The organism is Stenotrophomonas sp. 278, from assembly GCF_003935715.1.
GTDB lineage: Bacteria > Pseudomonadota > Gammaproteobacteria > Xanthomonadales > Xanthomonadaceae > Stenotrophomonas > Stenotrophomonas maltophilia_AH.
The window spans coordinates 1-53,541 of record NZ_RHPP01000006.1 but is presented as its reverse complement, the minus strand read 5'-3'; the positions used below and the strand labels follow the sequence as shown (position 1 = coordinate 53,541).

Annotated in this window: 57 protein-coding genes and 1 tRNA gene; 51 read left to right on the top strand and 7 right to left on the bottom strand. The window is 63.9% G+C overall.

Annotation, left to right across the window (positions count from 1 at the left end; translation table 11 throughout):
- The 44 genes from tuf (EGJ34_RS02215) to EGJ34_RS01995 form a co-directional block, all read left to right on the top strand.
- The coding region (gene tuf / locus EGJ34_RS02215; RefSeq protein WP_125358648.1) for an elongation factor Tu at positions 1 to 1,185 on the top strand (1,185 nt) is incomplete at its 5' end.
- Positions 1,186 to 1,288: 103 nt separating this feature from the next.
- A tRNA-Trp gene (locus tag EGJ34_RS02210) sits at positions 1,289 to 1,364 on the top strand.
- Positions 1,365 to 1,408: 44 nt separating this feature from the next.
- Complete coding sequence (gene secE / locus EGJ34_RS02205; RefSeq protein ID WP_125358625.1) at positions 1,409 to 1,816, top strand: preprotein translocase subunit SecE; 408 nt, start codon at positions 1,409 to 1,411, stop codon at positions 1,814 to 1,816.
- 10 nt (positions 1,817 to 1,826) lie between these two features.
- A complete protein-coding gene (gene nusG, locus EGJ34_RS02200; protein WP_125358622.1) occupies positions 1,827 to 2,390 on the top strand; it encodes a transcription termination/antitermination protein NusG in 564 nt (187 codons plus the stop codon).
- Between the two features lie 230 nt (positions 2,391 to 2,620).
- Complete coding sequence (gene rplK / locus EGJ34_RS02195) at positions 2,621 to 3,049, top strand: 50S ribosomal protein L11 (protein ID WP_125358619.1); 429 nt, start codon at positions 2,621 to 2,623, stop codon at positions 3,047 to 3,049.
- A 4-nt stretch (positions 3,050 to 3,053) separates the two neighbouring features.
- A complete protein-coding gene (gene rplA / locus EGJ34_RS02190) occupies positions 3,054 to 3,752 on the top strand; it encodes a 50S ribosomal protein L1 (RefSeq protein WP_125358616.1) in 699 nt (232 codons plus the stop codon).
- 390 nt (positions 3,753 to 4,142) lie between these two features.
- Positions 4,143 to 4,670, top strand: coding sequence for a 50S ribosomal protein L10 (gene rplJ, locus EGJ34_RS02180; RefSeq protein WP_125358614.1), 528 nt, complete (start codon positions 4,143 to 4,145; stop codon positions 4,668 to 4,670).
- 62 nt (positions 4,671 to 4,732) lie between these two features.
- A complete protein-coding gene (rplL, locus tag EGJ34_RS02175; RefSeq protein WP_125358611.1) occupies positions 4,733 to 5,101 on the top strand; it encodes a 50S ribosomal protein L7/L12 in 369 nt (122 codons plus the stop codon).
- Between the two features lie 320 nt (positions 5,102 to 5,421).
- Positions 5,422 to 9,576 (top strand): DNA-directed RNA polymerase subunit beta, encoded by a 4,155-nt coding sequence (gene rpoB / locus EGJ34_RS02170; RefSeq protein ID WP_125358608.1) that lies wholly within the window; start codon positions 5,422 to 5,424, stop codon positions 9,574 to 9,576.
- Between the two features lie 90 nt (positions 9,577 to 9,666).
- Positions 9,667 to 13,893 carry a DNA-directed RNA polymerase subunit beta' gene (rpoC, locus tag EGJ34_RS02165; protein WP_125358605.1) on the top strand — a complete coding sequence of 1,409 codons (4,227 nt, stop codon included), beginning with the start codon at positions 9,667 to 9,669 and terminating at the stop codon, positions 13,891 to 13,893.
- 344 nt (positions 13,894 to 14,237) lie between these two features.
- Positions 14,238 to 14,612: a 30S ribosomal protein S12 gene (gene rpsL, locus EGJ34_RS02160; RefSeq protein ID WP_125358602.1), complete on the top strand. Its 375-nt coding sequence runs from the start codon at positions 14,238 to 14,240 to the stop codon at positions 14,610 to 14,612.
- Positions 14,613 to 14,624: 12 nt separating this feature from the next.
- Positions 14,625 to 15,092: a 30S ribosomal protein S7 gene (gene rpsG, locus EGJ34_RS02155; RefSeq protein WP_125358599.1), complete on the top strand. Its 468-nt coding sequence runs from the start codon at positions 14,625 to 14,627 to the stop codon at positions 15,090 to 15,092.
- A gap of 137 nt (positions 15,093 to 15,229) precedes the next feature.
- Complete coding sequence (gene fusA / locus EGJ34_RS02150; RefSeq protein ID WP_125358596.1) at positions 15,230 to 17,371, top strand: elongation factor G; 2,142 nt, start codon at positions 15,230 to 15,232, stop codon at positions 17,369 to 17,371.
- Positions 17,372 to 17,426: 55 nt separating this feature from the next.
- A complete protein-coding gene (tuf, locus tag EGJ34_RS02145) occupies positions 17,427 to 18,617 on the top strand; it encodes an elongation factor Tu (protein WP_125358594.1) in 1,191 nt (396 codons plus the stop codon).
- A gap of 332 nt (positions 18,618 to 18,949) precedes the next feature.
- The gene (gene rpsJ, locus EGJ34_RS02140) at positions 18,950 to 19,261 is read left to right on the top strand and encodes a 30S ribosomal protein S10 (protein ID WP_010341589.1); all 312 of its coding nucleotides are present in this window, start codon (positions 18,950 to 18,952) and stop codon (positions 19,259 to 19,261) included.
- Positions 19,262 to 19,272: 11 nt separating this feature from the next.
- Positions 19,273 to 19,923, top strand: a complete 651-nt coding sequence (gene rplC / locus EGJ34_RS02135) for a 50S ribosomal protein L3 (protein WP_125358591.1) — start codon at positions 19,273 to 19,275, stop codon at positions 19,921 to 19,923.
- 12 nt (positions 19,924 to 19,935) lie between these two features.
- Positions 19,936 to 20,541: a 50S ribosomal protein L4 gene (rplD, locus tag EGJ34_RS02130; RefSeq protein WP_125358588.1), complete on the top strand. Its 606-nt coding sequence runs from the start codon at positions 19,936 to 19,938 to the stop codon at positions 20,539 to 20,541.
- A complete protein-coding gene (gene rplW / locus EGJ34_RS02125) occupies positions 20,538 to 20,837 on the top strand; it encodes a 50S ribosomal protein L23 (RefSeq protein WP_125358585.1) in 300 nt (99 codons plus the stop codon). Before rplD ends, rplW begins: the two co-directional genes overlap by 4 nt.
- 10 nt (positions 20,838 to 20,847) lie before the next feature.
- Positions 20,848 to 21,675: a 50S ribosomal protein L2 gene (gene rplB / locus EGJ34_RS02120; RefSeq protein ID WP_125358583.1), complete on the top strand. Its 828-nt coding sequence runs from the start codon at positions 20,848 to 20,850 to the stop codon at positions 21,673 to 21,675.
- A gap of 6 nt (positions 21,676 to 21,681) precedes the next feature.
- A complete protein-coding gene (gene rpsS / locus EGJ34_RS02115; RefSeq protein ID WP_125358580.1) occupies positions 21,682 to 21,951 on the top strand; it encodes a 30S ribosomal protein S19 in 270 nt (89 codons plus the stop codon).
- A gap of 12 nt (positions 21,952 to 21,963) precedes the next feature.
- Positions 21,964 to 22,299 (top strand): 50S ribosomal protein L22, encoded by a 336-nt coding sequence (rplV, locus tag EGJ34_RS02110; protein WP_080375339.1) that lies wholly within the window; start codon positions 21,964 to 21,966, stop codon positions 22,297 to 22,299.
- A 17-nt stretch (positions 22,300 to 22,316) separates the two neighbouring features.
- Positions 22,317 to 23,051, top strand: a complete 735-nt coding sequence (gene rpsC / locus EGJ34_RS02105; RefSeq protein WP_125358577.1) for a 30S ribosomal protein S3 — start codon at positions 22,317 to 22,319, stop codon at positions 23,049 to 23,051.
- Between the two features lie 5 nt (positions 23,052 to 23,056).
- Positions 23,057 to 23,470 (top strand): 50S ribosomal protein L16, encoded by a 414-nt coding sequence (gene rplP, locus EGJ34_RS02100; protein ID WP_125358574.1) that lies wholly within the window; start codon positions 23,057 to 23,059, stop codon positions 23,468 to 23,470.
- A complete protein-coding gene (rpmC, locus tag EGJ34_RS02095) occupies positions 23,470 to 23,655 on the top strand; it encodes a 50S ribosomal protein L29 (RefSeq protein WP_125358571.1) in 186 nt (61 codons plus the stop codon). The genes rplP and rpmC overlap by 1 nt, the downstream gene beginning before the upstream one ends.
- 11 nt (positions 23,656 to 23,666) lie before the next feature.
- Positions 23,667 to 23,936, top strand: a complete 270-nt coding sequence (gene rpsQ / locus EGJ34_RS02090; protein ID WP_125358569.1) for a 30S ribosomal protein S17 — start codon at positions 23,667 to 23,669, stop codon at positions 23,934 to 23,936.
- Positions 23,937 to 23,949: 13 nt separating this feature from the next.
- A complete protein-coding gene (rplN, locus tag EGJ34_RS02085) occupies positions 23,950 to 24,318 on the top strand; it encodes a 50S ribosomal protein L14 (protein ID WP_125358566.1) in 369 nt (122 codons plus the stop codon).
- A 16-nt stretch (positions 24,319 to 24,334) separates the two neighbouring features.
- Positions 24,335 to 24,652, top strand: coding sequence for a 50S ribosomal protein L24 (rplX, locus tag EGJ34_RS02080; RefSeq protein WP_017355416.1), 318 nt, complete (start codon positions 24,335 to 24,337; stop codon positions 24,650 to 24,652).
- A gap of 11 nt (positions 24,653 to 24,663) precedes the next feature.
- Complete coding sequence (gene rplE, locus EGJ34_RS02075; protein WP_125358563.1) at positions 24,664 to 25,206, top strand: 50S ribosomal protein L5; 543 nt, start codon at positions 24,664 to 24,666, stop codon at positions 25,204 to 25,206.
- An 18-nt stretch (positions 25,207 to 25,224) separates the two neighbouring features.
- Entirely contained in the window at positions 25,225 to 25,530 is a 306-nt protein-coding gene (gene rpsN / locus EGJ34_RS02070) for a 30S ribosomal protein S14 (RefSeq protein WP_125358560.1), read from the top strand.
- Between the two features lie 210 nt (positions 25,531 to 25,740).
- A complete protein-coding gene (gene rpsH / locus EGJ34_RS02065) occupies positions 25,741 to 26,139 on the top strand; it encodes a 30S ribosomal protein S8 (RefSeq protein WP_125358557.1) in 399 nt (132 codons plus the stop codon).
- 18 nt (positions 26,140 to 26,157) lie between these two features.
- The gene (rplF, locus tag EGJ34_RS02060; protein ID WP_125358554.1) at positions 26,158 to 26,685 is read left to right on the top strand and encodes a 50S ribosomal protein L6; all 528 of its coding nucleotides are present in this window, start codon (positions 26,158 to 26,160) and stop codon (positions 26,683 to 26,685) included.
- Between the two features lie 41 nt (positions 26,686 to 26,726).
- Positions 26,727 to 27,080 carry a 50S ribosomal protein L18 gene (gene rplR / locus EGJ34_RS02055; protein ID WP_017355421.1) on the top strand — a complete coding sequence of 118 codons (354 nt, stop codon included), beginning with the start codon at positions 26,727 to 26,729 and terminating at the stop codon, positions 27,078 to 27,080.
- Positions 27,081 to 27,237: 157 nt separating this feature from the next.
- Positions 27,238 to 27,780, top strand: a complete 543-nt coding sequence (gene rpsE / locus EGJ34_RS02050; protein WP_125358551.1) for a 30S ribosomal protein S5 — start codon at positions 27,238 to 27,240, stop codon at positions 27,778 to 27,780.
- Complete coding sequence (gene rpmD / locus EGJ34_RS02045) at positions 27,773 to 27,964, top strand: 50S ribosomal protein L30 (RefSeq protein ID WP_125358548.1); 192 nt, start codon at positions 27,773 to 27,775, stop codon at positions 27,962 to 27,964. The genes rpsE and rpmD overlap by 8 nt, the downstream gene beginning before the upstream one ends.
- Before the next feature lie 4 nt (positions 27,965 to 27,968).
- Entirely contained in the window at positions 27,969 to 28,412 is a 444-nt protein-coding gene (gene rplO / locus EGJ34_RS02040; protein ID WP_125358545.1) for a 50S ribosomal protein L15, read from the top strand.
- 3 nt (positions 28,413 to 28,415) lie between these two features.
- On the top strand, positions 28,416 to 29,771 hold the full coding sequence (secY, locus tag EGJ34_RS02035) for a preprotein translocase subunit SecY (protein ID WP_125358542.1): 1,356 nt from the start codon (positions 28,416 to 28,418) through the stop codon (positions 29,769 to 29,771).
- Between the two features lie 364 nt (positions 29,772 to 30,135).
- Positions 30,136 to 30,492 carry a 30S ribosomal protein S13 gene (gene rpsM / locus EGJ34_RS02030; protein ID WP_125358539.1) on the top strand — a complete coding sequence of 119 codons (357 nt, stop codon included), beginning with the start codon at positions 30,136 to 30,138 and terminating at the stop codon, positions 30,490 to 30,492.
- 12 nt (positions 30,493 to 30,504) lie between these two features.
- Complete coding sequence (gene rpsK, locus EGJ34_RS02025) at positions 30,505 to 30,894, top strand: 30S ribosomal protein S11 (RefSeq protein WP_017355427.1); 390 nt, start codon at positions 30,505 to 30,507, stop codon at positions 30,892 to 30,894.
- A gap of 14 nt (positions 30,895 to 30,908) precedes the next feature.
- A complete protein-coding gene (rpsD, locus tag EGJ34_RS02020; protein ID WP_125358536.1) occupies positions 30,909 to 31,538 on the top strand; it encodes a 30S ribosomal protein S4 in 630 nt (209 codons plus the stop codon).
- Positions 31,539 to 31,595: 57 nt separating this feature from the next.
- Entirely contained in the window at positions 31,596 to 32,594 is a 999-nt protein-coding gene (gene rpoA / locus EGJ34_RS02015) for a DNA-directed RNA polymerase subunit alpha (RefSeq protein ID WP_125358533.1), read from the top strand.
- Between the two features lie 193 nt (positions 32,595 to 32,787).
- Positions 32,788 to 33,171: a 50S ribosomal protein L17 gene (gene rplQ / locus EGJ34_RS02010; RefSeq protein WP_125358531.1), complete on the top strand. Its 384-nt coding sequence runs from the start codon at positions 32,788 to 32,790 to the stop codon at positions 33,169 to 33,171.
- 479 nt (positions 33,172 to 33,650) lie between these two features.
- Positions 33,651 to 34,163, top strand: a complete 513-nt coding sequence (locus EGJ34_RS02005) for a disulfide bond formation protein B (RefSeq protein WP_125358528.1) — start codon at positions 33,651 to 33,653, stop codon at positions 34,161 to 34,163.
- A gap of 34 nt (positions 34,164 to 34,197) precedes the next feature.
- Positions 34,198 to 35,580: a 3-deoxy-7-phosphoheptulonate synthase class II gene (locus EGJ34_RS02000; RefSeq protein ID WP_125358525.1), complete on the top strand. Its 1,383-nt coding sequence runs from the start codon at positions 34,198 to 34,200 to the stop codon at positions 35,578 to 35,580.
- 113 nt (positions 35,581 to 35,693) lie between these two features.
- The gene (locus EGJ34_RS01995; RefSeq protein ID WP_125358522.1) at positions 35,694 to 36,827 is read left to right on the top strand and encodes a mechanosensitive ion channel domain-containing protein; all 1,134 of its coding nucleotides are present in this window, start codon (positions 35,694 to 35,696) and stop codon (positions 36,825 to 36,827) included.
- Positions 36,828 to 36,879: 52 nt separating this feature from the next.
- Here EGJ34_RS01995 and EGJ34_RS01990 read toward each other — a convergent pair whose 3' ends face one another.
- From EGJ34_RS01990 to typA, 3 genes are read right to left on the bottom strand one after another with little or no spacing between them, the layout of a single operon-like run.
- A complete protein-coding gene (locus tag EGJ34_RS01990; RefSeq protein WP_125358520.1) occupies positions 36,880 to 38,493 on the bottom strand; it encodes an amidase in 1,614 nt (537 codons plus the stop codon).
- Between the two features lie 56 nt (positions 38,494 to 38,549).
- Positions 38,550 to 39,014, bottom strand: a complete 465-nt coding sequence (locus EGJ34_RS01985) for a DUF2127 domain-containing protein (RefSeq protein WP_125358517.1) — start codon at positions 39,012 to 39,014, stop codon at positions 38,550 to 38,552.
- A 13-nt stretch (positions 39,015 to 39,027) separates the two neighbouring features.
- Entirely contained in the window at positions 39,028 to 40,857 is a 1,830-nt protein-coding gene (typA, locus tag EGJ34_RS01980; RefSeq protein ID WP_125358514.1) for a translational GTPase TypA, read from the bottom strand.
- A gap of 261 nt (positions 40,858 to 41,118) precedes the next feature.
- Between typA and EGJ34_RS01975 the strand changes: the two genes are divergently transcribed.
- The 6 genes from EGJ34_RS01975 (at position 41,119) to EGJ34_RS01950 (ending at position 46,931) form a co-directional block, all read left to right on the top strand.
- Positions 41,119 to 41,610: a peptidylprolyl isomerase gene (locus EGJ34_RS01975; protein ID WP_125358511.1), complete on the top strand. Its 492-nt coding sequence runs from the start codon at positions 41,119 to 41,121 to the stop codon at positions 41,608 to 41,610.
- A gap of 120 nt (positions 41,611 to 41,730) precedes the next feature.
- Complete coding sequence (locus EGJ34_RS01970) at positions 41,731 to 42,717, top strand: malate dehydrogenase (RefSeq protein WP_125358508.1); 987 nt, start codon at positions 41,731 to 41,733, stop codon at positions 42,715 to 42,717.
- Between the two features lie 96 nt (positions 42,718 to 42,813).
- Entirely contained in the window at positions 42,814 to 43,428 is a 615-nt protein-coding gene (locus EGJ34_RS01965; RefSeq protein ID WP_125358505.1) for an RluA family pseudouridine synthase, read from the top strand.
- Positions 43,429 to 43,505: 77 nt separating this feature from the next.
- Positions 43,506 to 44,228 carry a DUF4189 domain-containing protein gene (locus tag EGJ34_RS01960; protein ID WP_125358502.1) on the top strand — a complete coding sequence of 241 codons (723 nt, stop codon included), beginning with the start codon at positions 43,506 to 43,508 and terminating at the stop codon, positions 44,226 to 44,228.
- 98 nt (positions 44,229 to 44,326) lie between these two features.
- Positions 44,327 to 46,204, top strand: coding sequence for a propionate--CoA ligase (prpE, locus tag EGJ34_RS01955; protein ID WP_125358499.1), 1,878 nt, complete (start codon positions 44,327 to 44,329; stop codon positions 46,202 to 46,204).
- Between the two features lie 232 nt (positions 46,205 to 46,436).
- The gene (locus EGJ34_RS01950; protein ID WP_125358496.1) at positions 46,437 to 46,931 is read left to right on the top strand and encodes a hypothetical protein; all 495 of its coding nucleotides are present in this window, start codon (positions 46,437 to 46,439) and stop codon (positions 46,929 to 46,931) included.
- Between the two features lie 126 nt (positions 46,932 to 47,057).
- Here the strand turns inward: EGJ34_RS01950 and EGJ34_RS01945 are convergent, their stop codons facing one another.
- The 4 genes from EGJ34_RS01945 to EGJ34_RS01930 form a co-directional block, all read right to left on the bottom strand.
- The gene (locus tag EGJ34_RS01945) at positions 47,058 to 47,669 is read right to left on the bottom strand and encodes a glutathione S-transferase N-terminal domain-containing protein (RefSeq protein ID WP_125358493.1); all 612 of its coding nucleotides are present in this window, start codon (positions 47,667 to 47,669) and stop codon (positions 47,058 to 47,060) included.
- Between the two features lie 85 nt (positions 47,670 to 47,754).
- Positions 47,755 to 48,213: a cell wall hydrolase gene (locus EGJ34_RS01940; protein ID WP_125358490.1), complete on the bottom strand. Its 459-nt coding sequence runs from the start codon at positions 48,211 to 48,213 to the stop codon at positions 47,755 to 47,757.
- Positions 48,214 to 48,549: 336 nt separating this feature from the next.
- Positions 48,550 to 50,583: an NADPH-dependent 2,4-dienoyl-CoA reductase gene (locus EGJ34_RS01935; RefSeq protein WP_125358487.1), complete on the bottom strand. Its 2,034-nt coding sequence runs from the start codon at positions 50,581 to 50,583 to the stop codon at positions 48,550 to 48,552.
- Positions 50,584 to 50,764: 181 nt separating this feature from the next.
- On the bottom strand, positions 50,765 to 51,790 hold the full coding sequence (locus EGJ34_RS01930; RefSeq protein ID WP_125358485.1) for a zinc-binding alcohol dehydrogenase family protein: 1,026 nt from the start codon (positions 51,788 to 51,790) through the stop codon (positions 50,765 to 50,767).
- A 370-nt stretch (positions 51,791 to 52,160) separates the two neighbouring features.
- Between EGJ34_RS01930 and EGJ34_RS01920 the strand changes: the two genes are divergently transcribed.
- The gene (locus EGJ34_RS01920; RefSeq protein WP_125358482.1) at positions 52,161 to 53,264 is read left to right on the top strand and encodes an OmpA family protein; all 1,104 of its coding nucleotides are present in this window, start codon (positions 52,161 to 52,163) and stop codon (positions 53,262 to 53,264) included.
- Positions 53,265 to 53,541 lie beyond the last annotated feature (277 nt).

Sequence of the window (53,541 nt, the reverse complement as noted above, 5' to 3'; positions counted from 1 at the left end):
AAGGGTAAGTTCGAACGCACCAAGCCGCACGTCAACGTCGGCACCATCGGTCACGTCGACCACGGCAAGACCACGCTGACCGCCGCACTGACCAAGATCGGTGCCGAGCGCTTCGGTGGCGAGTTCAAGGATTACTCCGCGATCGACGCCGCGCCGGAAGAAAAGGCACGTGGCATCACGATCTCGACCGCGCACGTCGAATACGAATCCCCGACCCGTCACTACGCCCACGTTGACTGCCCGGGCCACGCTGACTACGTCAAGAACATGATCACCGGTGCCGCCCAGATGGACGGCGCGATCCTGGTGTGCTCGGCCGCTGACGGCCCGATGCCGCAGACCCGCGAGCACATCCTGCTGTCGCGTCAGGTCGGCGTGCCGTACATCGTGGTCTTCCTGAACAAGGCTGACATGGTCGACGACGCTGAGTTGCTCGAGCTGGTCGAAATGGAAGTGCGTGAACTGCTGAGCAAGTACGACTTCCCGGGCGACGACACCCCGATCATCTCCGGTTCGGCCCGTCTGGCGCTGGAAGGCGACCAGAGCGACATCGGCGTGCCGGCCGTGATCAAGCTGGTTGAAGCGCTGGATTCCTGGATTCCGGAACCGGAACGCGACATCGACAAGCCGTTCCTGATGCCGGTGGAAGACGTGTTCTCGATCTCGGGCCGCGGCACCGTGGTGACCGGTCGTATCGAGCGCGGCATCATCAAGGTCGGCGACGAAATCGAAATCGTCGGTATCCGTCCGGTCCAGAAGACCACCGTCACCGGCGTGGAAATGTTCCGCAAGCTGCTGGACCAGGGTCAGGCAGGTGACAACGCCGGTCTGCTGCTGCGCGGCACCAAGCGTGACGACGTCGAGCGTGGCCAGGTGCTGTCCAAGCCGGGTTCGATCAAGCCGCACACCAAGTTCGACGCCGAAGTGTACGTGCTGTCGAAGGACGAAGGCGGCCGTCACACCCCGTTCTTCAAGGGCTACCGCCCGCAGTTCTACTTCCGTACCACCGACATCACCGGTGCGGTTGAACTGCCGGAAGGCGTGGAAATGGTCATGCCGGGCGACAACATCAAGATGGTCGTCACCCTGATCAACCCGGTCGCCATGGACGAAGGTCTGCGCTTCGCAATCCGCGAAGGTGGCCGTACCGTCGGTGCCGGCGTGGTCTCCAAGATCATCGAGTAATACAGTACGAACCGGCGGCAGCACAGCGCTGCCGGTCTCGCGAACGGCGGGCCGGGAACCTCGGTCCGCCTTCGCCGTCTAAGGGAAGGGTGTTTTTCAACGTACGCCAGTAGCTCAATTGGCAGAGCAGCGGTCTCCAAAACCGCAGGTTGGGGGTTCGAGTCCCTCCTGGCGTGCCACTTTCTCCTTCCAGCGGCCATGCCGCCACAGCAGCCAGAGCCGGATGAACAGCAAGATCGAGCATTCCAAGGACACCGCCGCTTCCGGTGGTGACATTGTCAAATACGCCGCCGCAGTGCTCCTGGCACTCGCGGGTCTTTTTGCTTGGTTCTGGTTCGGCATGCCCGAGCATGCGCCGCAGAGCGCCTGGTCCACGCCGCTGCGTGGTTTTGGCGTCGTACTGGGCCTGCTGGCCGGCTTCGGTGTGTTCATGTTGACCGCCAAAGGTCGCGACACCCGCGAGTTCCTGTCCGAATCGCGCTTCGAGCTGCGCAAGGTGGTCTGGCCAACCCGCCAGGAAGCCATCCGCATGACCTGGGTGGTGATGGTGGTGGTCACCATCCTCAGCCTGCTGCTGGGCGGTTTCGATTACCTGATTCAGCTGGCGACCCAGTGGTTCCTGGGCCGATAAGGAGAAACCTGTGAAGCGTTGGTATGTGGTTCACGCCTATTCAGGCTTCGAAAAGTCCGTAGCACAGGCGCTGCGTGACCGTATCGTCACCCATGAGAAGCAGGAGCTGTTCGGCGACGTCCTGGTTCCGACCGAGGAAGTGGTCGAAATGCGTTCCGGCCAGAAGCGCCGTTCCGAGCGCAAGTTCTTCCCGGGCTACGTGCTGGTCCAGATCGAGACCCACGACGAAAACGGCATTCCGCGCATCGACAACGAAAGCTGGCACCTGGTGAAGGAAACTTCCAAGGTCCTGGGCTTCATCGGTGGTACCGCCGACCGTCCGCTGCCGATCTCCGAGACCGAAGCGGCCAACATCCTGGGTCGTGTTCAGGAAGGTGTGGAAAAACCGCGTCCGAAGATCCTGTTCGAGCCGGGCCAGATGGTCCGCGTCACCGAAGGTCCGTTCAACGACTTCAACGGCGTGGTCGAGGAAGTCAACTACGAGAAGAGCCGTGTCCGCGTCTCGGTGCTGATCTTCGGTCGCGCCACCCCGGTCGAGCTCGAGTTCGGCCAGGTCGAAAAGCAGACCGGCTGATCCGGATGGCGTTGCAGCGACGGGCCATGCCCGTCGATGGGATCTGCCCATTCAGACAGTCCTCCCAGAACCTGCTATGATGCGCGGCTTCCTGTCAGGCAGCTGACAAAGCACGAGGCCGCCGCAAGGTGGCCTTCTGCATGAATTCAAAACGCGATGCCGGGACGCGACATTCCCGGTCCGATGGGGAGCCTGTTGTCGCAAGGCGCTAGCACCCGGAGAGCACTCAAATGGCAAAGAAAGTTGTCGGTTACATCAAGCTGCAGGTGAAGGCCGGTCAGGCCAACCCCTCGCCGCCGGTCGGTCCTGCGCTGGGTCAGCGTGGCCTGAACATCATGGAATTCTGCAAGGCCTTCAATGCCGCCACGCAGAAGCTCGAGCCGGGCCTGCCGGTTCCGGTGATCATCACGGCCTACTCGGACCGTACGTTCACCTTCATCACCAAGAGCACCCCGGCCACCACCCTGCTGAAGAAGGCTGCCGGCATCTCGTCGGGTTCCAAGAAGCCGAACACCGACAAGGTGGGCAAGGTGACCCGCAAGCAGCTGGAAGAGATCGCCAAGGCGAAGGAACCGGATCTGACTGCCGCCGACCTGGACGCCGCCGTGCGTACGATCGCTGGTTCTGCCCGTTCCATGGGCCTCGTGGTGGAGGGTTAAGAAGATGGCACAGACCAAGCGTGAGAAGGCCATCAAGGCCGCCGTTGTCCCGGGCAAGTCCTATGGCTTCGAAGAGGCGATCAGCATCCTGAAGTCCGCCACCAAGGCCAAGTTCGTCGAGTCGATCGACGTCGCCGTGCGCCTGGGCGTGGACGCCAAGAAGTCCGACCAGCAGGTCCGCGGTTCCACCGTGCTGCCGGCCGGTACCGGCAAGTCGGTCCGCGTGGCGGTGTTCGCTCCGGCCGGTGCCAAGGCTGACGAAGCCCTGGCCGCAGGTGCCGAAGCCGTGGGTATGGACGACCTGGCCGAGAAGATGCAGGCCGGCGATCTGAACTACGACGTCGTCATCGCCACCCCGGACGCCATGCGCGTTGTCGGTAAGCTGGGCACCGTGCTGGGCCCGCGCGGCCTGATGCCGAACCCGAAGGTCGGCACCGTCTCGGCAAACCCGGGCGAAGCCGTCAAGAACGCCAAGTCGGGTCAGGTCCGTTACCGCACCGACAAGGCCGGCATCATCCACTGCACCATCGGCAAGGCCGACTTCGCCGAAGACGCGCTGAAGTCGAACCTGACCGCGCTGCTGCTGGACCTGATCAAGGCCAAGCCGGCCACTTCGAAGGGCACCTACCTGCAGAAGGTTTCGGTCAGCTCGACGATGGGCCCGGGCGTCACCGTCGACCAGTCGTCGCTGACCCTCAAGTAAGTGTTTGAAGCGGATGCGAACCCTGCCGGGTTCGTGTCCGTGACATTTGAAGGCATCGGATCGGGTTCAGGCCCGTGAAGACCGCCGTCAAAGACCGCAGGCGCGGTGGATGCAATACCGGCGACGGGCAGGGACTGCTCGACATGGCAAGGAGTCGCCGCCGGCGCAGCACCCCCGCTTAATCGGTTCCTTCGGGAATCAACCTGCGTAGATGGTGCCTTTCTGGAGTTTTTCTGGTTTACGCACGTCTGGGGTTACCCAGGTTGGCCATCCAGGTCTAGAACGGCCCACCCTTGGAACATCAATCCGATGTTCCCGGCATCCAGGATGGAGGCCGCCCAGGACCGCGCACGGCAGGAGCCGTAAGCGGAGTTCAATTGGAGGAGTGCAATGGCTCTCAATCTGTCCCAGAAGCAAGAAGTAGTCGCCGAGGTCGCGGAAGTGGCCGGCAAGGCTCACTCCTTGGTCGCAGCCCACTACGCCGGCACCACCGTCGCGCAGATCACCAAGATGCGCGAACAGGCCCGCAAGGAAGGCGTGTTCTTGAAGGTTGTCAAGAACACCCTGGCCGAGCGTGCGGTGAAGGGTACTGAATTCGAAGCAGCAGCGGCCAAGTTCACCGGCCCGATGCTGTTCGCGTTCTCGCTCGACGAGCCCGGCGCGGCCGGTCGCGTCATCAAGGAAGCCACCAAGGGCAACGACAAGCTGCAGCCGCAGCTGGTTGTCATCGGTGGCGAAGTGTTCCCGGCAAGCCACGTTGACGTGCTGGCTTCGCTGCCGACCCGCGATCAGGCCCTGGCCATGCTGGCCCGTGTCCTGTCCGAACCGGCTGCGATGTTCGCCCGCGCTGTCAAGGCCGTTGGCGAGAAGCAGGAAGGTGGCGCTGTCGCCGCCGAACCGGCCGCCGAGACCGCCTGATTCGCTTGTTACGTGGTTCCTGACGGAACCTAACCCAGAAAAATCATCCAAAGGTAATCAAAATGTCCCTTACCAACGAACAGATCGTCGACGCCATCGCCGAAAAGTCCCTGATGGAAGTGATGGAGCTGGTCAAGGCCATCGAAGAGAAGTTCGGCGTCTCCGCCGCTGCTCCGGTCGCCGCTGCTGCTGCCGCTGGCCCGGCCGTCGCTGCTGAAGAGCAGACCGAATTCACCGTAACCCTGAAGACTGCCGGCGACAAGAAGGTCGACGTCATCAAGGCCGTCCGCGCCATCACCGGCCTGGGTCTGAAGGAAGCCAAGGACCTGACCGAAGCCGGTGGCGTCCTGAAGGATGCAGCTTCGAAGGAAGAAGCCGAGAAGATGAAGAAGGACCTGGAAGCTGTTGGCGCGACTGTCGAAGTCAAGTAAGCAGCTCCTTGCGTCGCCATCGAATCACGGCGATGCAGCCAAGGCTGGGGGCGTAAGCCCCCGGCCTTTGGTCGTTGTTGTACCGGGCGCTGCCCGGCTGCTGTAAATGCAACACAAAGCCCAACACGGGCTGCAGTCATGCTCCGTCACGGCAGCGCAGGGCGCGCCAGCGGGGTACTGGAAGCAGACGAGTTGGCAGTTGGAAGTAGCAGGAGAAGGCGTGCTGGTGCCGGCAATACCAGCGACTTCCAACTGACAATTTAAATGTTCCCTTCGAGCCGTACCCTCAGGTGCGGCCCGCACAGCCAAGGTGAGACCTCATGACGTCCTATTCGTTCACCGAAAAGAAGCGTATCCGCAAGGACTTCGGCAAGCAGCGCTCGATTCTCGAAGTGCCGTTCCTGCTGGCCATCCAGGTGGATTCCTACCGCGAGTTCCTGCAGGAGAACATCGATCCGGCCAAGCGCCGTGATCTGGGCCTGCACGCCGCCCTCAAGTCGGTCTTCCCGATCGCCAGCTACAGCGGCAACGCCGCGCTGGAATATGTCGGTTACAAGCTGGGCGAACCGGTCTTCGACGAACGCGAATGCCGCCAGCGTGGCATGAGCTACGGCGCGCCGCTGCGCGTGACCGTGCGCCTGGTGATCTACGACCGCGAGTCGTCGACCAAGGCCATCAAGTACGTGAAGGAGCAGGAGGTCTACCTCGGCGAGATCCCGCTGATGACCGACAACGGCACCTTCATCGTCAACGGTACCGAGCGCGTCATCGTCTCGCAGCTGCACCGCTCGCCGGGCGTGTTCTTCGACCACGACCGTGGCAAGACCCACAGCTCGGGCAAGCTGCTGTACAGCGCCCGCATCATTCCTTACCGCGGCTCGTGGCTGGACTTCGAGTTCGACCCGAAGGACGCGCTGTTCACCCGTATCGACCGTCGCCGCAAGCTGCCGGTGTCGATCCTGCTGCGCGCCCTGGGCTACAGCAACGAGGAAATGCTCGCGCAGTTCTTCGAGATCAACACCTTCCACATCAACCCGGACGAAGGCGTGCAGCTGGAGCTGGTCTCCGAGCGCCTGCGTGGTGAAACCCTGAACTTCGACCTGGCCGACGGTGACAAGGTCATCGTGGAAGCCGGCAAGCGCATCACCGCGCGTCACGTCAAGCAGCTGGAAGCCTCGGGCATCGCCGCCCTGGCCGTGCCGGACGACTACATCGTCGGCCGCATCCTGTCGCACGACGTGGTCGACGCCACCACCGGCGAACTGCTGGCCCAGGCCAACGACGAGATCACCGACGAGCAGCTGCAGGCCTTCCGCAAGGCCGGCGTGGATGCCGTGGGCACCCTGTGGGTGAACGATCTGGATCGTGGCCCGTACCTGTCCAACACCCTCCGCATCGACCCGACCAAGACCCAGCTCGAAGCGCTGGTCGAAATCTACCGCATGATGCGTCCGGGCGAGCCGCCGACCAAGGACGCCGCGCAGAACCTGTTCCACAACCTGTTCTTCACCTTCGAGCGCTACGACCTGTCCACGGTCGGCCGCATGAAGTTCAACCGTCGTGTCGGCCGCAAGGAAGTCACCGGCGAAGCCGTGCTGTACGACAGCAAGTACTTCGGCGAGCGTAACGACGAAGAATCCAAGCGCCTGGTCGCCGAGCACGGCGACAGCTCCGACATCCTGGATGTGATCAAGGTCCTGACCGAGATCCGCAACGGCCGCGGCGTGGTTGATGACATCGACCACCTGGGCAACCGTCGCGTGCGTTCGGTCGGCGAAATGGCCGAGAACGTGTTCCGCGTCGGCCTGGTCCGCGTCGAGCGCGCGGTCAAGGAGCGCCTGTCGATGGCAGAGTCGGAAGGCCTGACCCCGCAGGAACTGATCAACGCCAAGCCGGTGGCCGCGGCGATCAAGGAATTCTTCGGCTCCTCGCAGCTGTCCCAGTTCATGGATCAGAACAACCCGCTGTCGGAAGTCACGCACAAGCGTCGCGTCTCGGCCCTCGGCCCGGGCGGCCTGACCCGCGAGCGCGCCGGCTTCGAAGTGCGCGACGTGCACCCGACCCATTACGGCCGCGTCTGCACCATCGAAACGCCGGAAGGCCCGAACATCGGCCTGATCAACTCGCTGGCCGTGTATGCCCGCACCAACCAGTACGGTTTCCTTGAAACCCCGTACCGCAAGGTCGTGGACGGCAAGGTCTCGGACGAGATCGAGTTCCTGTCGGCCATCGAGGAAAACGAGTACGTCATCGCCCAGGCCAACGCCCTGACCGATGCCAACAGCGTGCTGACCGAGCAGTTCGTGCCGTGCCGCTTCCAGGGCGAATCGCTGCTGAAGCCGCCGGCGGAAGTCCACTTCATGGACGTCTCGCCGATGCAGACCGTCTCCATCGCAGCCGCGCTGGTGCCGTTCCTGGAGCACGATGACGCCAACCGTGCACTGATGGGCGCGAACATGCAGCGTCAGGCCGTGCCGACCCTGCGCGCACAGAAGCCGCTGGTGGGTACCGGTATCGAACGCGCCGTGGCACGTGACTCCGGTGTGACCGTGAACGCCCGTCGTGGTGGCGAGATCGTGCAGATCGACGCCGGCCGTATCGTGGTCAAGGTCAACGAGGACGAGATCACCGACGCCAGCGATGCCGGCGTGGACATCTACAACCTGATCAAGTACACCCGTTCCAACCAGAACACCTGCATCAACCAGCGTCCGCTGGTGGAAGTGGGCAACGTGGTGGCGCGTGGCGACGTGCTGGCTGACGGTCCGTCCACTGACATCGGCGAACTGGCCCTGGGCCAGAACATGCTGATCGCGTTCATGCCGTGGAACGGCTACAACTTCGAAGACTCCATCCTGCTCTCCGAGCGCGTGGTGGAAGAAGATCGTTACACCACGATCCACATTGAAGAGCTGACCTGCGTTGCGCGTGACACCAAGCTGGGGCCGGAAGAAATCTCCGCCGACATTCCGAATGTGTCCGAGCAGGCGCTGAACCGCCTGGACGAGTCGGGCGTGGTGTACATCGGTGCCGAAGTGCGCGCCGGCGACATCATGGTCGGCAAGGTCACCCCGAAGGGCGAAAGCCAGCTGACCCCGGAAGAGAAGCTGCTGCGTGCGATCTTCGGCGAGAAGGCGTCGGACGTGAAGGACAGCTCGCTGCGCGTGCCGCCGGGCATGGACGGCACCGTCATCGACGTGCAGGTCTTCACCCGTGACGGCATCGAGAAGGACAAGCGTGCCCGCCAGATCGAGGAAAACGAGATCAAGCGCGTCAAGAAGGACTTCGACGACCAGTTCCGCATCCTGGAAGGCGCGATCTACGCCCGTCTGCGTTCGCAGATCGTCGGCAAGGTCGTCAACGGTGGCGTCAACCTGAAGAAGGGCGACACCATCTCCGACGCCTATCTGGACGGCCTGAAGAAGGCTGACTGGTTCGCGCTGCGCATGAAGGACGAGGACGCCTCGGAAGCCATTGAACGCGCCCAGAAGCAGATCCAGGCGCACGAGAAGGAGTTCGAGCGTCGCTTCGCCGACAAGCGCGGCAAGATCACCGCCGGTGACGACCTGGCTCCGGGCGTGCTGAAGATGGTCAAGGTATTCCTGGCCGTGAAGCGTCGCATCCAGCCGGGTGACAAGATGGCAGGCCGCCACGGCAACAAGGGTGTGGTGTCCAACGTGGTCCCGGTCGAGGACATGCCGTACATGGCCTCGGGCGAAACCGTGGACATCGTGCTGAACCCGCTGGGCGTGCCGTCGCGTATGAACATCGGCCAGATTCTGGAAGTGCACCTGGGCTGGGCGGCCAAGGGCCTGGGTCGCAAGATCCAGCGCATGCTGGAAGCCCAGTCGGCACTGAACGACCTGCGCAAGTTCCTCGACGACATCTACAACCACGACAAGACCCAGCATGCCAACCAGGTGGATCTGTCGCAGTTCAGTGATGAGGAACTGCTGCGCCTGGCGCAGAACCTGACCGACGGCGTGCCGATGGCCACCCCGGTGTTCGACGGTGCCACTGAAGCGGAAATCAAGCGCATGCTGGAACTGGCCGACCTGCCGAGCAGCGGCCAGACCCAGCTGTACGACGGCCGCACCGGTGAAGCCTTCGACCGCCACACCACGGTCGGTTACATGCACTACCTGAAGCTGAACCACCTGGTCGACGACAAGATGCACGCCCGTTCGACCGGTCCGTACTCGCTCGTCACCCAGCAGCCGCTGGGCGGCAAGGCGCAGTTCGGTGGCCAGCGCTTCGGTGAAATGGAAGTCTGGGCGCTGGAAGCCTACGGCGCGGCCTACACCCTGCAGGAAATGCTGACGGTGAAGTCCGATGACGTGCAGGGCCGCAACCAGATGTACAAGAACATCGTCGACGGTGAGCACGAGATGGTCGCGGGCATGCCGGAATCCTTCAACGTTCTGGTGAAGGAAATCCGCTCGCTGGCCATCAACATGGAACTGGAAGACAACTGATCGCGCAGGCGCGGCTGCCCTGGCAGCCGCGCCGCCGGATGTTGATCACACAGCCCATCGACACAGATTTCCTCCTTTCGGAGAAACACCATGAAAGACCTGCTCAACCTCTTCAACCAGCAGCGCCAGACGCTGGACTTCGACGCGATCAAGATCGCGCTGGCCTCGCCGGACCTGATCCGTTCGTGGTCCTTCGGCGAAGTGAAGAAGCCGGAAACCATCAACTACCGTACCTTCAAGCCGGAGCGTGACGGCCTGTTCTGTGCCGCCATCTTCGGACCGGTCAAGGACTACGAGTGCCTGTGCGGCAAGTACAAGCGCATGAAGCACCGCGGCGTGGTCTGCGAGAAGTGCGGCACCGAAGTGACCCTGGCCAAGGTACGCCGTGAGCGTATGGGCCACATCGACCTGGCGTCGCCGGTCGCGCACATCTGGTTCCTCAAGTCGCTGCCGTCGCGCATCGGCCTGATGCTGGACATGACCCTGCGTGACATCGAGCGCGTGCTGTACTTCGAAGCCTACGTGGTGACCGAGCCGGGCCTGACCGCCCTGGAGCGCCGCCAGCTGCTGACCGAAGAACAGTACCTGCAGGCACGCCAGGAGCACGGCGACGACTTCGACGCCGCCATGGGCGCTGAAGCCGTGTACGAACTGCTGCGCACCATCGACCTGCAGTCGGAAATGACCCGCCTGCGCGAAGAAATCGCCAGCACCGGTTCGGAAACCAAGCTCAAGCGCCTCACCAAGCGCATCAAGCTGGTCGAAGCCTTCCTGGAATCGGGCAACCGTCCGGAATGGATGGTCATGACCGTGCTGCCGGTGCTGCCGCCGGACCTGCGTCCGCTGGTCCCGCTGGACGGCGGCCGCTTCGCGACCTCCGACCTGAACGACCTGTACCGCCGCGTCATCAACCGTAACAACCGCCTGCGCCGCCTGCTCGAGCTGAACGCGCCGGACATCATCGTGCGCAATGAAAAGCGCATGCTGCAGGAATCGGTCGATGCGCTGCTGGACAACGGCCGTCGCGGCCGTGCCATCACCGGCACCAACAAGCGCCCGCTGAAGTCGCTGGCCGACATGATCAAGGGCAAGCAGGGTCGCTTCCGTCAGAACCTGCTGGGCAAGCGCGTCGACTACTCGGGCCGTTCGGTCATCGTGGTCGGTCCGTACCTGCGCCTGCACCAGTGCGGCCTGCCGAAGAAGATGGCGCTGGAGCTGTTCAAGCCGTTCGTGTTCGCCAAGCTGCAGCGTCGTGGCCTGGCCACCACCATCAAGGCCGCCAAGAAGCTGGTCGAGCGCGAAGAAGCGGAAGTCTGGGACATCCTGGAAGAAGTCATCCGCGAACACCCGGTGATGCTGAACCGTGCGCCGACCCTGCACCGTCTGGGTATCCAGGCGTTCGAGCCGGTGCTGATCGAAGGCAAGGCCATCCAGCTGCACCCGCTGGTGTGTACCGCCTTCAACGCCGACTTCGACGGTGACCAGATGGCCGTCCACGTGCCGCTCTCGCTGGAAGCCCAGCTGGAAGCGCGTGCGCTGATGATGTCGACCAACAACATCCTGTCGCCGGCCAACGGCGAGCCGATCATCGTGCCGTCGCAGGACGTGGTGCTGGGTCTGTACTACATGACCCGCGCCCTGGAAAACAAGAAGGGCGAGGGCATGGCCTTCGCCAACATCGCCGAAGTCAAGCGCGCCTATGACAACCGCGTCGTGGAACTGCACGCCAAGGTCAAGGTCCGCATCACCGAAGTGGTGACCGACGAGGAAGGCAACAAGCAGAACAAGACCTCGATCGTGGACACCACGATCGGTCGCGCCCTGCTGGCTGAAATCCTGCCGGAAGGCCTGCCGTTCGCGCTGGCCAACGTCGAGCTGACCAAGAAGAACATCTCGCGCCTGATCAACTCCAGCTACCGTCAGCTGGGGTTGAAGGACACGGTCGTGTTCGCCGACAAGCTGATGTACACCGGCTTCGCCTATGCAACCCGTGCCGGCGTGTCGATCGGTATCGACGACATGCTGATCCCGGACGAGAAGCGCGGCATCCTCACCGAGGCCGAAGCCGAAGTGCTGGAAATCCAGGAGCAGTACCAGTCGGGTCTGGTCACCGCCGGCGAGCGCTACAACAAGGTGGTCGACATCTGGTCGCGCACCAACGAGCGCATCGCCAAGGCGATGATGGACACCATCGGTACCGAGAAGGTCGTCAATGCCAAGGGCGAGACCATCGACCAGAAGTCGATGAACTCGCTGTACATCATGGCCGATTCCGGTGCGCGTGGTTCGCAGGCACAGATCCGTCAGCTGGCCGGCATGCGTGGCCTGATGGCCCGTCCGGACGGCTCGATCATCGAAACGCCGATCAAGGCGAACTTCCGTGAAGGCCTGAACGTGCAGGAGTACTTCAACTCCACCCACGGTGCCCGTAAGGGTCTGGCCGATACCGCGCTGAAGACCGCGAACTCGGGTTACCTGACCCGTCGTCTGGTCGACGTGGCGCAGGACGTGGTCATCACCGAAGTGGACTGCGGTACCACCGAAGGCCTGACCATGACCCCGATCGTGGAAGGCGGCGACGTCGTCGAGCCGTTGAAGGACCGCGTGCTGGGTCGTGTCGTGGCCGAGGACGTGTTCCTGCCGGGCAACGACGAAGATCCGATCGTGACGCGCAACACCCTGCTGGACGAACAGTGGGTGGCCAAGCTGGAAGATGCCGGCGTGCAGTCGGTCAAGGTCCGCTCGACCATCAGCTGCGAATCCGCGTTCGGCGTGTGCTCCAACTGCTACGGCCGCGACCTGGCCCGTGGTCACCTGGTCAACATCGGTGAAGCGGTCGGCGTCATCGCCGCGCAGTCGATCGGTGAGCCGGGTACCCAGCTGACCATGCGTACCTTCCACATCGGTGGTGCTGCATCGCGAGCTGCCGCCGTGGACAACATCACGGTCAAGACCACCGGTTCGGTGAAGTTCAACAACCTGAAGTCGGTCGAGCACGCCAACGGTTCGCTGGTGGCGGTCTCGCGTTCGGGTGAAATCTCGGTGCTCGACGCCCACGGCCGTGAGCGTGAGCGTTACAAGCTGCCCTACGGTGCCACCATCACCTCCAAGGACGCCGAGGCGGTCAAGGCTGGCCAGACCGTGGCCAACTGGGATCCGCATAACCACCCGATCGTGTCCGAAGTGGCCGGTTTCATCCGCTTCATCGACTTCATCGACGGCGTCACCGTCATCGAGAAGACCGACGAACTGACCGGCCTGGCTTCGCGCGAAATCACCGACCCGAAGCGTCGTGGCTCGCAGGCCAAGGATCTGCGTCCGATCGTGCGCATCGTCGATGCCAAGGGCAACGACCTGAGCATTCCGGGCACCGACCTGCCGGCGCAGTACCTGCTGCCGCCGCGCTCGATCGTCAACCTGCAGGACGGTGCCCCCGTCGGCGTGGGTGACGTGGTGGCCAAGATCCCGCAGGAAGCGTCCAAGACCCGTGACATCACCGGTGGTCTGCCGCGCGTGGCCGACCTGTTCGAAGCGCGCAAGCCGAAGGATCCGGCGATCCTGGCCGAGCGTTCGGGCATCATCAGCTTCGGCAAGGACACCAAGGGCAAGCAGCGCCTGATCATCAAGGACACCGATGGTTCCGAGCACGAAGAGCTGATTCCGAAGTACCGTCAGGTCATCGTGTTCGAAGGTGAGCACGTGACCAAGGGCGAAACCATCGTGGACGGCGAACCGAGCCCGCAGGACATCCTGCGTCTGCTGGGCGTCGAGCCGCTGGCCGCCTACCTGGTCAAGGAAATCCAGGACGTGTACCGCCTGCAGGGCGTGAAGATCAACGACAAGCACATCGAGGTGATCACCCGCCAGATGCTGCGCAAGGTCGAGATCACCGACCAGGGCAGCAGCAAGTTCCTGAATGGCGAGCAGGCCGAGCGCCAGCGCGTCATCGAGGAAAATGCCCGTCTGTCGGCGCGCAACGAGCTGATCGCCCGTTTCGACCCGGTCCTGCTGGGCATCACCAAGGCGTCGCTGGCCACCGAGTCGTTCATCTCGGCGGCGTCGTTCCAGGAAACCACCCGCGTGCTGACCGAAGCCGCCGTTCGCGGCACTTCGGACAACCTGCGCGGTCTGAAGGAAAACGTCATCGTCGGCCGTCTGATTCCGGCCGGTACCGGCCTTGCGTACCACGCCCAGCGTCGTCGCAATGCCTCGGGCCTGACCGAATCGGAGCTGCAGACCCTGGCCGGTTCGCCGGTCGTGGCCGAAGCCCCGGTCGTGGAAGCCCCGGCCGCCGACGTCGAGTCCTCCGAAGACTGATGTAGAGCCGGGCTCTGCCCGGCTGCTTTTCGCGATGCCCCGCCCGGCTGAACAGGGCAGGGCACCGCACCCGGCGGCAGCCGCTGGATTAACTGCCGTCGATGCTGTAGGATGCCCGCCGGTCCTCGAAAGGGGGCTGGTAGACAACCTGAACGGGGGACAAGGAAGCTAGGTGCCCCAGTAACGGCCCAGGATCAGGGCTGGCCTTCCGTGCGCGCGGTTGACCGTGTTTTCGGGGGGTTGCTACAATCGTCTGTCTCGGCAGGCCCGTTTTCTGGGCCTGCTTGCACATTTCCGCATTCATGGCCGTTTTTTCCCTCGGCCTCTCTCAGAAGAACATACTGATGGCGACGATCAATCAGCTTGTCCGCAAGCCGCGGCAGGCAGCCACTTACAAGAGTGCCTCGCCGGCACTTGATAAGTGCCCGCAGCGCCGTGGCGTCTGCACCCGCGTGTACACCACCACCCCGAAGAAGCCGAACTCGGCCCTCCGCAAGGTTGCGAAGGTCCGCCTGACCAACCAGGAAGAGGTCATCAGCTACATCGGTGGCGAAGGCCACAACCTGCAGGAGCACTCCGTGGTCCTGATCCGCGGCGGTCGCGTCAAGGACCTGCCGGGTGTGCGTTACCACACCGTTCGTGGTTCGCTCGATGCCTCGGGCGTCGCCAAGCGCCGCCAGGCCCGTTCCAAGTACGGCGCCAAGCGTCCGAAGAGCTAAGGGAAAGTACACATGTCTCGTAAAGGTAATACGCCGCAGCGTTCGGTCCTGCCCGATCCCAAGCACGGGAGCGAAACCATTGCCCGCTTCATCAACATGGTGATGCTGAGCGGCAAGAAGTCCGTCGCTGAAAAGATCGTCTATGGCGCAATGGACGTCATCGCCGAAAAGAACCCGAACTCCATCGAGCTGGTGCAGAAGGCTCTGGACAACGTGGCTCCGTCGGTCGAGGTGAAGTCCCGCCGCGTTGGTGGTGCGACCTACCAGGTGCCGGTTGAAGTCCGTTCGTCGCGCAAGATGGCCCTGGCCATGCGCTGGCTGATCGACTCGGCCCGCAAGCGTGGTGAAAACACCATGCCGAAGAAGCTGGCCGCTGAACTGCTGGATGCCTCGGAAAACCGTGGCGGTGCCATCAAGAAGCGCGAAGAAACCCACCGCATGGCCGAAGCCAACAAGGCCTTCGCCCACTACCGCTGGTGAGTTTGACGGCCTTGTAAAACAGGCATGGCAGTACCACTTTGGTACTGCCTTGCGACACCTGGGGTGTCGCGCCAATCCGAAGGCCGCCGCAAGGCGGCGTTCGGCCATCCGAAATCCACGAAATTTGAGAGGCTCCCGTGGCCCGCACTACTCCCATCGAGCGTTACCGCAACTTCGGCATCATGGCTCACATCGATGCCGGCAAGACCACCACGTCCGAGCGCATCCTGTTCTACACCGGCAAGAGCCACAAGATCGGTGAAGTGCACGACGGCGCCGCCACCATGGACTGGATGGAGCAGGAGCAGGAGCGTGGCATCACGATCCAGTCCGCTGCCACCACCGCCTTCTGGCGCGGCATGGACAAGTCCCTGCCGGAACACCGCTTCAACATCATCGACACCCCTGGGCACGTTGACTTCACCATCGAAGTCGAGCGCTCGCTGCGCGTGCTCGACGGTGCCGTGTTCGTGCTGTGCGCCGTCGGTGGCGTGCAGCCGCAGTCGGAAACCGTGTGGCGCCAGGCCAACCGTTACAAGGTGCCGCGCATCGCTTTCGTCAACAAGATGGACCGTACCGGTGCCAACTTCCAGAAGGTCGCCGCACAGCTGCGCGCCAAGCTGGGTGCCACCGCCGTTCCGATGCAGCTGCCGATCGGTGCCGAAGACAACTTCAAGGGCGTGATCGACCTGGTCAAGATGAAGGCCATCCATTGGGATGAAGCCAGCCAGGGCATGAAGTTCGAATACCTGGACATCCCGGCAGACCTGCAGGCCGAGGCTGAAGAAGCCCGCACCTACATGATCGAAGCCGCGGCTGAAGCCAGCGAAGACCTGATGGAAAAGTACCTGGGCGGCGAAGAGCTGGCCGAGTCCGAAATCATCAACGCGCTGCGTACCCGCACCCTGGCCACCGAAATCGTGCCGATGTACTGCGGTTCGGCGTTCAAGAACAAGGGCGTGCAGGCCATGCTGGACGGCGTGGTGCAGCTGCTGCCGTCGCCGATCGACGTGCCGGACGTGACCGGTACCGACGTCGATGACGAAACCAAGGAAATGAGCCGCAAGTCCGACGACAAGGCTCCGTTCTCGTCGCTGGCCTTCAAGATCATCACTGACCCGTTCGTGGGCGCGCTGACCTTCTTCCGCGTGTACTCGGGCACCCTGAATGCTGGCGACCAGGTGATGAACTCGGTCAAGGGCAAGAAGGAGCGCATCGGCCGCATCCTGCAGATGCACTCCAACGATCGTGAAGAAATCAAGGAAGTGCTGGCCGGTGACATCGCCGCTGCCGTGGGCCTGAAGGACACCACCACCGGCGACACCCTGTGCTCGCTGGATCACCCGATCATCCTGGAACGCATGGTGTTCCCGGAGCCGGTGATCTCGATGGCGGTTGAGCCGAAGACCAAGTCGGACCAGGAAAAGATGGGCCTCGCCCTCGGCCGTCTGGCCCAGGAAGATCCGTCGTTCCGCGTCAAGACCGACGAAGAATCCGGCCAGACCATCATCTCGGGCATGGGCGAGCTGCACCTGGACATCATCGTTGACCGCATGAAGCGCGAGTTCAACGTGGAGGCCAACGTCGGCAAGCCGCAGGTGGCTTACCGCGAAACCATCCAGATGTCGGACGTGAAGTCGGACTACAAGCACGCCAAGCAGTCCGGTGGTAAGGGTCAGTACGGTCACGTCGTGATCGAACTGTCGCCGATCACCGCTGAAGATCGTGCTGATCCGAAGATCGCCGCGAACATCAAGGACGACTTCCTGTTCATCAACGACATCACCGGTGGCGTGATTCCGAAGGAATTCATCCCGTCCGTTGAAAAGGGTCTGCGCGAAACCATCACCAGCGGTCCGCTGGCTGGCTTCCCGGTGGTGGACGTCAAGGTCAAGCTGGTGTTCGGCTCGTACCACGACGTTGACTCGTCGGAAATGGCGTTCAAGCTGGCTTCGTCGATGGCCTTCAAGCAGGGCTTCGCCAAGGCCAAGCCGGTGCTGCTGGAGCCGATCATGAAGGTCGAAATCGTGACCCCGGAAGACTACCAGGGTGACGTGATGGGCGACGTCAGCCGCCGTCGTGGCGTGCTGCAGGGTTCGAGCACCACCGGTGACGGTTCGGCCAGCATCATCAACGCGATGATCCCGCTGGGTGAAATGTTCGGTTACGCCACCTCGCTGCGTTCGCAGACCCAGGGTCGTGCCACCTTCACCATGGAATTCGACCACTACGAGCCGGCTCCGCAGAACATCGCCGACACCGTGATCAAGAAGGCCTGAGCGTAAGCTCGGGTCTTCCCTCCCTTCTTTTTTCTGATATTCAAGGTATACAACAATGGCAAAGGGTAAGTTCGAACGCACCAAGCCGCACGTCAACGTCGGCACCATCGGTCACGTCGACCACGGCAAGACCACGCTGACCGCCGCACTGACCAAGATCGGTGCCGAGCGCTTCGGTGGCGAGTTCAAGGATTACTCCGCGATCGACGCCGCGCCGGAAGAAAAGGCACGTGGCATCACGATCTCGACCGCGCACGTCGAATACGAATCCCCGACCCGTCACTACGCCCACGTTGACTGCCCGGGCCACGCTGACTACGTCAAGAACATGATCACCGGTGCCGCCCAGATGGACGGCGCGATCCTGGTGTGCTCGGCCGCTGACGGCCCGATGCCGCAGACCCGCGAGCACATCCTGCTGTCGCGTCAGGTCGGCGTGCCGTACATCGTGGTCTTCCTGAACAAGGCTGACATGGTCGACGACGCTGAGTTGCTCGAGCTGGTCGAAATGGAAGTGCGTGAACTGCTGAGCAAGTACGACTTCCCGGGCGACGACACCCCGATCATCTCCGGTTCGGCCCGTCTGGCGCTGGAAGGCGACCAGAGCGACATCGGCGTGCCGGCCGTGATCAAGCTGGTTGAAGCGCTGGATTCCTGGATTCCGGAACCGGAACGCGACATCGACAAGCCGTTCCTGATGCCGGTGGAAGACGTGTTCTCGATCTCGGGCCGCGGCACCGTGGTGACCGGTCGTATCGAGCGCGGCATCATCAAGGTCGGCGACGAAATCGAAATCGTCGGTATCCGTCCGGTCCAGAAGACCACCGTCACCGGCGTGGAAATGTTCCGCAAGCTGCTGGACCAGGGTCAGGCAGGTGACAACGCCGGTCTGCTGCTGCGCGGCACCAAGCGTGACGACGTCGAGCGTGGCCAGGTGCTGTCCAAGCCGGGTTCGATCAAGCCGCACACCAAGTTCGACGCCGAAGTGTACGTGCTGTCGAAGGACGAAGGCGGCCGTCACACCCCGTTCTTCAAGGGCTACCGCCCGCAGTTCTACTTCCGTACCACCGACATCACCGGTGCGGTTGAACTGCCGGAAGGCGTGGAAATGGTCATGCCGGGCGACAACATCAAGATGGTCGTCACCCTGATCAACCCGGTCGCCATGGACGAAGGTCTGCGCTTCGCAATCCGCGAAGGTGGCCGTACCGTCGGTGCCGGCGTGGTCTCCAAGATCATCGAGTAATCTGCTAGAATCTGCGCCCCGATGTTGCCTGGGTAGGGCATCGGGGCGTACTAAAATGGGAAAAGAGGCGCAGGACGCTCCTCGTGTTCCCCGGACCAGGAAGGGTCGTGCCATTCAGGCAGTGTCAACAGGCGACTGTTGACCGCCGCCTTGCATGCGCGCTATACTTTTTCGTCTGGGCAGATCGAGCAATCGGTCTGCCTCGGCTTTTGAGGTCTACGGAAAGATCTTGGCGTCGCACGGGACTGTGCGACGTTCGCATTCAGGATATTCATGGGACAAGGCAACCCAGAGGCCTTGTCTGTCGCTCTTTTAACGAAGGAACCACCGTCATGGCGGACCAAAAGATCCGTATCCGGCTGAAGGCATTCGATCATCGTCTGATCGACCGCTCGGCCAGCGAGATCGTTGAAACGGCCAAGCGGACCGGCGCGCAAGTGCGTGGCCCGATCCCGCTGCCGACCAAGATCGAGCGTTACACCATTCTCGTTTCGCCGCACGTCGACAAGGACGCGCGTGACCAGTACGAGACCCGCACGCACAAGCGCGTGCTCGACATCGTCGACCCCAACGACAAGACCGTGGACGCGCTGATGAAGCTCGAACTGGCTGCCGGCGTCGACGTTCAGATCAAGCTGACCTGAGGACTACGACCATGACGAAGAAGTATTCGTTGGGCTTCGTGGGCCGCAAGGCTGGCATGAGCCGCGTTTTCACTGACGATGGCCGCGCCATCCCGGTGACCCTGATTGAAGCCACCCCGAACCGCATCGCGCAGATCAAGACCGTCGAAGCTGACGGCTACAGCGCCGTGCAGGTGACCGTCGGCGCGCGTCGCGCTGCCCTGGTCAACAAGCCGGAAGCCGGCCACTTCGCCAAGGCGAAGGTGGAAGCGGGTCGTGGCCTGTGGGAATTCCGCGTTGAAGACGCGCAGCTCGGCGATTTCGCCGTTGGCGGCGAAGTCAAGGCGGACATCTTCGAAGTTGGCCAGAAGGTCGACGTCCAGGGTGTCACCAAGGGTAAGGGTTTCCAGGGCACCATCAAGCGCCACAACTTCCGTATGGGCGATGCAACCCACGGTAACTCGCTGTCGCATCGCGCGCCGGGTTCGCTGGGTCAGCGCCAGACCCCGGGTCGCGTTTTCCCGGGCAAGAAGATGTCGGGCCATATGGGTGCCGTGCAGCAGAGCACGCAGAACCTGGAAGTGGTCAAGGTCGACGTCGAGCGCGGTCTGATCGCGATTCGTGGTGCCGTTCCGGGCGCTGCGGGTGGTGACGTGATCGTCCGTCCGGCGAGCAAGGCATAAGGAGAGATGACGATGGAACTCGTTATCACGGGTAGCAACAACAAGGTCTCGGTCTCCGAAGCCGTGTTCGGTCGCGATTTCAGCGAAGATCTGGTTCACCAGGTCGTCGTTGCTTACCGCAACGCCGGTCGCGCCGGTACCAAGGCACAGAAGACTCGCTCCGAAGTGGCTGGCACCACCAAGAAGTCGAAGAAGCAGAAGGGCGGCGGTGCGCGTCATGGCGCGCTGACGGCTCCGATCTTCGTCGGCGGTGGCGTCACCTTCGCGGCCAAGCCGCGCAGCTTCGAGCAGAAGGTCAACCGCAAGCAGTACCGTGCCGCCATGTGCGCGATCCTGTCCGAGCTGAACCGTCAGGGCCGTCTGACCATCGTGGAGTCCTTCGACGTCGAAGCGACCAGCACGAAGGGTCTGATCGCCAAGCTGGCCGGCCTGGAAGTGGGCAAGCGCCCGCTGATCGTCACCGAGGACGCTTCCGAGCACCTGTACCTGTCGGCGCGCAACGTTCCCTACGTGGAAGTGCGTGACGTGCAGGGTCTGGATCCGGTGTCCCTGGTCGGTGCCGACACGGTCGTCATCACCGCTGACGCGGTCAAGAAGGTCGAGGAGTGGCTGGCATGAACAGCAACGAAAAAATCTTCAGCGTGCTGCGTGCCCCGCGTGTCTCCGAAAAGACCGCGCGTCTGCAGGAAGTCTCCAACCAGTATGTCTTTGAAGTGTCGAACGAAGCGACCAAGGCCGATGTGAAGGCCGCGGTGGAGCAGCTGTTCGCAGTCAAGGTCGAGTCGGTCAACGTGCTGAACGTGAAGGGCAAGAACAAGTCCTTCCGTAACCGCAACGGCCGTCGCGGCGATTGGCGCAAGGCATACGTGCGTCTCGCCGATGGCCAGTCCATCGATGTAACGGCCAAGGCCTGAGGTACATCCCATGCCATTGATGAAATTCAAGCCCACCTCCGCAGGCCGTCGTTCGGCCGTGCGCGTGGTCACGCCCGATCTGCACAAGGGCGCACCGCACGCAGCGTTGCTGGAGCCGCAGAGCAAGTCCGGTGGTCGTAACCACCACGGCCGCATCACCACCCGTCACGTGGGCGGTGGCCACAAGCAGCACTACCGTGTCATCGACTTCAAGCGCAACAAGGAAGGCATTCCGGCGCGCGTGGAACGCATCGAATACGATCCGAACCGCACCGCCCACATCGCCCTGCTGTGCTACGTCGACGGCGAGCGTCGCTACATCATCGCACCGAAGGGCCTGAAGGCCGGTGACCAGGTGATCGCAGGTTCGGACGCGCCGATCAAGACCGGCAATACCCTGCCGCTGCGCAACATCCCGGTCGGTACCACTGTCCACGGCATCGAACTGAAGCCGGGCAAGGGTGCCCAGATCGCCCGTGCCGCCGGCGCTGCCGTGCAGCTCGTCGCTCGTGAAGGCATCTACGCCACCCTGCGCCTGCGCTCGGGTGAAATGCGCAAGGTGCCGGTCGAGTGCCGCGCCACCATCGGCGAAGTCGGCAACGACGAGCACAACCTGGAAAAGCTGGGCAAGGCTGGCGCCAAGCGCTGGCGCGGTGTTCGCCCGACCGTTCGTGGTGCTGCCATGAACCCGGTTGACCACCCGCACGGTGGTGGTGAGGCGAAGGCCGGCCAGGGTAACCCGCATCCGGTCACCCCGTGGGGTGTCCCGACCAAGGGTTACAAGACGCGCAAGAACAAGCGCACCCAGCAGTTCATCGTCCGCGATCGTAGGGGCTAATCGACCATGGCACGTTCACTCAAGAAAGGCCCGTTCGTCGATCACCACCTCGTCAAGAAGGTGGAGGCCGCTGCGGGTAGCAAGAAGCCGATCAAGACCTGGTCGCGTCGTTCGATGATCCTGCCGGAAATGGTAGGCATCACCATCGCCGTTCATAACGGCAAGGCCCACGTTCCGGTGCTCGTCAACGAGAACATGGTCGGTCACAAGCTCGGCGAATTTGCCATCACCCGGACCTTCAAGGGTCATGGTGCTGACAAGAAGTCGGGCAAGTAAGGAGAGATGACAATGGAAGCGAAAGCAATCCTGCGCACTGCGCGCATCTCCCCGCAGAAGGCTCGTCTGGTCGCTGACCAGGTGCGCGGTCTGCCGGCCGAGCGTGCGGTCAACCTGCTGAAGTTCTCGGACAAGAAGGCTGCCCACCTGATCAAGAAGGTGGTGGAGTCGGCTATTGCCAATGCCGAGAACAACCAGGGCGCCGACGTCGACGAGCTGAAGGTTCAGACCATCATGGTTGATGAAGGTCCGACCCTGAAGCGTTTCATGGCGCGGGCGAAAGGCCGCGGTACCCGCATCCTCAAGCGCACCAGCCACATCACTGTGGTTGTGGGCGCCGGCAAGTAAGCGGAAAGGAAAAAACCATGGGTCATAAAGTTCATCCGATTGGTATCCGCCTCGGCATTTCCAAGGACTGGAACTCCAAGTGGTACGCCAACAAGGCCGAGTTTGCCGGTTACCTGGCAGCCGACCTGAAGGTGCGGGACATGCTGCGCAAGAAGCTCGCGCAGGCCGGCATCAGCAAGATCCTGATCGAGCGTCCGGCAAAGACCGCTCGCGTGACGATCCACACCGCCCGTCCGGGCGTGGTGATCGGCAAGCGCGGTGAGGACATCGAGAAGCTGCGCAAGGAAGTGAGCGAGATGATGGGCGTTCCGGCGCACATCAACGTCACCGAAGTGCGCAAGCCCGAGCTGGACGCGCAGCTGGTTGCCGAGTCGATCGCGCAGCAGCTGGAGCGTCGCATCATGTTCCGCCGTGCAATGAAGCGCTCGGTCGGCAACGCGATGCGCCTGGGTGCCCTGGGCATCAAGGTCAACGTCGGTGGCCGTCTGAATGGCGCAGAAATCGCCCGTTCGGAGTGGTACCGCGAAGGCCGCGTGCCGCTGCACACGCTGCGTGCCGACATCGACTATGGCTTCGCTGAAGCCAAGACGACCTACGGCATCATCGGCATCAAGGTCTGGATCTACAAGGGCGAGGTCTTTGATTTCTCCCAGGTTGGCCAGGAAAAGCAGGACGACACCCCGTCGCGCAACGATCGTAGCGATCGCGGCGACCGCGGTGACCGTCAGCGCCCGGCTCGTGAAGCGAGGTAACGGCAATGTTGCAACCCAAGCGAACCAAATACCGCAAGGTACACAAGGGCCGTAACGACGGCCTGAGCTGGAGCGCCAACGCTGTCAGCTTCGGCGAATACGGCCTCAAGGCAACCGCCCACGGTCAGCTGACCGCGCGTCAGATCGAAGCGGCCCGCCGCTCGATCAGCCGCTACGTCAAGCGCGGTGGCAAGATGTGGATCCGTGTGTTCCCGGACAAGCCGATCACCAAGAAGCCCATCGAAGTCCGAATGGGTTCTGGTAAGGGCAACGTGGAATACTGGGTAGCCCAGATCCAGCCCGGCCGCATGATCTATGAAATTGAAGGCGTTGGCGAAGACGTGGCACGTGAGGCGTTCCGCCTGGCTGCCGCCAAGCTTTCCGTGACCACTACTTTCGTGACCCGGACGGTGCGCTGATGGACATCAAACAACTTCGCGAAAAGTCGGCTGACGAACTGAACGCCCACCTGACCGATCTGCGTAAGGAGCAGTTCTCGCTCCGCATGCAGCAGGTCACCGGGCAGCTGCCGAAGACTCACGAAACCCGCCGGGTCCGCCGCGAGATCGCTCGCGTCAAGACCCTGCTCGGCAGCAAGAAGTAAGGACGGCCGCTATGAGCGATAACAACGACAAGAAGACGCTGCGCACGGTCGAAGGCCGTGTCGTCAGCAACAAGATGGACAAGACGGTCACCGTGTTGGTGGAGCGCCAGGTCAAGCACGCCCTGTACGGCAAGTACATCAAGCGCTCGACCAAGCTTCACGCTCACGATGCCGACAACGCCTGCAATGAAGGCGACGTCGTGCGCGTGACCGAGATTGCTCCGATGTCCAAGACCAAGAACTGGCGCGTGGTGGAAGTCATCACGCGTGCGGCTCAATAAGGAGATCTGAATCATGATCCAGATGCAGAGCTACCTTGACGTCGCGGACAACTCCGGTGCCAAGGAACTGATGTGCATCAAGGTGCTGGGTGGTTCCAAGCGCCGTTACGCGCACATCGGTGACATCATCAAGGTCACCGTGAAGGATGCGATCCCGCGCGGCAAGGTCAAGAAGGGTGAAGTGTATGACGCCGTCGTGGTGCGTACCCGCAAGGGTGTGCGTCGCGCCGATGGCTCGCTGATCCGTTTCGACGGCAACGCCGCGGTCCTGCTCAACAACAAGCAAGAGCCGATCGGCACCCGCATCTTCGGGCCGGTGACCCGTGAACTTCGTTCCGAGAAGTTCATGAAGATCGTCTCGCTCGCTCCCGAAGTGCTGTGAGCGACAGGAGATAATCATGGCTAACCGTATCAAGAAGGGCGACCAGGTCGTCGTCAACACCGGCAAGGACAAGGGCAAGCAGGGCGAAGTCGTCCGCGTCGACGGCGATCGTGTGATCGTCGCCAACGTGAACATCGTCAAGCGCCACACCAAGCCGAACCCGCAGGCAGGCGTTGCCGGCGGCGTGGTCGAGCGTGAAGCTTCGATCCATATCTCCAACGTGAATGTGCTGAACCCGGCTTCGGGCAAGGGCGAACGCGTTGGCTTCAAGGTGCTGGAGGATGGACGCAAACTGCGTGTGTTCCGCTCCAGCGGTGAGGCGCTCGACGCCTGAGGAATGTGAAGATGACTTCCCGTCTCGAAAAGTTCTACAAGGACGAAGTGGTGCCGGCGCTGATGAAGCAGTTCGGCTACACCAATCCGATGCAGGTCCCCAAGCTGGTCAAGGTCACCCTGAACATGGGTGTCGGCGAAGCGGCGACCAACAAGAAGATCCTGGAAAATGCCGTTGCTGACATGTCCAAGATCTCCGGCCAGAAGCCGGTCGTGACCAAGTCCCGTATTTCGGTGGCTTCGTTCAAGATCCGTGATGGCTGGCCGATTGGCTGCAAGACCACGCTGCGTCGTGCCAAGATGTATGAGTTCCTGGACCGCCTGATCAACATCTCGCTGCCGCGCGTGCGCGACTTCCGTGGTGTTTCCGGTCGTTCATTCGACGGTCGCGGCAACTTCAACATGGGTGTGAAGGAGCAGATCATCTTCCCGGAAATCGACTTCGACGCCGTCGACGCGATCCGCGGCATGGATATCGCCATCACCACCACCGCCAAGACCGACGCGGAAGCGAAGGCGCTGCTCGCAGCGTTCAAGTTCCCGTTCCGTAACTGATACGTCGAGGATATCGAAATGGCTAAGACCTCCATGGTCAACCGCGATCTGAAGCGTGCCAAGCTCGCTGCCAAGTACGCCGGCAAGCGCGAAGAGCTGAAGAAGATCATCTCCAGCACGACCGCTTCGTACGACGAAAAGGCAGAAGCCGTGATCAAGTTGCAGAAGCTGCCGCGCGATTCGTCGCCGAGCCGCCACCGCAACCGTTGCGAGCTGTCGGGCCGTCCGCGTGGCGTGTACAGCAAGTTCGGCCTGGGCCGTAACAAGCTGCGCGAAGCCACCATGCGTGGCGACGTGCCGGGCCTGCGCAAGGCCAGCTGGTAACAGGGGAGCAATCCCTGGACAGGAGATGAATCCATTCAGGTTCATTTCCTCCCGAAAGGGCCCGACGCAAGTCGGGCTCTTTTTGTCGTATACTCCCGCTTCTGTCCCGTCCATCGGGGCAGGGCGTGTGTGAAGGGGCCTGGCCCATCCCAGGACTACAAGCAAGATTTTCGCGAAAGCGGATATCGGTGCACTCAAAGGGTTTGACTAATGAGCATGACTGATCCCATCGCCGACCTGCTGGTACGCATCAAGAATGCGGCCGCGGTTGGCAAGCAGACGGTGAAGGCACCGTCCTCCAAGATCAAGGTTGCAATCGCAGAAGTGCTGAAGGCCGAGGGCTACATCACCGACCTGCGCGTGACCAAGACCGAAAACAACAAGGCCGAACTCGAAATCGTCCTGAAGTATTTCGAAGGCAAGCCGGTCATCGCGACCCTGAAGCGCTTCTCGCGTTCGGGCCTGCGCCAGTACCGCGGCAAGGCTGAACTGCCGAAGGTCCTGAACGGCCTGGGTATTGCCATCATTTCCACCTCCAAGGGCATCATGACTGATGCGCAGGCGCGCCAGCTGGGCGTCGGCGGCGAAGTCCTGTGCTTCGTGGCCTAAGGCGAGAAGGAGTCCACTATGTCCCGCGTAGCCAAGAAGCCGGTCAACCTGCCCAAGGGCGTTGAACTGAACATCCAGCCGGAATCCGTCAGCGTGAAGGGTCCGAAGGGCACCCTGTCGCTGCCGAAGGTCGCCGGCGTTGAAATCACCGTTGCAGACGGCGTTGCCACCCTGGCCGCGAACGATGCAAGCCTGGTCGCACTGACCGGCACCGTGCGCGCCATCCTGGCCAACATGGTCAAGGGCGTGAGCGAAGGTTTCGAGCGCAAGCTTGAACTGGTCGGCGTGGGTTACCGCGCTGCCATGCAGGGCAAGGACCTGAACCTGTCGCTCGGTTTCTCGCACCCGGTCGTGTTCGTCGCACCGGAAGGCATCACCATCACCACCCCGACCCAGACCGAAATCGTGGTCCAGGGCGCTGACAAGCAGCAGGTCGGTGAAGTCGCTGCCAAGATCCGTGGCTACCGTCCGCCGGAGCCCTACAAGGGCAAGGGTGTGAAGTACGCCGGCGAAGTCATCATTCGTAAGGAAGCCAAGAAGGCGTAAGGCATTTCCCGCCAGCCCTTCAGCTTTCAAGGACCAAGATCATGAACAAGAACATCGCTCGTCTGCGTCGCGCCAAGTCGACCCGTGCACACATCCGCGAACTGGGCGTGCCGCGTCTGTCGGTGCTGCGCACCGGTCAGCACCTGTACGCACAGGTCTTCACCGCCGACGGCTCCAAGGTGCTGGCTGCGGCCAACACCACCCAGGCCGACGTCAAGGAAGGCCTGAAGAACGGCAAGAACAGCGACGCCGCCGCCAAGGTGGGCAAGCTGGTTGCCGAGCGCGCCAAGGCCGCGGGCATCGAGAAGGTCGCTTTCGACCGTTCGGGCTACCGCTACCACGGCCGCATCAAGGCACTGGCCGACGCAGCCCGCGAAGGCGGCCTGCAGTTCTAAGGGACAAGGGAGCGGGGCCTGGCCCCGCTTCCGCCTGCCTGCCGGCACGGGCTGTGCCGGGCGACGTCCTTCTTCTGCAGGGGCGTTCGATCCACCGCTTCAACTCACAGCTATAAGCGGCCCTGAGCCGTACATACCCATCAATCAAGGAATCAACATGGCAGAAGAACGTCAGCAGCGGGGTCGCGATCGCGACCGTAACCGCGAAGAGAAAGTCGATGACGGCATGATCGAAAAGCTGGTCGCGGTCAACCGCGTCAGCAAGACCGTCAAGGGTGGCCGTCAGTTCACCTTCACCGCCCTGACCGTGGTCGGCGACGGCGAAGGCAAGGTCGGTTTTGGTTATGGCAAGGCCCGCGAAGTGCCGGTCGCCATCCAGAAGTCGATGGAGCAGGCTCGCAAGAACCTGGCCACCGTCGATCTGAACAACGGTACCCTGTGGCACCCGGTCAAGGCCGGCCACGGCGCAGCCCGTGTGTTCATGATGCCGGCTTCGGAAGGTACCGGTGTGATCGCCGGCGGTGCCATGCGCGCCGTGCTGGAAGCCGTTGGCGTGAAGAACGTGCTGGCCAAGGCCGTCGGTTCGCGTAACCCGATCAACCTGGTTCGCGCCACGCTGAAGGGTCTGACCGACATGCAGTCGCCGGCCCGCATCGCGGCCAAGCGCGGCAAGAAGGTGGAGGAACTCAACCATGGCTGATGCGTCCAACAAGACCGTGAAGGTCCGTCTGGTAGGTGGCCTGCGCGGCACCCAGTCCAAGCACCGCCTGTCGGTGCGCGCCCTGGGCCTGAACAAGCTGAACGACGTGCGTGAGCTGAAAGACAGCCCGCAGGTTCGTGGTCTGATCAACAAGGTCCAGTACCTCGTCAAGGTTGAGGAATAATCCAATGACCATGCGTCTCAATGATCTGAGCCCGGCACCGGGCGCCCGCACCGAGCGCACCCGCGTCGGTCGCGGTATCGGTTCGGGCCTGGGCAAGACTGCCGGCCGCGGCCACAAGGGTTCGTTCGCCCGTAAGGGTGGCGGCAAGATCAAGGCTGGCTTCGAAGGCGGCCAGACCCCCATGCAGCGTCGTCTGCCGAAGATCGGCTTCCGTTCGCCGATCGCCAAGGACACCGCTGAAGTGCTGCTGTATCAGCTGGATCGTCTGGAAGCCGGTGAGATCGACTTCGCCGCGCTGCGCGCCGCCAAGCTGGTGCCGAGCACCGCCAAGAAGGCCAAGATCGTCGTCAAGGGCGAAGTGACCAAGGCGTTCACCCTGAAGGGTGTTGCTGCAACGGCCGGTGCCAAGGCCGCGATCGAAGCTGCCGGCGGCAGCGTACAGGAGTAAGACATGGCGCAAGCGGGCATTGGTAACCTCGGCGGCGGGCTCGGCAAGTTCACGGAACTTCGCCAGCGTCTGCTGTTCGTCCTCGGGGCATTGATCGTCTATCGCATCGGCTGTTATGTGCCGGTGCCGGGCGTCAATCCCGATGCCATGCTTGCGCTCATGCAGGCGCAGGGCGGCGGTATCGTGGACATGTTCAACATGTTCTCGGGCGGCGCCCTGCACCGTTTCAGCATTTTCGCGCTGAACGTGATGCCGTACATCTCGGCATCGATCGTGATGCAGCTGGCCGTTCACATCTTCCCGGCGCTGAAGGCGCTGCAGAAGGAAGGTGAATCCGGTCGCCGCAAGATCACCCAGTATTCCCGCATCGGCGCCGTGCTTCTGGCGGTGGTGCAGGGCGGCAGCATTGCGCTGGCGCTGCAGAACCAACTGTCCCCGACCGGCGCACCGGTCGTGTACGCCCCGGGCATGGGCTTCGTGCTGACCGCCGTGGTCGCGCTGACCGCCGGCACCATCTTCCTGATGTGGGTGGGCGAGCAGGTCACCGAGCGCGGCATCGGCAACGGTGTGTCGCTGATCATCTTCGCTGGTATCGTGGCGGGTCTGCCGGGTGCGGTCATCCACACCTTCGACGCCTACCAGGACGGCAACATCCAGTTCATCCAGCTGCTGCTGATCGCGTTGGTGGTGCTGGTCTTCACCTTCTTCGTGGTGTTCGTCGAGCGCGGCCAGCGCCGCATCACGGTGAACTACGCGCGCCGCCAGGGCGGCCGCAACGCGTACATGAACCAGACCTCGTTCCTGCCGCTGAAGCTGAACATGGCGGGCGTGATTCCGGCCATCTTCGCCTCCAGCATCCTGGCGTTCCCGACCACCCTGGCCATGTGGTCCGGCCAGGCCAGCTCGGCGACGTGGCTGCAGAAGCTCGCCAACGCCCTGGGCCCGGCTGAGCCGCTGCACATGATCGTGTTCGCCGTGCTGATCACCGGTTTCGCGTTCTTCTACACCGCGCTGGTGTTCAACTCGCAGGAAACCGCCGACAACCTGAAGAAGTCGGGCGCGCTGATTCCGGGCATCCGTCCGGGCAAGGCCACCGCCGACTACATCGACGGCGTGCTGACCCGCCTGACCGCGGCCGGCTCGGCCTACCTGGTCATCGTCTGCCTGTTGCCGGAAATCATGCGTTCGCAGCTGAATGCGTCGTTCTACTTCGGCGGCACCTCGCTGCTGATCGTGGTGGTGGTGGTGATGGACTTCATCGCCCAGATCCAGGCGCACCTGATGTCGCACCAGTACGAAAGCCTGTTGAAGAAGGCCAACCTGAAGGGTGGCAACCGCGGCGGCTTTGCTCGCGGCTGATTCGGCTGTTACACTATCGTCTTCCTGACGTGATGGTCCTCCGCTTCGCGGACCTGGCCACACAAACGAAGGGCGGCCCCCGCAGCGGTTCCGGGTGGGGGTGTGATCGGGTCGTCCCGCGCGGGAGTAGCGCGGGCGGCACCGGGGCAGGGCACGCAAGTGGCTTGTTCCGGGGTCAACCTGGTCCGGCGCCGGAGCCTGGGCACACTCCCTGGGCCGGGTTCATGAAACCTTTCCTGGTTTCACGGACTTCCAAGTAAACCGGAACCTTGTTAGTATCGCTAGTTCACTTTTTTGATCCATCCTGCCGGATTGGCGCGCCTTGGGTGCGCTGTCGGCCATCACTCAGCTGGAGAACCGCGTCATGGCGCGTATTGCAGGCGTCAACCTGCCAGCCCAGAAGCACGTCTGGGTCGGGTTGCAAAGCATTTACGGCATCGGCCGTACCCGTTCGAAGAAGGTCTGCGAAGCCGCAGGCGTCACTTCGACCACCAAGATCCGCGATCTGTCGGAGCCGGAAATCGAGCGTCTGCGCTCGGAAGTGGCCAAGTACATCGTGGAAGGCGATCTGCGCCGTGAAATCGGTATCGCGATCAAGCGCCTGATGGACCTGGGCTGCTACCGCGGTCTGCGTCACCGTCGTGGTCTGCCGCTGCGCGGCCAGCGCACCCGTACCAACGCCCGCACCCGCAAGGGCCCGCGCAAGGCGATCAGGAAGTAAGGGACCTAAGAAATGGCTAAGCCCGTCGCTAAGACCAAGAAGAAGATCAAGCGCGTCGTCACTGACGGCGTCGCCCACGTCCACGCTTCTTTCAACAACACCATCGTGACCATCACCGACCGTCAGGGCAATGCGCTGTCGTGGGCGACCTCCGGTGGCGCTGGCTTCCGCGGTTCGCGTAAGTCCACCCCGTTCGCTGCCCAGGTGGCTGCCGAAAAGGCCGGCCGCGCCGCGCTCGACTACGGCGTCAAGTCCCTGGAAGTCCGCATCAAGGGCCCGGGTCCGGGTCGTGAGTCGGCCGTGCGCTCGCTGAACAACGTGGGCTACAAGATCACCAACATCATCGACGTGACGCCAATCCCGCACAACGGGTGCCGTCCGCCGAAGAAGCGTCGCGTCTAAAGGAGCGATAAGAAATGGCTCGTTATATCGGTCCTACCTGTAAGCTCGCCCGCCGCGAAGGCGCCGACCTTTCCCTCAAGAGCCCGGCCCGTGCGCTGGACTCCAAGTGCAAGCTGGAGCAGAAGCCCGGCCAGCACGGCGCGACCGCCCGCAAGGGCAAGCTGTCCGACTACGCCACCCAGCTGCGTGAAAAGCAGAAGGTCAAGCGTATCTACGGCCTGCTGGAGCGTCAGTTCCGCAACTACTACAAGAAGGCCTCGACCAAGAAGGGCAACACCGGCGAGAACCTGCTGCAGCTGCTGGAAACCCGTCTGGACAACGTCGTGTACCGCATGGGCTTCGCTGTGACCCGTCCGGCTGCCCGTCAGCTGGTCTCGCACCGCGGCGTCACCGTGAACGGCAAGTCGGTGAACCTGGCTTCGTACCAGGTCAAGGCCGGCGACGCTGTCGCGCTGTCGGAAAAGGCTGCCAAGCAGCTGCGCGTACAGGAAGCCCTGACCGTGTCCAGCTCGCACGACCTGCGTCCGTCGTGGATTGAAGTCGATGCGGCCAAGTTCGCCGGCATCTTCAAGGCGGTTCCGGATCGTTCGGACCTGCCTGCGGATATCAACGAAGCGCTGATCGTCGAGTTGTATTCGAAGTAATTCACATTGGAGAACCCCCGGCGACGGCCGGGGTGTTCACTAGGAGAACCCGCAAACATGACGGTTACCGCCAACCAGGTTCTGCGTCCTCGCGGTCCGCAGATCGAACGCCTTACCGACACCCGCGCCAAGGTCGTCATCGAACCCTTGGAGCGTGGTTACGGGCATACGCTGGGCAATGCCCTGCGTCGCGTGCTGCTGTCGTCCATCCCGGGCTTCGCCATCACGGAAGTTGAAATCGACGGCGTGCTGCACGAGTACACCACGTTGGAAGGTCTGCAGGAGGACGTGCTTGAAGTCCTGCTCAACCTGAAAGACGTGGCAATCCGCATGCACACCGGCGACAGCGCCACGCTGTCCCTGTCCAAGCAGGGTCCGGGTGTCGTCACTGCGGCCGACATCAAGGTCGACCACAATGTCGAAATCCTCAACACCGACCACGTGATCTGCCACCTGACCAAGGACACGGCGATCAACATGCGTCTGAAGGTCGAGCGCGGCTTCGGCTACCAGCCGGCGGCTGCACGTCGTCGTCCGGACGAAGAAACCCGTGCGATCGGTCGTCTGGTGCTGGACGCTTCGTTCTCCCCGGTCCGCCGCGTGGCGTACTCGGTGGAAGCGGCGCGTGTGGAACAGCGCACCGACCTGGACAAGCTGGTGCTGGACATCGAAACCAACGGCACGATCGACGCCGAGGAAGCCGTGCGCACTGCCGCCGACATCCTGAGCGATCAGCTGTCGGTGTTCGGTGACTTCACCCACCGCGATCGCGGTGCTGCCAAGCCGGCCAACAACGGCGTGGATCCGGTGCTGCTGCGCCCGATCGACGACCTGGAACTGACCGTGCGTTCGGCAAACTGCCTGAAGGCCGAAAGCATCTACTACATCGGTGATCTGATCCAGAAGACCGAAGTGGAGCTGCTGAAGACCCCGAACCTCGGCAAGAAGTCGCTGACCGAGATCAAGGAAGTGCTGGCACAGCGCGGCCTTTCGCTTGGCATGAAGCTGGAAAACTGGCCGCCGGCCGGTGTTGCCCAGCACGGCATGCTCGGCTGATCCAGCGAAACAGCTTTACCCCGCACCTTCGGGTGCGGGGGCTTTACCGCAGTACCTCGCACCGACAGGCGCACAGCCTGCGGTGACGGTCGGCCAGGAGGGCCGGCATCGGACCAACCGCAGTCCAAGTTTGAGCGCCAGGAAGGCGACAGCGAACCACAACCGATCCAACATTCTTTAAGGAAACACACCCATGCGTCACCAGAAATCCGGCCGTAAGTTCAGCCGCACCAGTGCCCACCGCGAAGCGATGTTCAAGAACATGGCCGCCTCGCTGTTCAAGCACGAACTGATCAAGACCACCCTGCCGAAGGCCAAGGAACTGCGCCGCGTTGCCGAGCCGCTGATCACCCTGGCCAAGGTCGACTCGGTCGCCAACCGCCGTCTGGCCTTCGCCCGTCTGCGCGACCAGGAAGCCGTGGGCAACCTGTTCACCATCCTGGGCCCGCGCTACGCGACCCGTCCGGGCGGCTACCTGCGCCTGCTGAAGTGCGGTTTCCGCGCTGGCGACAACGCCCCGATGGCCTACGTCGAACTGGTCGACCGTCCGGCCGTTGCTGAAGCCGTCGAAGAATAAGTATTCGTCAGGTTTTCAAGATTCACTGAGAGACCCGGCCTGGTGCCGGGTTTTTCATTTCTGCGCGCGGCGAAGCGTCGGCGAGTTGCTGTTCACTGCCTGGGCCGGTTCGGATGGGGGTATGCGGTGCTCACAGGGCCCATCGGGCGGGCATGGAAGGCCGCAACCATCTCGCTCTTGTAGAGCCGGGCTTGCCCGGCTGCTTCTGCTCCTGCTCTCCCTTCCGTGGCCAATGCTCCATCGGGGGTGGGTCGGGGTGCCCCCGGAGGGACGCTCAAAACATGGATGTTTTGGAGCAGCCCCCATGGATGGGTTCACGGCGTGTCCCGGAGCGGGGCACCCCGACCCACTCCGGCCGATAACAATGACAAGCAACCCGCTCTACGCGCAGAACCCACCGACATACGGCAATCGGCCGCAGGCAACACGCCACACCACCCTGTTAATCTTGGCACCTGACTTTCACGAGTGTGTTGGCAATGAATCCACTGCGCTGGCCTTACCGCGCCCAGTTCTTCCTGGGGTTCCTGATCTGCGCCGGGTTGCTGGCGTTCGCCATCTTCATGCAGTTGAAGATGGGCCTGGAGCCGTGCCCGCTGTGCATCTTCCAGCGCATCGCGTTTGCCGCGCTCGGGCTGCTGTTCCTGATCGGCGCGCTGCATGGGCCGCGTGACCGGCCCGGGCGCATCACCTACGGAGTGCTGGCTTTCATCGCCGCCGCGGTGGGCATCGGCATTGCCGGGCGTCACGTGTACGTGCAGATGCTGCCGCAGGACCTGGGCTCCAGCTGTGGGCCGCCGCTGTCGTTCCTGAGCGAGACCATGGGGCCGTTCGAGGTGTTCCGTACCGTGCTGACCGGCACCGGCAACTGCGGCAACATCGACTGGGCCTTCCTGGGGCTTACCATGCCCATGTGGAGCCTGGTCTGGTTCGTGCTGCTGGGCCTGTGGGCGCTGGTGGTGTCGTTCCGCAAGCCGCCGCGCCGCTACTGATTGCTTCGTACCATCGACCTGACTGGATACTTCAATGAACGCCTCAACGCCCACCGCCGCGCCTGCTTCCTTGCCGACCGACTGGTCGCCGGAGAGCTGGCGCAGCCGGACGGCGCTGCAGATGCCGACCTATCCCGATCCGGTCGCGCTGGATGCCTCGCTGCACGAGTTGAAGCGGCTGCCGCCGCTGGTGACCTCCTGGGAGATCCTGTCGCTCAAGCGCCAGCTTGCCGAGGCCCAGGAAGGCAAGCGGTTCCTCTTGCAGGGCGGCGACTGCGCCGAAAACTTCAGTGACTGCGAAAGCACCACCATCTCCAACCGGCTCAAGGTGCTGCTGCAGATGAGCCTGGTGCTGGTGCACGGCATGCGCAAGCCGGTGATCCGGGTCGGGCGCTTTGCCGGCCAGTACGCCAAACCGCGCTCGGCCGACACCGAAACCCGCGATGGCGTCACCTTGCCGAGCTATCGCGGTGATGTGATCAATGCCCCCGAGTTCACCGAGGCTGCGCGACTGCCGGATCCGCGTCGGATGCTGCAGGCGCATGCGCACTCGGCGATGACCATGAACTTCGTGCGGGCGCTGATCGATGGCGGCTTCGCCGACCTGCATCACCCCGAGTACTGGAATCTGGAATGGGTGCGGCACTCGCCGCTGGCGACTGACTACCAGAAGATGGTCTCGTCGATCGGCGATGCCGTGCGCTTCATGGAGACCCTGTCCGGCACCCAGGTGTACAACCTGAACCGGATCGACTTCTACACGTCACATGAAGCGTTGTTGCTGCCGTACGAGCAGGCGCTGACCCGGCAGGTGCCGCGCCAGCAGGGCTGGCTGAACCTGAGCACGCATTACCCCTGGATCGGCATGCGCACGGCGGCGCTGGACGGCGCGCATGTGGAGTACCTGCGTGGCGTGCGTAATCCCATTGCGATCAAGGTCGGTCCTTCGGTGCAGCCGGATCAGCTGCTGCGCCTCATCGATGTCCTGAATCCGGACGACGAGCCTGGCCGCCTCAGTTTCATTCATCGCATGGGGGCCGCACAGATCGCCGAAAAGCTGCCGCCCCTGCTGGATGCGGTCAAGCGCGACGGTCGCCGCGTGTTGTGGGTGTGCGATGCGATGCATGGCAATACCGAAAGCACCAGCAATGGCTTCAAGACCCGTCGCTTCGACAACGTGCGCAGCGAAGTGGAGCTGTCCTTCGACCTCCATGCGGCAGCCGGTACACGGCTGGGCGGGGTGCATCTGGAGCTGACCGGTGAGGATGTCACCGAGTGCACCGGCGGCGCGCGCGAGCTGACCGAGCGCGACCTGGAGCGGGCCTACCGGTCCACTGTGGATCCGCGTCTGAACTATGAGCAGTCGCTGGAGATTGCGATGGCGATTGTGCGCAAGCAGTCGGCGACGGGCGGCTAACGCCTTGCGTGGCTTCGCGGTGCCAGACGGAATCGCAGCCGGGCAAGCCCGGCTCTACAAATCGGTCATCCCAGCCATGGCAGGGTAAAGGCTCTCCCCCCACAGGAGCCTGCATGCACATCGACTGGACCCTGGCCGCCGACTACCTCTGGCCCATCGCTATCGCATTGATCATCGGCATCACCAGCTGGTGGCTGCTGATGGCCCTCACCCGTCGCCTCAAGGGGCGTGACTACCGTCGCGCCCGCATCACCCGCGTGATCAGCCGGCCGCTGGCCTTTGCGCTACCGCTGCTGGTGCTCATCCCCGCATTGGAAGCCACCCCGCTGCAGGAGCGCTGGCTGGATCAGGCCCTGCGCCTGCTGCACATCGGCCTGACCGCCTGTTTCGTCTGGTTCCTGGTGCGGGTAGTGGCCGCCGGCGAACAGGCGATCCTGCGCGAGCACCGCATCGACGTCGCGGACAACCTGGCTGCACGCCGCATCCATACCCAGACCCGGGTGCTGAGCCGGGTGCTGATGGGGGCGATCATCCTGGTCGGGGTGTCGATGGTGCTGCTTACCTTCCCGATGGTGCGCCAGATCGGCACCGCGCTTCTGGCGTCCGCCGGTATCATCGGCCTGGTCGCCGGCATCGCGGCCAAGCCCGTGTTCGGCAACCTGATTGCCGGCCTGCAGATCGCGTTGACCCAGCCGATCCGGCTGGACGACGTAGTCATCGTCGAAGGCGAGTGGGGGCGGGTGGAAGAGATCGGCAGCAGCTACGTGGTCGTGCGCATCTGGGATGAACGCCGCATGGTGGTGCCGCTGACGTGGTTCATCGAGAACCCCTTCCAGAACTGGACGCGGCGCAGCGCCGACCTGCTGGGTACGGCATTCCTGTGGCTGGATTATCGTGCCCCGATCGGTGCGATCCGCGCTGAACTGGAGCGCATCTGCAAAAGCGAGAATCTGTGGGACGGCCGCGTCTGCGTGACCCAGGTGACCGAGACCAGTGAACACACGCTGCAGGTGCGCCTGCTGGTCAGCGCCCGCAACTCCGGTGATGCCTTCGACCTGCGCTGCATCGTGCGCGAACGGATGCTCGATTTCCTGGCTCGCGAGCACCCGCAGGCGCTGCCGCGTACGCGTGCCGAGCTGCTGGAGCAGCCGGATCCCACACTGCAGTTGTCGCGCGGTCGTCCTGCCAGCCACGTGCGTTCGCCCGGTGCCGAAGATGGCGAGCCGGCCCTGGAGGCGTCGCGGTAGCGCCGGCCGTTGGCCGGCCCAAGCGGGGCTGGCGGCCCGCAAACGGCCGGTGTTACCGGATCAGGGCTTCGGTCCTGAACGTCGGTGGCTTCCGCGCGCGCGTGCGCTGCTCGTAGTCGTAGGCGAGCTCGATCAGCCGCGGTTCGCTCCAGGCCGTGCCCATGAACAGCAGTCCGAGTGGTAACCCGTTCACGTGCCCCATCGGAACGCTGATGCTGGGGTAGCCCGCCACGGCGGCAGCGCTGTAGCTGCCGCCCGGAAACGCGTCGGTTTCGCCGCTGCGCAGCGGCCACGCTGCACCGGTGGTGGGGGCCACCAGCGCGTCCAGGCGTTCGGCCTTGAGCGCCGCATCGATGCCTTCGGGGCCCGCCAGACGGCGCGCCTCGGTACGCGCGGCGATGTACTCGGGACTGCCCAGGGCCCCTGCCTGGGCAGCACGCTCCATCAGGTCCTGACCGAACAGCACCAGCTCCTTGTCGGCGTGCTCGCGGTTGAAGGCGATGATCGCATCCAGGTCTCGCATCGGGGCCTGGTGGGCGGCCAGATACCGCGCCATGCCCGCCTTGAACTCGTGCAGCAGGACAGTCCGCTCCGCGGCCTCCCATTGGTCCTGGGTGGGCAGGCGCACCGGTACCACCACCGCCCCGGCATCGCGCAACACGGCCACGGCATGCTGCAGGGCGGGCGCAACACCGGGCTGCTGGTCCAGCGGGCCGTACAGCACACCGATCCGCGCGCCACGCAGGCCGCCGTCCTTCAGGCGTGCGGTGTAGTCATACACGGCCTGGCCGGGCCGGGTGGCAGTGGCCGGGTCGGCGTCATCACGGCCGGACATGGCGGTCAGCAGCGCGGCGGCATCGGCGACGCTGCGCGTCATGGGTCCGGGTGTGTCCTGGCTGAAGGAGATCGGGACCACGCCCTCCCGGCTGACCAGCCCGACCGTTGGCTTCAGTCCGACAATCCCGTTCACCGCAGCGGGGCAGACGATGCTGCCGTCGGTTTCGGTACCGACCGCCGCCGCCGCCAGGTTGGCCGACACCGCGACCGCGCTGCCACTGCTGGAACCGCAGGGGCTGTGGCTGAGCCGGTAGGGATTGCGGGTCTGCCCGCCGCGCGCGCTCCAGCCGGAAATGGACTGGCTGGAACGAAAATTCGCCCACTCGCTCAGATTGGTCTTGCCGAGGATCAGCGCCCCCGCCGCGCGCAGGCGGGTAACCAGGAACGCATCGTCAGGGCGGAAGCCTGCCAGGGCCAGCGAGCCCGCACTGGTTCCCATCGGGCGGGCTCCGATGTTGTCCTTGAGCAGCAGCGGAATGCCGTGCAGGGGGCCGCGAAGCTGCCCTCGGCGGCGTTCGGCGTCCAGCGCGGCCGCTTCCTTGAGTGCGTCCGGATTGAGCTCCAGCACCGCGCCCAGGCGCGGTCCGGCGCGGTCCAGGCGGGCGATGCGGTCCAGGTAGGCGCGCGTCAGCGTGACGCTGTCCAGCTCACCCGCGGCCATCTGCGCCTGCAGGTCACTGATGTCCGCTTCGGCGTACGGGAAGGGGGGCGTGGGATCGACCGTGCCGGCCGGTGCCGCATGGGCCGTGGTGGCCAGCAGCGATGATGGCGAAGGCGAGCAGCCCGTCAGCGCGATGGCCAACGCCAGCGATGTCAGTGACAGACGCATTCGGAGGTTCCCGGTTCCAGCACTCAGGCTAACCAGCGATTGCCGCGCTTGGCAACTCAGTGACGCTTGCGGAGGTCGCGCGCGAGCACGCCGACCACGATCAGGTTGATCACCAGCACCGTCCACGAGGCCCAGCCAGGGTGGCGGATGATGGCGTAGATGTCGAACGGCAGGTAGATGCCGGCAGTAAGGCAGCCCAGCCAGGAAGCCCAGGCTTTAGCCCGCCACAATCCCCACGCCTCGAAAAGATGCAGCACGCCGTAGGCCACCATCGCCGCTGCGGCCAGGTGCACTGCGTCAGGGCTGATCATGTTCAGCAGCGAGGGCAGGGTGCCGTGATCCGGGTCCAGGCTGAAACGCCGGATCAGGGCGTTGACCCCATCGCGCAGCGGCTGCGGACCGAGTACTTCCAGTCCGGTTGCCGCCAGCAGCGCCAGTGCCGCCTTGCTGGCTTCCAGCAGGGCGATCACATGGAGACCCGGATGCCTGTGCGGATCCGGGTTGTAGGGTTTGTCGGTCACGACAAGAGTCCGATCAACCGGCGCGCGACGCCTTCTTGCGGTCGCTTTCGGTCAGGAACTTCTTGCGCAGACGGATTTCCTTCGGGGTGATCTCGACCAGTTCGTCGTCCTCGATGAAGTCCAGTGCCTGCTCCAGCGAGTACTTGATGGCCGGGGTCAGCTGGATCGCGTCGTCCTTGCCCGAAGCGCGCATGTTGGTCAGCGGCTTGGTCTTGATCGCGTTCACGGTCAGGTCGTTGTCCTTGGAGTGGATGCCGACCAGCTGGCCTTCGTACACGTTGTCGCCTTCAGCGGCGAACAGCTTGCCACGCTCCTGCAGCGGGCCCAGCGAGTAGGCCGGGGTGACGCCCGGGGCATTGGCGATCATCACGCCGTTGATGCGCTTGGCAATCGCGCCCTGTTCCTTCGGACCGTAGTGGTCGAACACATGGAACAGCAGGCCCGAACCCTGGGTCAGGGTCTTGAATTCGTTCTGGAAGCCGATCAGGCCACGGGCCGGGATCGAGTATTCCAGGCGCACGCGGCCCTTGCCGTCCGGCTCCATGTTCTTCAGCTGGCCCTTGCGGGTGCCCAGCTTTTCCATCACGCCGCCCTGGTGCACTTCTTCCACGTCCACCACCAGCTGTTCGATCGGCTCCATCTGCTGGCCGTCGATTTCCTTGATGATCACTTCCGGACGCGAGACGGCCAGTTCGTAACCTTCACGGCGCATGTTTTCAATCAGCACCGACAGGTGCAGTTCGCCACGGCCGGACACCAGGAACTTGTCGGCGTCTTCCAGCTGTTCCACCTTCAGGGCCACGTTGTGGACCTTTTCACGGTCCAGGCGGTCCTTGATCTGGCGGCTGGTCAGGAACTTGCCACCGGACAGGTCCTTGTTGCCGGCGAACGGCGAGTTGTTGACCTGGAAGGTCATCGAGATGGTCGGCTCATCCACGGTCAGCGCCGGCAGCGCTTCCGGGGTGTCCGGGTGGCAGATGGTGTCGGAGATGGTCAGCTCCGGAATGCCCGAGATCGCCACGATGTCGCCGGCTTCTGCGGTGTCCTGCTCGATGCGCTCCAGGCCCAGGAAGCCCAGCACCTGCGCGACCTTGCCGTTGCGCTTCTTGCCTTCGCGGTCGATCACCGCGACCTGCATGTTCTTCTTCAGGGTGCCGCGCTGGATGCGGCCGATGCCGATCACGCCGACGAAGTTGTTGTAGTCCAGCTGGCTGATGCGCATCTGGAAGGCACCTTCCGGGTCCACTTCCGGCTTCGGCGCGTGCTGCATGATCGCTTCGTACAGCGGGGTCATGTCGCCGTCGCGCACGGTGTCTTCCAGGCCGGCATAACCGTTCAGGGCCGAGGCGTAGACGATCGGGAAGTCCAGCTGCTCATTGGTGGCACCGAGCTTGTCGAACAGGTCGAACACCTGGTCGATCACCCAGTCCGGACGCGCACCCGGGCGGTCGATCTTGTTGACCACGACGATCGGCTTGAAGCCCATCGCGAAGGCTTTCTGGGTCACGAAGCGGGTCTGCGGCATCGGGCCGTCCATCGCGTCGACCAGGATCAGCACGGTGTCGACCATCGACAGCACGCGCTCGACCTCGCCACCGAAGTCGGCGTGTCCGGGGGTGTCGACGATGTTGATGCGGTTGCCCTGCCAGGTGATGGCCGTGTTCTTGGCCAGGATCGTGATGCCACGCTCCTTTTCCTGGTCATTGCTGTCCATCACGCGTTCAGCAAGCACGGTGCGCTCGGACAGGGTGCCCGACTGCTTCAGCAGCTGGTCGACGAGGGTGGTCTTGCCATGATCGACGTGGGCGACGATGGCGATGTTGCGAAGATTTTCGATGGACATGCGAAAGGGGGCCAGTCGGCGCCGGAAGTTGAAAAAAGAAGTCCAACATTATACTGCTTTCATGACCAAACGCGAAAAGACCCCTTCCGCGCATTCATCTACCCCGTAGAGCCACGCCCTGCGTGGCTTCGCGGTGCCGGCTGGGGCAGCCACGCAGGGCGTGGCTCTACGGGGACCTTCACCCATCGTCGAAGGCCGTCCGGGCATGGAGGGGTGTAGAATCTCGGGGCTGAAACACCCCCGAATAATCCAAGGATCCACATGTCCCTCATCGCCACCTTCGACACCACCCAGGGCCCGATCAAGGTCGAGCTGTACCCGGACAAGGCTCCGGTCACCGTGGCCAGCTTCGTGAACCTGGTCAAGCATGGCTTCTATGACGGCCTGGTCTTCCACCGCGTCATTGCCGACTTCATGATCCAGGGCGGCTGCCCGAAGGGTAAGGGCACCGGTGGCCCGGGCTACAAATTCGAAGATGAAAAGAACGGCGTGAAGCACCAGAAGGGCTCGCTGTCCATGGCCAATGCCGGCCCGAACACCAACGGCAGCCAGTTCTTCATCACCCACATCAAGACCGACTGGCTGGATGGCAAGCACACCGTGTTCGGCCAGGTGCTGGAAGGCCAGGCCATCGTCGATTCGGTCAAGCAGGGCGACGTGATCCATTCGATCACCCTGGAAGGCGACGTTGACGCCGTGCTGGCCGCCCAGGCCGACCGCGTCGCGGAATGGAACAAGATCCTCGCCGCCTGATGCATGCCACGGCCCCCTGACGGGGGCCGTTTTCACGTCTGCGGCCGCCCCGCCAGGTCTTTCCCCGCCCGGCGGCCTTATCCCATTTGGCTTCAACGCTTTTTAGCAGAGGAAATCCCCATGAAAGCACCTGTTCGTGTTGCCGTGACCGGCGCCGCCGGCCAGATCGGCTACGCCCTGCTGTTCCGCATCGCCTCCGGCGAAATGCTCGGCAAGGACCAGCCGGTCATCCTGCAGCTGCTCGAGCTGCCGGTAGAAAAGGCCCAGGCCGCCCTGAAGGGCGTGATGATGGAACTGGAAGACTGCGCGTTCCCGCTGCTGGCCGGCATGGTCGGCACCGACGACGCCGAAGTGGCCTTCAAGGACGCCGACATCGCCCTGCTGGTCGGCGCACGTCCGCGCGGCCCGGGCATGGAGCGCAAGGACCTGCTGCTGGAAAACGCCAAGATCTTCACCGCCCAGGGCGCGGCCCTGAACAAGGTCGCCAAGCGTGACGTCAAGGTGCTGGTGGTCGGCAACCCGGCCAACACCAATGCCTACATCGCGATGAAGTCGGCTCCGGACCTGAACCCGCGCAACTTCACCGCCATGCTGCGCCTGGACCACAACCGTGCGCTGAGTCAGCTGTCGACCAAGCTCGGCAAGCCGGTCGCCGGCATGGAAAAGCTGGTGGTGTGGGGCAACCACAGCCCGACCATGTACCCGGACTACCGTTTCGCCACCGCCGACGGTGCGTCGATCGCCGACGCCATCAACGACCAGGAATGGAACGCCAACACCTTCATTCCGACCGTGGGCAAGCGCGGCGCGGCCATCATTGAAGCCCGTGGCTCGTCCTCGGCCGCTTCGGCCGCCAATGCCGCCATCGATCACGTGCGTGACTGGGTGCTGGGCAGCAACGGCAAGTGGGTCACCATGGGCGTGCCGTCCGACGGTTCCTACGGCATTCCGGAAGGCGTGATCTTCGGCTTCGCCGTGACCACCCAGAACGGTGAGTACACCCTGGTCAAGGATCTGCCGGTCGACGACTTCAGCCAGAAGTACATCGACAAGACCCTGGCCGAGCTGGAAGAAGAGCGCGCCGGCGTTGCCCACCTGCTGGGCTGATCGCGGTTTCGGAGCGACGACCAACGGTCGTCGCCTACCGGGCTCAACGGGGAGGCTTCGGCCTCCCCGTCTTCGTTCTGGATTCACTGAACCGCCATGATTCACCTGCACTACGCCGACGACGCCCTGCTGGTGGCTGAGAAGCCCGCCGGCCTCCTGTCCGTGCCCGGGCGCACGCCGGAAAACCAGGATTGCGTGGTGGCCCGGCTGCAGGTGCGGTATCCGGATGCCCTCACCGTGCACCGGCTCGACCAGGTCACGTCGGGGTTGCTGCTGCACGCGCGCGGCAAAGCCATGCAGGCGGCGCTGTCGGCGCAGTTCGAGCAGCGCCAGGTGCACAAGCGCTATGTGGCGGTGCTGGAGGGTCTGTTGGACGGCGAGGCAGGCGAGGTGGACCTGCCCCTGATCGTGGACTGGCCGAATCGCCCGAAGCAGCAGGTTGACCATGAACGTGGCAAACCGGCGCTGACGCGTTGGAAGGTGCTGGGTCGCGACGAGCTGGCCGGGCAGACCCGGGTCGAACTGGAACCGGTGACGGGCCGCAGTCATCAGTTGCGGCTGCACATGGCCAGCCTGGGGCACCCGATCGTGGGGGACGTGCTGTATGGCGCGCAGCCCGCCGCGCGCGTGCACCTGCATGCCTGCGCATTGCGGTTCGCGCATCCACTGAGCGGTGCCACCGTGTCCGTGCACTCCACGCCAGGCTTCTGACCGCGTCGGATCCGGCACTACCGGGCGCGGGATGGGTTGGCTATCATGCGCATTCTTCGAAAATCAGGGATGATCAAATGACCCATCGGATCGGGTTCTTGCTGCTGGTAGTGCTGGCCGCGTGCGTATTTTCCGGAAAGGCGCATGCATGGCAGTCCTGCCAGAACGTCGTGGTTGGCATGGTGAACGGCAATCAGCCGGTGTTCCAGCAACAGTGCACCTGGTTGGCCGGGGCGATCGCGCTGAATCCCACAACACGCGGCTTGTCTTCGGCATGGAACCACCCTGACGCCGACAAGGCCTTGGCCGAGGTGCGCAGGAGCTGCGGCAGCGGCTGCGTTGCGGCCAGTTTCTACAGCGACCATTACTACATGGCGGCGTCCGACACCGACGTCATCGGCTGGGGGGAAACGGCCGAGCTGGCCGAGTACCAGTGCTTGATGGCATCCCAGGGCGCGCCCTGTGACGTGGTCGTCGCGGCAGGCAGCGGCGGAGCCGCACGGTACTGGTACTTCCACGCACTGGGCTACAACAGTGCCCAGGACAAGGGCTACGCGTGGCGTGAAGCGCATCGCCGGCGGGACGCGCGCACCCGGGTCCAGAATCAGTGCGGCAATGAATCGGAATGCTTCGTCTTTGTCTACACGCAGGACCACGCCGCCATTGCCCGTTCGGAGAGTGGAAAGCTCTATGCGTCCGACGGCAAGACAGCGGGCCAGGCCCGCCGCGCCGCGCGCAAGTACTGCGCCAAAGAGGAAGGTGGCAAGGCCAAGTGCGAAGTCGTGACCGAAGCAAAGTAGCGCGGGCTGACCGGCCCGGGCGTACGACCAAGGTCGTGCAGTGACACGCACCCCATCGGACTATGCTCGACCCCATGACTTTGTCTGGGAGGGCTGTCATGCGCTACGAGGAACTGTACCAACGCTCCATCGAGGAACCCGAGGCGTTCTGGGCCGAGGAAGCCCAGCGCATCTACTGGCACAGGCAGCCGGAACAGGTGCTGGACTACAGCACCCCACCGTTCCGGCGCTGGTTCGTCGGCGGTGAAACCAACCTCTGCTACAACGCGGTCGACCGGCATCTGGTCGAGCGGCCGGACCAGCTCGCGCTGGTCGCCATTTCCACCGAAACCAACGTCACCCGCGAAATCACCTACCGCGAGCTGTACCGCGAAGTGAATGCGTTCGCTGCGGTGCTGCAGCGGCTGGACGTGCAGCGGGGTGATCGCGTGGTCATCTACATGCCCAACATGGCCGAAGCGGTGTTCGCCATGTTGGCCTGCGCGCGCATCGGCGCGATCCACTCGGTGGTGTTCGGTGGGTTTGCCGCGCACAACCTGGCCCTGCGCATCGACGATGCCGAACCCAAGCTGCTGATCGCCGCCGATGCCGGCAAGCGCGGTGGCAAGGTGATTCCGTACAAGGCCATGGTCGATGCGGCCTGCGCCGAAGCGCAGTCGCCACCGCCGCACGTGCTGATCGTGTCGCGTGGACTGGATCCGGCCGAGCCGAAAGTGCCGGGCCGCGACGTCGACTACGCCACCCTGCGCGCCGAGGTCGGCGACCAGGACGTGCCGGTGGTATGGCTGGAAGCCAACGAACCGAGCTATCTGCTGTACACATCCGGCACCACGGGCAAGCCCAAGGGCGTGCAGCGCGACGTGGGCGGCTATGCGGTCGCGATGGCACAGTCGATGCGCACGGTATTCGACTGCGCGCCGGGCCAGGTGATGTTCTCCACCTCGGACGTGGGCTGGGCGGTCGGCCATTCCTACAACGTCTACGGCCCACTGATCGGCGGCTGCACCTCGCTGCTGTACGAAGGGCTGCCGACCAGTCCGGACCCGGGCATCTGGTGGGCGCTGTGCGAACAGTACGGCGTGCGCACGCTGTTCTCGTCACCCACCGCCATACGCGTGCTGAAGAAGCACGATGCCGACTTCATCAAACGCCACGACCTGGCCGCGCTCAAGTATGTGTTCCTGGCCGGCGAGCCACTGGACGAGCCGACCGCGCACTGGATCAACGATGCGCTGGGCAAGCCGATCATCGACAACTACTGGCAGACCGAAACCGGCTGGCCCGCGCTGACCCTGCTCCCCGGCGTGGATCTGAAGCCGGTGCGGTTCGGCTCGCCAGGCTTCCCGAATCTTGGTTACCGCATGAAGGTGATCGACGAGAACACCGGCGCTGAAGTCGCACCGGGCCAGAAGGGCGTGCTGGTGATGGTGCCACCGCTGCCGCCAGGTTGCATGAGCACGGTGTGGAAGGACGACGACCGTTTCCTGCAGAGCTACTTCAGTCATTTCAAGGAAGTGCTTTACAGCTCGCTGGACTGGGCGATCCGCGACGAGGACGGTTATACCTTCATCCTCGGCCGCACCGACGATGTGATCAACGTGGCCGGTCACCGGCTGGGCACGCGGGAGATCGAGGAGTGCATCTCCGGTCATCCGCTGGTGGCCGAAGCGGCGGTGATCGGGGTCAAGGATGAGCTGAAGGGGCAGGTGCCGCTCGTGTTCGTCACCCTGAAGCAGGCCGTGGCCGGTGATGGCAGTGCCGTTGTCGCGGAGATGATGCAGCGCGTGACCGGCTCGCTGGGTGCCGTGGCGCGGCCGGCCCACATCCATATCGTCAACGCACTGCCCAAGACCCGCTCGGGCAAGCTGCTGCGACGCTCGCTGCAGGCGCTGGCGGAGGAGCGCGATCCAGGGGATCTGTCCACCCTGGATGATCCGGGCGCGCTGGATGAAATCCGGCGCGCGCTGGGGCGTTGAAGGCATGCCGACCAACGGTCGGCATCTACCAGATCAACCGCCCCGTGGCAGGTATCGACCGTTGGTCGAAACGGGGCTGCTGCGATGCAGCACCCCTGATCATGAACGTCGGTTAAGCTTCCAGTGTGGTGGGGGCCGGTGTGTCGCGCCGGGGCACCACAAAGGGGGCGTGGCGTGACCGCTGGTTCAATTCGGTCCTGCCCGCAGCTGCACAGTGTGACAGGGGGACAACATGGCGTTCATCCATGCCAAGACGGCCGCAGGCCGTCAGGAAATCGAAGACCGTGCGCGCAAGCTGCCGCCGGGACTGCGCTCCATTCTGCTGATGGTCGATGGCCAGCGCGATGATGACGAACTGACCGGCATGCTGCCGGGGCTGCGCGCGCCGGACGACGCGCTGGCGCAGCTGCAGGCGATGGGCCTGATCGAGGTGGTGGGGGGCGCATTGGCCACTGCAGCACCGCGTTCACTGACCGCCGGTCGCGAACACGACCCGGCGCTGTACAAGCAGTTGTACGACTGGATGAGCGAGTCGGTGCGCAGGCACCTCGGCCTGAAGGGCTACTTCATGCAGCTCAAGATCGAACGCTGCACCGACGCGGCTGGTCTGGAAAAGCTGTGGCCGGAAATGGCGGCGGCGGTTTCCAAGGCCAGGAGCCCGGCACTGGCCAACCGCTGGATGGAAGAAACGCGCGCGCTGCTGCAGGGCCAACCCGTAAATGCGTGACGCGGGCCTTGCCCCGCGGTTGTAGAGCGGGGCTTGCCCCGCTGCCGTAGAGCCACGCCCTGCGTGGCTGCGGGGTGCCGGCGGCTGCTTCAGCCACGCAGGGCGTGGCTCTACGGGGGAGGGCTGTTACACCAGCCCTTCCGCCTTCAACGCCGCCTGTACGCCCGCATCGGCTTCCATGCGGGTCTTGAACGCGGCCACGTTGTCCAGCCCGACCAGGTCCACCTTGGCACCGGCGGCCCAGCGCAGGGTGATGTAGAAGTACGGGTCGGCAACGCTGCGGAAACCGGCCAGCCACGGCTTGTCGGCCAGCTGCCTGTCGGCGGTTTCGAACAGGCCGCGCAGGCGCTTGCGGGCGGCAGCGCGGATCGCGTCGTACTGGCCTTCGTCGGCAATGAACTTGCCCGGTCCGAACAGCGGCGAGAACGCGGGGTGTACGTCGGAGTTGACGAATGACAACCAGCGGGCAGCTTCGGCGCGCTGACGCGGGCTGCCGTCACCGGCCAGGCCGGCCTGCGGGAAGGAATCGGCGATGTAGCCCATGATGGCCGCGTTCTGGGTCAGCACGAAGTCGCCGTCGACCAGCGCCGGCACCGCGCCGGCCGGGTTGATCGCCAGGAACGCGGGGGCTTTCATCGTGTCCTTGTCGAGGAGTTCCACCTCGAACGGCTGGCCGGTCCACTGCAGGGCAATGTGGTCGGCGGTGGAACAGGCTCCGGGCTTGCTGTACAGCTTCATGCGGACTCCAGGATGGATCGATGGCGGAAACCACCACTATCGCGGAGCCGGCGGCGCGCGGCAACGGCGCGCCTACAACAGATTGTTACGACTGACGGGGCTTGAGGCTCTGCACCTTATAGAAGGTGTGATCGCCGATCGTGGCCACCTGGTAGGCATTGCGCCAGCTCGGGCTGGCAATGGCCAGCGCGGCGAAGTGGCTGGCCCCCGGAACGATCTCCTTGCGCTCGCCCACCGGCAGCGCCCAGTTGCGCTCGGCGTCGAAGGCCACGGTCATCGCTTCTTCCCAGGCAACCGTGTTGCCCAGCTGGGTGCCAGGGGCCACGATGGTCGGGGCGAACTGCTTGCGCGCGGTCACCACCTGGCACATCGAGTCGCCCCACAGGCCGCTGTCCAGGCGGCGCAGGGCCACTTCTGCCACGGCTTGCTGGCCGCGGAGGGTCTGGTCGCGCGCTTCCAGGTACACGGTCGTGCTCAGGCACAACGAATCGGCGGCCGGCTGCGGCAACAACTGCGACAGCCAGAGAATCCAGGCCAGTTTCATAAATCTCCTTGCTCCGTATGGGCCGCACCTGGCTGGGCCATCCGGACTACGGGACGGCGGCGAGGGTACTGCTTGGCGTCATGGGGAGGCGGCCATCGGGGCCGCCCGTTGGCGGCTCCCGAAAGATCATGGGGGGCCGCACGCTCACTCGAACTGGGTGGTGAGCGGAAAGTTGGCGCACGATAGGGGGGTATTTCCCAATGCATCCTGAACCGGACAGCTTGACATTCAGGTTCGGAGGAAGGGCGGAATCGCGCATTCAGGTGACGACCAACGGTCGTCACCTACGTCGGCACGGTAGCGCACGACCGTTGGTCGTGCGTGCAACAGGTCCCTTTACAACGTCGCCGCCAACCGGCTGCCCTGGTTGATCGCGCGCTTTGCGTCGAGCTCCGCAGCGACATCCGCACCGCCGATCAGGTGCGCCTCGACACCGGCAGCCAGCAACGCGACATGCAGGTCCCGACGCGGCTCCTGTCCGGCACAGATCACCACATGATCGACCGGCAGGGTCTGCTCGTGGCCTTCCACGCGGATATGCAGGCCGGCATCATCCACGCCGAGGTACTCCACGCCGCCAAGCATCTTCACGCCCTTGGCCTTCAGCGTCGCGCGGTGGATCCAGCCGGTGGTCTTGCCGAGCCGTGCACCGGGCTTGCCCGGACTGCGCTGCAGCAGCCACACCTTGCGCGCAGGCGCTTCCGGCTGCGGTCGAGCGAGCGCGCCGCGCGCTTCAAAACTCGGGTCCACACCCCATTCGGCCATCCAGCGCGCCGGGTCGAGCGCCGGGGAGGGGCCGTCGTGGACCAGGAACTCGCCCACGTCGAACCCGATGCCGCCCGCACCGATGATCGCGGCCTCGGCCCCGACCGTGACCCTGCCCAGCAGCACGTCCAGGTAGGTAACCACCTTGGAGTGATCGGCACCCGGGAAATCCACCTGGCGCGGCGTGATGCCGGTGGCGACGACCACGCTGTCGAAACCGGCAAGGGTGTCCACGTCGGCGGTGGTGTCCAGCTTCACTTCCACCCCGGTTTCTTCCAGCTTGTGGCGGAAGTAGCGCAGGGTTTCATGGAACTCTTCCTTGCCGGGAATGCGCTTGGCGACATTGAACTGTCCGCCGATTTCGCTGCCGGCGTCGAACAGGGTGACGCGGTGGCCACGTTCGGCGGCCACGGTAGCGCAGGCCAGACCAGCCGGGCCCGCGCCCACCACCGCGATGCGACGCGGAGTGGGGGCAGGGCGATAGACCAGTTCGGTCTCATGCACCGCACGCGGATTCACCAGGCAGCTGGCTGTCTTGTTCTCGAACACGTGATCCAGGCACGCCTGGTTGCAGGCAATGCAGGTGTTGATCGCGTGCGCACGCCCGGCGCGCGCCTTGTTCGCCCACTCCGGATCGGCCAGCAGGGGGCGCGCCAGCGACACCATGTCGGCGTTGCCATAGGCGAGGATGCGCTCGGCCACGTCCGGCATGTTGATGCGGTTGGTGGCGATCAACGGTACCTGCACATGCGGCTTGAGCTTGGCGGTGACGCCGGCAAACGCCGCGCGCGGCACCGAGGTGGCGATGGTGGGCACGCGGGCCTCGTGCCAGCCGATGCCCGAATTGATCAGCGTGGCACCGGCCGCTTCGATCGCCTTTGCCTGCTCCACGATCTCCTGCCAGTTGCTGCCGTCCTCAACCAGGTCCACCAGCGACAGTCGATAGATGATGATGAAGTCCGGGCCGCAGGCTTCGCGGATGCGGCGCACGATCTCCACTGCAAAACGCACGCGCTTTGCGGCATCGCCGCCCCAGGCATCCGTACGTGCATTGGTGCGCGGCGCAATGAACTCGTTGATCAGATAGCCTTCCGATCCCATCACTTCAACGCCGTCGTAGCCGGCCTCGCGGGCCAGCCGCGCGCTGCGTGCGTAATCGGCGACATGCCGGTCCACGCCTCGGGCGGACAGCGCACGCGGGGTGAATGGATTGATCGGTGCCTTCTTCTTCGACGGTGCCACGGACAGGGGGTGGTAGGCGTAGCGGCCCGCATGCAGCAACTGCAGGCAGATCTTGCCGCCGTGCTCGTGCACCGCCGCAGTCAGCTGGCGGTGCGGGCCCGCTTCCCAGGGCCAGGACAGCTTGCCGCCGAACGGCTTGAGCCAGCCCACCACGTTGGGCGCGAAGCCGCCGGTCACGATCAGACCAACGCCACCGGCAGCGCGTTCTGCGAAGTACGCGGCGAGGCGCGGGAAGTCGCGCGCGCGGTCCTCCAGGCCCGTGTGCATCGAGCCCATCAGTACGCGGTTGCGCAGCTGGGTGAAGCCCAGGTCCAGCGGGCTGAACAGATGGGGGAAGGCGGCAGATTCGGCGGCTGGCGACATGAAGATACGCTTGCGTACGGAAGACGCGCAGCGTGCCGCGAAAGGGCCTTGCGTGCAATCGGCCCATGCCCACGACCAACGGGCGTGGGCTACCGGTCAACCCTGGGAATCCGGTCGACCAGGGAAATCCGGTCGATCATGGGGGGCCGGTAGATCACGACCGTTGGTCGTGATCCACGCATCAATCCCAACCGGCCAGGGTCAGCTTTCCGATCACGCTGCCGCCTTCCAGCTGCCGGTGCGCCTCGCGCATGTTGGCCGCGTTGATCGTGCCCAGCGCGGTGTGCGCGGTGCTGCGCAGCTCACCGGCATCCACCAGACTGGCCACGCGGTTCAGGATCCGGTGCTGTTCGCAGATGTCAGCGGTCCCGAACCGGGTGCGTGCGAACATGAATTCCCAGTGCAGGCTGATGCACTTGGCCTTGTACGGATCTCCGATCCGCAACGGCCCTTTGGGTTCCACGATCAGCCCGACATGACCCTGCGGGGCGATCAACTCGCCCAGGACGTCCCAGTAGGCATCCGTATCCGCCAGGTTCAAGGCCACGTCCACCGTTGAGATTCCCAGCGCCTGCAGTTGCGGCGGCAGCGGCTGGCGATGGTCGATCACATGCTGCGCGCCGAGCGCGCGGCACCAGTCTGCCGATGCAGGGCGGGAGGCAGTCGCCACCACGGTGAATCCGGCGTGTCGTGCCAGCTGGATCGCCATCGAACCCACGCCGCCTGCTCCGCCGATCACCAGCAGGGTCTGGCCGCGGTGGCGGCGGTCGTCAAGTCGCAACCGCATGCGATCGAACAGCAGTTCCCACGCGGTCAATGTCGTCAGTGGCAGTGCGGCGGCATCGGCGAAGTCCAGCGTGGTGGGTTTGCGTCCCACGACGCGCGCATCGACATGCTGCCATTGCGCATTGCACCCCGGCCGCGTCACATCACCGGCGTAATACACCTCGTCGCCAGGCGCGAACGCCGTCACCTCCGGGCCCGTCGCTTCCACGACGCCGGCGGCATCGAAGCCGAGCACGCGGGCAGGCGCATCGTCAGCCCTCGGGACCCGGCGCTGTTTTGTGTCCACCGGATTGACCGACACCGCCCGGACCTGAACCAGCAGGTCGTGTCCACGCGGTGGGCCGGGATGCGGGAGGTCCAGATCCAGCAGAGCCGCAGGATCGTCAATGGGCAGGGCGCGGGTGAGGGCAACTGCTTTCATGGAGCCTCCGGCGGGGAAAATCGCATTCATCATACGACTACCGGGAAACCTGTTTATGCGCTGAATAAGCGCACATCGCCGGACTGCACGATTTACTGTGGCGAACCCTTGAAAACTCTGGAAAAGTGGCAAAACCCTTGTCGTTGCTGGGTCTTGCGCAACTTCATAAAGCTGTATAGGGTGCCCGCAGCTGGGCCGGGTAGAGGTCTGGCGGTCGTCTTCACATGTTACGCGACTGTTAACATCACCTTCACTCCCCTGAGCATAATGTTCGCGGCGGTGGCGTGCTGAATCCGCAGTCAGAAACGACGCAGTAGCGCTGGACCATGCCTCTACCGGTTTCATACCCCCGAACTAGGAGCTGTATTACATGAACAAGAAGATCCTTACTGCCGCGCTGCTGGGCGGTCTGGCCATGGCCCAGGCTGCGTCCGCGCAGGAGTTCGACGACCGCTGGTACCTGACCGGTTCGGCTGGTTTCAATTTCCAGGACAGCGACCGTCTGACCAACGATGCTCCGTTCGTGACCCTGGGCCTGGGCAAGTTCATCAGCCCGAACTGGTCGCTGGACGGTGAGCTGAACTATCAGAACCCGAACTTCGACGACAACCAGGACCTGAACTGGAGCCAGTACGGCGCATCGATCGATGCCCGCTACCACTTCATCCAGGAAGGCCGTGGCTGGAACCCGTACCTGCTGATGGGCCTGGGCTACCAGAAGTCCGAAGAAGAGGTCGTGGTGCCGGCGATCGACAGCCCGCGTGACCGTAAGGACGGCAACTTCGCCGCCAAGGTCGGCGTTGGTCTGCAGACCACCTTCGACAAGCGCGTGGCCGTGCGTGCGGAAGTCGCCTACCGCGGTGACTTCGACGACAAGGCCGTCAACCCGACCCTGGCTGGCAACGACGAAAGCTGGTTCGGCGACGTGCTGGCCTCGGTCGGCGTCGTGATCCCGCTGGGCCCGGCACCGGCTGCTCCGGTTGTCGCTCCGCCGCCGGCCGCTCCGAGCTGCGCCGACCTGGATGACGACGGTGACGGCGTCAACAACTGCGACGACAAGTGCCCGGATTCGCAGCCGGGTCAGACCATCGGTCCGGACGGTTGCCCGGTGCCGGTCTCCATCGACCTGAAGGGCGTGAACTTCGACTTCGACAAGTCGACCCTGCGTCCGGACGCCGTGGCCATCCTGAGCGAAGCCGCCCAGATCCTGACCCGTTACCCGGACCTGCGCGTTGAAGTCGCCGGCCACACCGACTCGAAGGGTACCGAAGAGTACAACCAGAAGCTGTCCGAGCGTCGTGCCACCGCGGTGTACGACTACCTGACCAGCAACGGCGTTGCCGCTTCGCGTCTGGTCGGCCCGATCGGCTACGGCGAGTCGCGTCCGATTGCTCCGAACACCAACCCGGATGGTTCGGACAACCCGGAAGGCCGCGCCAAGAACCGTCGTACCGAGCTGAACGTCCAGAACTAAGTTCTGACGCAAGGTTCCAGAAGCAGGGCCCGGCATTGCCGGGCCCTGTTTTTTTGTGCGCTGGGTAGGGAATCCGCAAAAATTTCAAGGTCTTGCCGTATTCATTGAATGTGGGATCTTGTAAGGCGTTTCGTCGCTGTTAAACTCGGTGCGTCGACCTTCTTTCTGGATGCACCCCATGCTGCGTATCGCATTGGCCGCCGCGCTCGGCCTGGCCCTGGTTCCCGCCGCTCACGCCGCCGTGGATTGCTCCGCCCAGGCCACCAGTGCCGCGCCG

Bases quoted from the DNA above. Each gene is read 5' to 3' on its own strand.
- rpsJ (WP_010341589.1), top strand. From the start codon at position 18,950: ATGGCGGACCAAAAGATCCGTATCCGGCTGAAGGCATTCGATCATCGT.
- rpsG (WP_125358599.1), top strand. From the start codon at position 14,625: ATGTCTCGTAAAGGTAATACGCCGCAGCGTTCGGTCCTGCCCGATCCC.
- rplN (WP_125358566.1), top strand. From the start codon at position 23,950: ATGATCCAGATGCAGAGCTACCTTGACGTCGCGGACAACTCCGGTGCC.
- rpsN (WP_125358560.1), top strand. From the start codon at position 25,225: ATGGCTAAGACCTCCATGGTCAACCGCGATCTGAAGCGTGCCAAGCTC.
- EGJ34_RS01950 (WP_125358496.1), top strand. From the start codon at position 46,437: ATGGCGTTCATCCATGCCAAGACGGCCGCAGGCCGTCAGGAAATCGAA.
- secY (WP_125358542.1), top strand. From the start codon at position 28,416: ATGGCGCAAGCGGGCATTGGTAACCTCGGCGGCGGGCTCGGCAAGTTC.
- rplP (WP_125358574.1), top strand. From the start codon at position 23,057: ATGTTGCAACCCAAGCGAACCAAATACCGCAAGGTACACAAGGGCCGT.
- EGJ34_RS01940 (WP_125358490.1), bottom strand. From the start codon at position 48,213: ATGAAACTGGCCTGGATTCTCTGGCTGTCGCAGTTGTTGCCGCAGCCG.
- rpsD (WP_125358536.1), top strand. From the start codon at position 30,909: ATGGCTCGTTATATCGGTCCTACCTGTAAGCTCGCCCGCCGCGAAGGC.
- rpsC (WP_125358577.1), top strand. From the start codon at position 22,317: ATGGGTCATAAAGTTCATCCGATTGGTATCCGCCTCGGCATTTCCAAG.
- EGJ34_RS01935 (WP_125358487.1), bottom strand. From the start codon at position 50,583: ATGTCGCCAGCCGCCGAATCTGCCGCCTTCCCCCATCTGTTCAGCCCG.
- rpsL (WP_125358602.1), top strand. From the start codon at position 14,238: ATGGCGACGATCAATCAGCTTGTCCGCAAGCCGCGGCAGGCAGCCACT.
- rplR (WP_017355421.1), top strand. From the start codon at position 26,727: ATGAACAAGAACATCGCTCGTCTGCGTCGCGCCAAGTCGACCCGTGCA.
- rplQ (WP_125358531.1), top strand. From the start codon at position 32,788: ATGCGTCACCAGAAATCCGGCCGTAAGTTCAGCCGCACCAGTGCCCAC.
- rpsS (WP_125358580.1), top strand. From the start codon at position 21,682: ATGGCACGTTCACTCAAGAAAGGCCCGTTCGTCGATCACCACCTCGTC.
- rplX (WP_017355416.1), top strand. From the start codon at position 24,335: ATGGCTAACCGTATCAAGAAGGGCGACCAGGTCGTCGTCAACACCGGC.
- EGJ34_RS01945 (WP_125358493.1), bottom strand. From the start codon at position 47,669: ATGAAGCTGTACAGCAAGCCCGGAGCCTGTTCCACCGCCGACCACATT.
- rplV (WP_080375339.1), top strand. From the start codon at position 21,964: ATGGAAGCGAAAGCAATCCTGCGCACTGCGCGCATCTCCCCGCAGAAG.
- EGJ34_RS01975 (WP_125358511.1), top strand. From the start codon at position 41,119: ATGTCCCTCATCGCCACCTTCGACACCACCCAGGGCCCGATCAAGGTC.
- rpsK (WP_017355427.1), top strand. From the start codon at position 30,505: ATGGCTAAGCCCGTCGCTAAGACCAAGAAGAAGATCAAGCGCGTCGTC.
- rpsQ (WP_125358569.1), top strand. From the start codon at position 23,667: ATGAGCGATAACAACGACAAGAAGACGCTGCGCACGGTCGAAGGCCGT.
- rplL (WP_125358611.1), top strand. From the start codon at position 4,733: ATGTCCCTTACCAACGAACAGATCGTCGACGCCATCGCCGAAAAGTCC.
- rpmC (WP_125358571.1), top strand. From the start codon at position 23,470: ATGGACATCAAACAACTTCGCGAAAAGTCGGCTGACGAACTGAACGCC.
- rpsM (WP_125358539.1), top strand. From the start codon at position 30,136: ATGGCGCGTATTGCAGGCGTCAACCTGCCAGCCCAGAAGCACGTCTGG.
- rplD (WP_125358588.1), top strand. From the start codon at position 19,936: ATGGAACTCGTTATCACGGGTAGCAACAACAAGGTCTCGGTCTCCGAA.
- EGJ34_RS01960 (WP_125358502.1), top strand. From the start codon at position 43,506: ATGACCCATCGGATCGGGTTCTTGCTGCTGGTAGTGCTGGCCGCGTGC.
- typA (WP_125358514.1), bottom strand. From the start codon at position 40,857: ATGTCCATCGAAAATCTTCGCAACATCGCCATCGTCGCCCACGTCGAT.
- rpoA (WP_125358533.1), top strand. From the start codon at position 31,596: ATGACGGTTACCGCCAACCAGGTTCTGCGTCCTCGCGGTCCGCAGATC.
- rplE (WP_125358563.1), top strand. From the start codon at position 24,664: ATGACTTCCCGTCTCGAAAAGTTCTACAAGGACGAAGTGGTGCCGGCG.
- EGJ34_RS01930 (WP_125358485.1), bottom strand. From the start codon at position 51,790: ATGAAAGCAGTTGCCCTCACCCGCGCCCTGCCCATTGACGATCCTGCG.
- rpsH (WP_125358557.1), top strand. From the start codon at position 25,741: ATGAGCATGACTGATCCCATCGCCGACCTGCTGGTACGCATCAAGAAT.
- rplA (WP_125358616.1), top strand. From the start codon at position 3,054: ATGGCACAGACCAAGCGTGAGAAGGCCATCAAGGCCGCCGTTGTCCCG.
- rpmD (WP_125358548.1), top strand. From the start codon at position 27,773: ATGGCTGATGCGTCCAACAAGACCGTGAAGGTCCGTCTGGTAGGTGGC.
- rplC (WP_125358591.1), top strand. From the start codon at position 19,273: ATGACGAAGAAGTATTCGTTGGGCTTCGTGGGCCGCAAGGCTGGCATG.
- rplO (WP_125358545.1), top strand. From the start codon at position 27,969: ATGACCATGCGTCTCAATGATCTGAGCCCGGCACCGGGCGCCCGCACC.
- EGJ34_RS01995 (WP_125358522.1), top strand. From the start codon at position 35,694: ATGCACATCGACTGGACCCTGGCCGCCGACTACCTCTGGCCCATCGCT.
- rplB (WP_125358583.1), top strand. From the start codon at position 20,848: ATGCCATTGATGAAATTCAAGCCCACCTCCGCAGGCCGTCGTTCGGCC.
- EGJ34_RS01965 (WP_125358505.1), top strand. From the start codon at position 42,814: ATGATTCACCTGCACTACGCCGACGACGCCCTGCTGGTGGCTGAGAAG.
- rplW (WP_125358585.1), top strand. From the start codon at position 20,538: ATGAACAGCAACGAAAAAATCTTCAGCGTGCTGCGTGCCCCGCGTGTC.
- rplF (WP_125358554.1), top strand. From the start codon at position 26,158: ATGTCCCGCGTAGCCAAGAAGCCGGTCAACCTGCCCAAGGGCGTTGAA.
- rpoC (WP_125358605.1), top strand. From the start codon at position 9,667: ATGAAAGACCTGCTCAACCTCTTCAACCAGCAGCGCCAGACGCTGGAC.
- EGJ34_RS01920 (WP_125358482.1), top strand. From the start codon at position 52,161: ATGAACAAGAAGATCCTTACTGCCGCGCTGCTGGGCGGTCTGGCCATG.
- EGJ34_RS01990 (WP_125358520.1), bottom strand. From the start codon at position 38,493: ATGCGTCTGTCACTGACATCGCTGGCGTTGGCCATCGCGCTGACGGGC.
- prpE (WP_125358499.1), top strand. From the start codon at position 44,327: ATGCGCTACGAGGAACTGTACCAACGCTCCATCGAGGAACCCGAGGCG.
- rpsE (WP_125358551.1), top strand. From the start codon at position 27,238: ATGGCAGAAGAACGTCAGCAGCGGGGTCGCGATCGCGACCGTAACCGC.
- rplJ (WP_125358614.1), top strand. From the start codon at position 4,143: ATGGCTCTCAATCTGTCCCAGAAGCAAGAAGTAGTCGCCGAGGTCGCG.
- EGJ34_RS02000 (WP_125358525.1), top strand. From the start codon at position 34,198: ATGAACGCCTCAACGCCCACCGCCGCGCCTGCTTCCTTGCCGACCGAC.
- rplK (WP_125358619.1), top strand. From the start codon at position 2,621: ATGGCAAAGAAAGTTGTCGGTTACATCAAGCTGCAGGTGAAGGCCGGT.
- secE (WP_125358625.1), top strand. From the start codon at position 1,409: ATGAACAGCAAGATCGAGCATTCCAAGGACACCGCCGCTTCCGGTGGT.
- EGJ34_RS01970 (WP_125358508.1), top strand. From the start codon at position 41,731: ATGAAAGCACCTGTTCGTGTTGCCGTGACCGGCGCCGCCGGCCAGATC.
- rpoB (WP_125358608.1), top strand. From the start codon at position 5,422: ATGACGTCCTATTCGTTCACCGAAAAGAAGCGTATCCGCAAGGACTTC.
- EGJ34_RS02005 (WP_125358528.1), top strand. From the start codon at position 33,651: ATGAATCCACTGCGCTGGCCTTACCGCGCCCAGTTCTTCCTGGGGTTC.
- tuf (WP_125358594.1), top strand. From the start codon at position 17,427: ATGGCAAAGGGTAAGTTCGAACGCACCAAGCCGCACGTCAACGTCGGC.